This is a genomic window from Thermodesulfobacteriota bacterium, from assembly GCA_035559815.1.
Taxonomy (GTDB): Bacteria; Desulfobacterota_D; UBA1144; order Nemesobacterales; family CSP1-2; genus DATMAT01.
In genome coordinates this window covers 1-53727 of record DATMAT010000004.1, presented here as the reverse complement: position 1 = coordinate 53727, position 53727 = coordinate 1, and the positions used below count along the sequence as shown (strand labels likewise).

Sequence of the window (53727 nt, the reverse complement as noted above, 5' to 3'; positions counted from 1 at the left end):
ATATCGGGCGTCTTTGACCTCTTCTCACTAACTTGGTCAGGCTTAGCACACAAAAACATTAATGTTATCTACTGGTTATCTGGCCTTTATCCGTAATTTATATTTGGCATCCTAATTGCCCAACATATTTGAAAAACTTTTTGATTAGAAAATTGCCTACTTTATTCTTAGCGTAAACCTCTTTGTCATGTTCACACACAAGCTTGAATAAAACAATGAGAATTAGGAGAGCCAACAACGTTGCACATAGAAAAATTCATGCTGAAGGATAAAAAAGCCCTGGTGATTGGCATTGCAAACGAAGATTCTATTGCCTACGGCTGCGCAAAGGCCTTCAAATCCCTCGGAGCCGATTTAGCGATTACTTATTTTAACGACAAGGCTAAACCCTACGTCGAGCCTCTGGCAAAGGAGCTTGAGGCATCTATTTTCATGCCATGCGACGTGAGAAAAGAGGGAGACCTGGAAAAAGTTTTTACTGAAATTGGTCGAAAATGGGGCAAACTCGACATCGCACTCCATTCAATAGCCTTTGCCCCAAAGGGTGACCTGCAAGGAAGGCTGGTTGACTCATCCCTTGAAGGATTTCTCACCGCAGTGGATGTCTCTTGCCATTCCTTCATACGAATGGCCCGGCTGTCCGAATCCCTAATGAAGGAAGGCGGAACCCTATTTACCATGAGCTACTATGGCGCGCACATGGTCGTGGAACATTACAACCTCATGGGGCCGATAAAGGCAGCCCTGGAAGCTACCGTAAGATACCTGGCGGCAGAACTAGGCCCGAAGATCCGGGTTAACGCAATTTCTCCCGGGCCCATCCAGACGCGCGCAGCATCCGGCCTTTCACACTTCGATGAGCTTCTAAGCATAGCAACCGTGAAGGCCCCGGCCAAAGCACTCGCCTCAATAGATGATGTAGGGAATGCAACCGCGGCATTGGCAACTGAAGCAGGGAAGTTGATAACCGGTGAGACTATATACGTTGACGGTGGGTACCACATAATCGATTAACTTTAAGCAATGAGGTAAGGATGATTTTACATACGAGTTTAATGCGAAATACCGAAGTTAAGAGGAGGTCTTAACCTATGCCGGAAGAATTAGAACCGAAGATTGACCAGCTAATTGACAGCAACAAAGAAATTTCTCAGCTAAAACAAATTGTGAAGAAACACAAAGTTTATTGGATAGTCCAAGAGATGATTAATACGAATGAGAAAGGGGATAAGGTAAAAAACGGCTTCGTCTTAGCCCTTGTCGGAACACGCCAGAAAGTTTCCGACAAAGGTAAGACCTCAGAGATATTCGACAGCCTTGACCGAGTTGCCCAATGGATTATACCTAAAGAGAACCCCGAGGTCCGATTCGAGACTAAACGACATAACAGCATCTTTTTCTACATCCCCGGGGATGACCGGGACGAAGATAGAAGAAACGTCGTCGTATCCTTGTGGGTCTTGCATCGCGAGGGGTTCCACCGACCGATCGATAAACACCAGACAGAAGCAGTCAAAGAAATGGAAAAGAGGCTTAAGAGCATTGGCTCCCCGAAGGACCGTTGGAAAGAATCTTCAGAGGAAAGCATTTAACTTCAATTAGGAAAGAGGACATACATGGCCAAGATGAGTAACACAACTTTCGAGGAAATAGAGATAGGGGCAACAGCGACACTCACACGCATATTATCCAAGACCGACATTGAAGTCCTTGCCCTGGTATCGGGAGACGCAAATCCCTTTCATATAAAGAGTGAGGATGATTTCGAGGTCCAATCTGACGCAAATGCGACGCAGGGAGTCGGTGCCGAAGCACTGGTGTCTGCCGCATTAGGCACGAAGTTGCCTGGTCCGGGGATGAAGATAATCGAGCAGGACCTGCGCTTCGACGGAACAATCGCAGTCGGAGATAAACTCACCGCCACCGTTACCGCCAAGGAGAAGCGAAAAAAGAATGCCCTGGTCTTGTTTGATTGCCGCTGTGTCAACCAGGACGGCCAGGAACTGGTCTCCGGGACGGTAACCGTGTCCGCCCCGACAAAGAAGATAAGTTACAGCGAAGTAGCCCCGCCTCAACTGGTGCTTCGAAGGGGAGACGCATTCATCAAACTCTTCAAAGCTTGCGAGGAGATACCGCCGGTAGTATGTGCGGTCGTGCACCCCTGCGATAAGAACTCCCTCCTCGGGCCGGTCGAGGCGGCAAAGAGGGGAATTATAGAGCCGGTGCTGGTCGGCCCTGAGGATAGGATACGTGGTGTGGCCGAGGCTGAGGGGGTTGACCTTAGTCCATACAGAATAGTCCCTACACTGCACAGTCATGCCGCCGCAGAGAAAGCGGTGGAGCTGGCCAGAGCGGGAGAGGTGGAGGCGTTGATGAAGGGCAGTCTCCACACCGATGAACTCCTGGCACCGGTCGTGCCGTCTGCCACCGGCCTAAGGACTTCGAGGAGGATCAGCCATGTGTTTGTCATGGACGTCCCATCGTACCCCCGTATGTTGTTGATCACCGATGCGGCGATAAACATCTATCCCAAGCTGGAGGAGAAGGTGGACATAGTGCAAAACGCCATAGACCTGGCGCATGCGCTGGGGATAGAGGAGCCCAAGGTGGCCATACTATCGGCGGTGGAGACGGTGAATCCGAAGATAGAGTCGACCATAGAGGCGGCGGCATTGTGCAAGATGGCCGACCGGGGGCAGATTACCGGGGGGATACTGGATGGGCCGTTGGCGTTTGACAATGCCGTGAGCGAGGAGGCGGCCAAGACTAAGCACATAGTGTCGCCGGTGACCGGTGTTGCGGACATACTGCTGGTGCCGGACCTGGAATCTGGGAATATGCTGGCAAAACAGTTGTCCTATCTTGCCGGGGCAGAAAGCGCCGGGATCGTACTGGGCACACGCGTGCCCATAGTGCTGACCAGCCGGGCCGATTCGGTACGGTCAAGACTGGCCTCCACGGCGGTAATGGCTCTTGTCGCCCATGCCCGAAGAACCGGAAAACTCCCCGTGAGGTAAAAGAAAATGTCCGATTCGATACTCGTACTCAACGCTGGTTCGTCCAGTCTTAAATTCTCGGTATTCCTTAAAGACAGTCTCAAGCTGCTTCTTCGAGGCCAGATTGAGGGCATTTTGACCAAGCCCCATTTCGTAGCACGCGCTGATTCAGGTGATATTGTCGGAGAGGAAGACTGGCCTTCGGGGACGAATCTTGGGCACGGAGGGGCCGTCGAGTTTCTGTTTAAATGGGGAAGAACCGGCGTGCTCGAAGGGCACGGTATTGCCGCCGCTGGACATCGGGTAGTTCATGGAGGGCTTGAATTCACAAAACCAGTGGTGATAGATAACCATGTCATCTCAGCATTGGAAAGACTCGAACCCCTCGCACCCCTCCATCAACCTCACAACCTGGCGGCGATAAAGGCTATAATGCAAAGGGTACCGGAACTCCCCCAGGTTGCTTGCTTTGATACGTCGTTTCACCGAACTCAACCGGCTATCGAGCAGATATACGCAATACCGCGCAAGTACACCGACGAAGGAGTAAGACGGTACGGTTTTCACGGCCTATCCTACGAATACATCTCTTCGGTCTTACCCAAGTACGACGAGGAACTGGCCGCTGGCCGCGCTGTCGTAGCACATCTGGGCAACGGGGCCAGTATGTGCGCAATGCGGAATGGCAGGAGCATATCAAGTACGATGGGTTTTACCGCGGTCGGCGGTTTACCGATGGGAACACGCTGTGGGGCAATTGACCCGGGCATACTGCTTTATTTGATGAATCAGCACGGTATGGATGCTCAATCCATAGAAAATCTCATTTACAATCAATCCGGATTGTTGGGCGTCTCGGGCATCTCCAGCGACATGCGGGCACTGCTGGCAAGCAAGGACCCGCGCGCTCAAGAGGCGGTTGACCTCTTCGTTTATCGAATCGATAGGGAACTTGGCTCTCTCGCCGCCCTGGGCGGAATTGATGGGATCGTATTCACCGGGGGTATAGGTGAAAACTCGGCTATTATCCGAGCCAGGGTTTGTCGAGACGCTAAATGGCTTGGTCTTGACTTTGACGAGAAAGCAAACGAAACGGGCGGCCCACAAATAAGCAAGGAAAATAGCCGGATTTCTGCCTGGGTAATACCGACTAACGAAGAGTTAATGATTGCTACGCACACAAAGCAGATGCTTTTAAAGAAAGGAGATTAAGCAAACATGTCGGAGGTGCAGCATGTTCCTGGGGATTATTAATAAGAACGTGGATGACCTCGAACCTATCTGCCTGTTTGTCACAAGCCTTGACATGGAAGGACCGAATGAAGAAGAAGTTGGTAAAGCAGTTCGTGCACTTCTAGACGAATTTAAGCTAATTAGAACCCCAAACCCTTTTGTTTGGTTCTTTCTTGGCAGATGGAAAGCGTCGGTATCGGCGGAGCGGAAGGATAGAATCACGAGACTTCTTGACAGCCTGAAATCCGTCGACGGCGTTGCATTGGTAACGGTTTCCTTTGCGTGGACTATTTTTATGCAAAATTGGCAGGTCGCATGGAAGGCCTGGAGGGAAATAATATCTTGATTTGGAGGTTAAGATGGACGACGTTAAAGAACAAACCAAAAAATTTACTGGTTTCTACAATCTAATGGCAAAAGTAGGCGAACTATACTTTAAGAGGGTTTTTGACGCACAGAAGGCCTTTATGGCCAAGATGGAAGAAGCCGTTCAAGACAATCTCAAACCAGACGGCGCTGTCAATGCTCATCCTGGAGACACTGAAGACCAGAATCCCTGGCAAGCATGGTTATCTTACGTAACGGATTCCATCCAGCGTTCCGTCCTCTTCTGGGACACCATGCGCCAGCGGGGCAACATTTTCATGGAACATGAGCGCGCCGGAAAACCGCCGGTACTTGTTTTTGATTACGAAACAATCGTAGACGGGCGTGAGTTCAAGAAGCCGGTAAACTTTGCGCTTCTAAGAATAATTCCGCCGAAAGGAATCAAAGTTGACGACAACAAACGTCCCTTCATCATCATCGACCCGCGCGCCGGGCATGGTCCCGGAATAGGCGGTTTCAAAAAGGATTCCGAGGTCGGTGTTGCTCTCAAGGAAGGGCATCCTGTTTACCTGGTGAGCTTTTTCCCCGAGCCGATGCCTGACCAGACTATGCTCGACGTATCCAATGTGCAAATTGAGTTCGTGAAAGTCGTACACGACCGACATCCCAATAGCCCAAAACCGGTTATTTACGGCAACTGTCAGGGCGGCTGGGCTACGATGATGGTGGCCGCATCGCGCCCCGACATAGTCGGGCCGGTCGTCATTAACGGGGCACCGCTGTCATACTGGAGCGGGAGCTGGAGCGGGGGTGAAAGTGAAAACCCCATGCGCTATGCCGGAGGACTCTTGGGTGGTACATGGATGGCTCTTCTGGCCAGTGACCTGGGCAACGGAAAGTTCGACGGTGCGAATTTGGTGCAGAACTTCGAGAATCTAAACCTGGCGAATACATTCTGGGACAAGTATTATCATCTTTTTGAAAATGTAGACACAGAGCCCCCGCGCTTTCTCGAATTTGAAAAATGGTGGCATGGTTATTCTCTCATGAACGAAGAAGAAATCCACTGGATAGTGGATAATCTCTTCATCGGCAACAAATTGGCCCGCGGCGAGGTGAAAGCCGGGTCTCATTCCTTCTTCGATTTAAAGTCCATTCGCTCCCCGATCATAGTATTTTCCTCTAAAGGTGACAACATCACGCCGCCGCAACAGGCATTAAACTGGATTGCGGACGTGTACACTAGCACTCAAGAAATCAAAGCCAATGGACAGGTAATCGTGGCGCTGATTCAGGAGGAGGTTGGACACCTGGGAATCTTTGTGTCCGGCCGGGTAGCAAAAAAAGAACATTCTCAGATCGTCGAAGTACTTCAGTATATAGAAAGGCTTCGTCCCGGTTTATACCTGATGCGCATTCACGAGGTTAATGGTAAAGAAGGAATACGTTATGAGGTTACCCTAGAGGAAAAAAGGCTGGAAGACTTACGCCGTGCAAACAAATTGGAGCGTAAAGACGAAAAACCGTTTGAAGTGGTTGAAGAGGTATCTCAACTTAATGAAAAAGCCTATACCCTCTTTGCCCGTCCATTCATTCGTCCCATGGTCAATGAGACTACTGCCCAGCTTGGCCGGGTATTCAACCCTTTGCGCTGGCAGTGCTGGGCGTTCAGCGATTTGAATCCGGCCATGTGGCCATTAGCGGTGATAACCCCATTTGTCAAAAACTCGCGTAAACCTTCTTACCCCGAAAACCCGTACAAGATGTTCGAGAAGATGGGTTCGAAGGCGGTAAGCGCATGGCTTGACCTGCTCAGGGACCTGCGTGACGCTTCACAAGAATCCCTTTTCTTCCAAATTTACGGCAGCATGGTCGCTCTCGGTGTAACAGGAACTAAATGGGAAGAAGGGGTCGAAGCTAAGGTAGACCCGCGAGAATTACCCTTCGTGAAGGAGGCTCTCTCCGTGATAGATAAAGGTGGTTACCCCGAAGCACTAGCAAGAATCGCAGTGCTTGTGGGCACGGGAGCCGAAGCGATTCCACTTCACAGATTGGAGCTTGCTGATAAATTTATACGCTCTGACGAGGTAGTGTCAAAGATGTCAGAAGACGAACGGCGGAGGATCAGAAACGAGCAGGTGGTTATCGTAGAGTTCGAACCCAAGCGCGCCTTAGAGTCACTGCCTGTGTTGCTTGCTAATCATGGAGACAAGGAGAAGATGCTTTCGATTCTGGAAAGGGTTAAAGCGGATTTTGAACTCAACCAAAAGCAAAGGGCCATACTGGAAAAAATCGGCAAGGTTCTGGGTTCACCCGCACCGGATTTCAAGATAGGCTCAGTCGAGAAGGGAGTTCGCCCTATTCCACCGAAAAAGATGAAAGCATCAACAAGAAGGGTTCGATAAAACCCATAGCTTAAATCGAAGCTGTGTGATGAAAGAAAGGACAAAATGTCTGGTTCTGAAAGATTAAAACCTGAACTCCCAGGTATCGAGGCTGGAAGCTTTTCCTTGAATGTGAACACGTTAACTTCGTCGATGATGAAGAAGCCGGGCTCTATCACTATAGCGGCATAATAAAAATCTCTATTTTAGAGGTATCTGAAGAATGAACCCTCCTCTTAGGATGCTCGTAGGCGCTGCATGCATCGTTATCATAATCGCGGGTATGCATGCAGCAGCATCAATAGTCGGTTTTGTTTTTTTTGCAGCGCTTCTGGCAAACAGTATCGTCCCAATCGTTGATTGGATGGAGAGAAAGGGGCTTAAGCATTCGCTGGCTCTATCCATAACCATTATAGTTTTAATTATAGGCGGTATGGCTATTACCACGTTAGTCGGAGCCTCCCTGTCAAAGTTGATTCAAACCTTGCCCACCTATGAGTCCCAATTAACCGGTTTAAAGGAGAGTGTGAAGGATATTCTCATACGCATAAAAATCGACCCCTCGGAGCTGTTCTCTTCCACCGAATTCGATTCCAGGGCCATAATCAGGACGGTCGGCTCCTTTCTCGGCACGGTGCTTAAAATGATCGGCAACTCTATATTCCTCTTAATATTGATAGCTTTAATGGTAATAGAGATTACTAATCTTGAGAAGAAATTGCAGGAGGGCCGGTATACTCAGAGAATAATTAACGCACGGAGATTAGAGGTCAGAAAAGACATCAGAAAGTTTGTATCAATTACCGCTTTGGTTGGCTTTCTTACCGCCTGCGGGAACTTAATCCTTCTTGTTATATTGGGAGTTGACTTTGCATTGCTCTGGGCAGTTCTATCTTTTCTATTTAGTTTTATTCCCGCCGTCGGAGGCATATTATCTCTTATCCCGCCTTTTCTTTTGGCGTTTTTAGAGTTTGGCTGGACTAAAGCCATTATAGTTGCCGTCGGTTTCATAGTCATAAATAACGTCTGCGACAACGTGATCAAACCCAAGCTGATGAAACAGGGACTGGATATATCTATACTCCTCATCTTTCTTTCGCTGCTCTTCTGGAACTGGGTCTTAGGACCGATCGGGGTAATACTGGCAATACCGCTTACATTAGTAATTAAGAGAACCGTTGCGGAATTAAGTAGAGCGGAAAATCAGACAGAACTGGGGCCGGGGTCAAGTTAACATTGAAAGGATTAAGTAAATGCCTTTGGAAACTAAAGTACCAAACCTGACATTTGACGAGATAGAGGTGGGTGCCACGGCGGTGACGGCACTGGTTGCTCGTGCAAAAAGAACTGCAGGATTCGTTACGAAGTAGATGTAAAAATATTAAATGTAAGGAGGGTAAGTTATGGGTAGCGTTGACCAAAGACATGAGAAGCTGGTTAGCTTGCTAATAAATCTATTTGAATCCGAAGCCCGGGGGAAATTTGCTTTTGATTTGGCATTTAATACCGTGACCAATCTACTGAGAGCCCAAGCTCTGGAGAAACTCTTGATAGATAGCGGGGTCATTGATGCTAAACAACTTGAACAATATGTGAACAAAGCTGTCAGCGAATTTCCGGAGAACTTCAAGCGTATTTTTGCTGAATTAGCAAGTATGGCTGAAGAATGAGAACTGAAGCAATGGAATAGCGGAACAGGAAAGAAAAGAACAAAGGAACAAACAATGGAGAAATCGGCAAATCACGGGCTCACGCATCTATCACTAAAAAAACCTACCCTCAACTGGTTGCTCGTTTTTATTCCGGTGACTCTTGTGCTCGAACATGCAGGGCATATTCCGGCTCCGTTTATTTTTTTCTCTGCAGCACTAGCGATCCTCCCCATAGCCAGTCTAATCGTAAAGGCTACAGAACAGATTGCCGCACGTACTGGTGATGCCATAGGCGGGCTTCTCAACGCCACTTTCGGGAATGCCCCTGAGCTGATCATCACTATTGTTGCGCTGAAGGCCGGATTGTTTGACATGGTTCTGGCGGCACTTATCGGAGCAATCCTTGCGAATCTCCTACTTGCCCAGGGGGTGTCGTTCCTTCTTGGAGGCTTACGTCACCACGTACAGGAATATAACGCATCGGCGATGCGACTTTATAGCTCGATGATGCTTCTGGCCGTCATCAGCTTAGCGGCGCCGAGCGCCTTCAGCCGGTTTTTCTCTTCTCAGGACACCGTGCGGCAGGAGCACCTTTTGAATCTAGGGCTGTCGATAGCTCTACTCGTTGCCTACGGCCTCTATCTCTTGTTTATGCTGAAGACCCACCCCGATGTTTTCTCCAGCGCCGGCCATAATGAAGAACACCACAGCGAAGGCCGGCAATGGGGGATACCCAGGGCCGTCGGGAGCCTTTTAGCCGCCTCGGTGCTAGCCGCCTTGATGAGTGAGATTCTTGTTGGCGCGGCTGAGGGGACAGGGAAAGCTTTGGGCATGTCCCAGACGTTTATCGGTCTTGTCTTTCTTGCAATCGTGGGTGGTGCGGCGGAAAGCGGGTCAGCCATTGTCACTGCCAGGAAAGACAAGATGGACCTCTCCGTGGGGATACTACTCGGGAGCTGCATCCAGATCGCGCTATTCGTAGCACCCGTATTGGTCCTGATGAGCTATGTAGTAGCTCCAAATCCCTTGACCCTCTCTTTCGGAAGGATGGAGATCGGGACGCTTTTTCTCGCTGTCCTCATCGGCGCAGTGGTTTCTGGGGACGGCCACGCCAACTGGTATAAAGGAGTTCAGCTTATCACTGTATATGTTATTATAGCGCTCATGTTCTATTTCATGCCGGGATAAACCTGTTTTTAGGAGAACTCTCTTAAACGGAGAATAGAGCAGGAAAGTTCACAAAATGTATATATTGATGGGGAACGGGTAATATAACAAATCAAAAAAATAAAAGGAAAAAGATTGGATTAAAAAAAATAAAAAAGATGGACTCTAAGCTAATAAAATATGTGAGTCTCGTGAGGAGGGAATGTGAATAGCATTAGAATCGGATTGGGCTTATTAGGTACGGTTTTCTCGCTTTGTAAATTACACGGATTTATCTTTTTCTTCCTTCTCATTTCGCTCTTATACTCCTGCCACGGGGAGAAGAAAGAAGGGTCTCAGGCTTCCGCCGTCGAGGTTACGGTCATCAAGGCCGAGCCTAAAACCGTGCCGGTGACGATTGAGTACGTGGGGCAAACCCAGAGCTCCCACATCGTCGAGATTAGGGCCCGGGTCGAGGGTTATATAGATAAAATAGCCTATAAAGAAGGTTCTCTGGTCAAAAAAGGCGACCTATTGTTTCAACTTGACCCACGCCCATTCCAGGCTAAAGTCGAGGAGGCAAAAGGGGAGCTTGCTGCGGCAAAGGCAAATCTTACCAGGGCTAAGCGCGAGTATGCCCGTATAGAACCCCTTTATAAACAAAATGCAGTGAGTCAAAGAACCCGAGATAATGCCGAGGCAGCCCTTCTAGAAGCGGAGGCGTCCGTACAATCAGCCAAGGGGAAACTCATGGATGCCGAGGTCAACCTGGGTTATACCACAATCACTTCTCCGGTTACCGGGCTTTCTGACTTCGCCACTCAGCGAGAAGGCGCATTGGTATCACCCGGACCGGACAGCCTGCTTACGACTATATCCGTTCCCGACCCGATGTGGGTCTACTTCAGTGTTTCAGAAAACGACCTGTTTAAGTATCGAGACCAGATTATCAAAGGGTATTTAAACTTCCCACCGAAGGACGATTTCCAGGTGCAACTGGTGCTGGCGGACGGTTCGATCTTTCCGGAAAAGGGCCGTGTGACGTTTGCCGCGCCGTTGTTTAGTCAGCAAACCGGAACCTTCCTCGTCCGGGCTGTGCTGGCTAACCCGCCTATGCCAGCTAGCCCATATGGTCTTTTGCGTCCGGGACAGTTTGTGCAGGTACAGTTGATCGGAGCCACCCGTCCAAATGCCATTGTCGTGCCGCAACAAGCGGTGGTGCAAACAGCAAAAGGACATGCAGTGTATGTGGTAAAAGACGGCAAAGCGGAGCTTCGTAACGTCGAGGTCGGCGAATGGCAGGGCGCCGATGGCTGGTTCATCACGTCGGGGCTGAAAAGGGGAGAAGAAGTGGTCGTAACCGGAACCAATAAGCTCAGAGAAGGTGCGCCGGTAAAGATTGCTCAGCAGAGTACTGCGGGGGCCCAGGGCGCAGATCCCTCTTCGCAAGCGGGACAGTAATAATAGATTAAGGAGGCGTATGGATGTTTTCCGGGATATTTATTGATAGACCGATTTTAGCGGCGGTGATTTCGATTATAATTGTACTGGCCGGACTTGTTTCAGCGCTGACATTACCTATAGCGCAGTATCCCAACATCACCCCGGTTCAGATCCAGGTGACGGCAACCTACCCCGGTGCGGACGCTGAGGACGTATCCAATGCGGTCGCCGCCCCGATAGAGTACCAGGTAAACGGCACCGAAGACATGATCTATATGTACTCGACCAGTTCTTCCACGGGCAATTACACCCTATCGGTGTTTTTTGGCATAGATACCGACCCGGACATCGCCCAGGTCAACGTGCAGAACCGGGTTCAATGGGCAATGGCTCAGCTACCTACCTCGGTACAGGCGCAGGGCATACAGGTGCAACCGCGCACAAACTCCTTTCTCATGGTAATCGCTCTGGTTTCTCCCGACGGCACATACGACCAAGCCTATCTAACCAACTATGCCAATCTCTATGTCCTGGATGCCTTTAAACGTATCCCTGGTGCAAACCTCTCTCAGATCTTTGGCGTTCCTTTTTATGCAATGCGTCTATGGTTGAAGCCGGACCGTATGGCACAGCTAAAGATTACCGCCACCGATATTGCCGAGGCAGTAAAAGCCCAGAACGAGCAGTATTCTACCGGACAGATCGGCCAATCACCCACATCTAACCCGGTAGAGCTTAGCTTCCCTATCATAGCGCAGGGGCGGATGTCTGACCCCTCCGAGTTCGAGAATATCATCCTGCGCACCGATTACACGGGCGCAGCGGTAGTACGAATAAAAGACGTGGGGCACGCAGAGCTCGGCATGCAGAGTTACTCGCTACGCTCCAGATACGACAATAAACAGGCGGCGCTGATAGCAGTCTACCAGCAGGCAGACGCCAATGCCCTCGATGTTTCAAAGCAGGTTAGGCAGACTCTGGAAGAACTGAAAAAGGACTTCCCGCCCGGACTGGACTATCAGATTGCGCTGGACGCCACCAAGTTCATTAAGGCGTCAATAGACGAGGTGTTCCATACTCTAATGGAAGCGGTAGTTCTTGTGGTGCTGGTCGTCTTCCTTTTTCTCCAGAGCTTCAGGGCAACGGTCATACCCTGTATCGCCATCGTGGTCTCAATAGTGGGTACGTTCATCGGCATGTATGCGTTGGGCTTCTCCATCAATATGCTGACGTTATTCGGTATGGTCCTGGCGATTGGTCTTGTGGTAGATGATGCAATCGTAGTCGTCGAGAACGTCGAGCGTAACATGCATGAGTTCCACCTGGAGCCACGCCAGGCTACCCGGCGTGCCATGGAGGAGGTCACCGGTCCGGTTATCGCCATTGTCCTTGTGCTTGGTGCTGTTTTCATTCCGACAGCGTTCCTTGGCGGTATCACCGGACAGCTTTACAAACAGTTCGCCGTCACGATTGCAATATCCATGGCTATATCCGGATTTGTGGCACTGACGCTCACGCCGGCGCTTGCGGCTATCATCCTTAAACCGCAGCACGGTGATAAAAAAGGCTTCTTAGGAAGATTCTTCAAGTGGTTTAACGACTGGTTCGACCGTATGACACACCACTATACCAACGCAGTCCGTTCCGTGATTAAACGGGCAACCTTGGCCCTGATTCTGTTCGGTATTATGGTGGTGGGGATATATAGTCTTTTCCGCACCATCCCGACGAGCTTCGTGCCCGCTGAAGACCAAGGTTACTTGTTTGGTGTAGCCTACTTGCCCGATGCGGCAAGCCTAGACCGAACGGAGAAGGTGGGCAAACAAGCAACCGACATTTTTCTTAAGAATCCTGCCGTCTATTCGGTCGCCGTCCCAAATGGATATAGCTTGCTTGATTCTCAATTGAAAACAAATGCGGCAACGCTTTTTATCTCACTCAAGGACTATGAAGAGCGTGAGGAAAAGTCCATGCAGGCTCCTGCGATAATCCAGGAGGTCTTCCCAGAGCTTGCAGCGATTAAGGATGCTCAAGTTTTTCCCATGAACCCACCGTCAATACCCGGTCTTGGTGTAACTGGTGGCTTTGAGTTTTGGGTCCAGTATCGGGGCAGCGGAGGCTACTCCGAGGTGGATAAAGTTACGCGCGAGTTTATAGGGAAGGCCAGCCAACGCCCGGAGCTAGTAGGACTGGCCAGTACTATCCACTCTACCAGTCAAAAGCTTTTCCTCGAGGTTGACAGGCAAAAGACTCAAGCGCTCGGAGTGCCCATTAAGGATGTGTATGACGCCATGCAGACGCTCTACGGCTCGCTCTATGTGAGTCAATTTGACAAGTATAGCCAGGTGTTCCAGGTCATTTTGCAGGCAGAGTCTCGATACCGGGTACGCCCGGAGGACATTGGACAGATTTACGTGCGCACAAGTCAGGGAGATATGATGCCGCTTTCAGCGGTAGTTAAGACCCGCTATACTACCGGGCCTGACCTGGTTTCCCGGTTTAATGGCTTTCCTTCAGCGAAGATCACCGGCAGCGCTGCACCCGGTTATAGCTCAGGACAAGCGATAGCAACCATGGAAGAAGTTGCCCGCGAAGTACTGCCTGAGGGCTTTACGTTTGCCTGGAGCGGAGAGGCATTCGAGGAGAAACAGAGTGGCGGGACTTCATCGCTCGCTTTTATATTCGGTCTTATATTGGTGTTTCTCATCCTTTCAGCCCAGTATGAGAGCTGGTCTCTGCCTTTGAGTGTGACCCTGGCCGTACCGACTGGCATTTTCGGTGCACTGCTGGCCGTCTGGCTTCGAGGGCTCGACAACGACGTCTATTTCCAGATCGGCCTGGTTACACTGGTCGGTTTGTCTGCGAAGAATGCAATTTTAATCGTCGAGTTTGCGGTGCTAAAACGCCGGGAAGGGCTTTCTTTCTTAGATGCGGCAGCAGAAGCGGCGCGGCTCAGGCTTAGGCCGATCGTGATGACCTCGCTATGCTTCATTCTTGGTATGGTGCCCCTGGTCATTGCCAGCGGAGCAGGAGCCAACAGCCGCCACTCGATCGGTACAGGGGTTATGGGCGGCATGACCTCGGCCACGTTACTGGCAGTATTCTTCGTGCCGCTATTCTTCTTCCTTGTAGAGAACTTCAGCGAGCGTTTTTTCGGTAAAGAGAAGAAGGTCACAACTGCAGAGCCGGTACACGGCGATGGGGTGGCACAGACCGTAAACCCAAAAGAGGAAAAAGTCTAAATGATGCTCAAATTTCTTATTCTCCCAATAATCTTTGCTTTGATGCTCTCAGCCTGCATGCTTGGGCCGAATTACAGCCGACCGGATTTGGATGTTCCACAAGGCTGGCGTTTATCAGTCGAGAAGGCTAATGAAGTTGCCAACGTTTCCTGGTGGGAACAGTTCAATGACCCGGTTTTAAGCAAGTACATACAAACTTCGCTTGAGCAAAACAAAGACCTCAAGATAGCCATAGCAGTGGTTCAAGAATACTACGCCCGGCTGGGCATTACCCGCTCTGAGCTTTTCCCCCAGTTAGATGCAGCAGGTGCGGCAGGCAGGATAAGGTCTTCGAGTAGCTTTCTCCCCAGTTCTGAAGGCGTTGACCGAAATTTCAATGCCTTTGTCATCGCCTTTAACCTTTCCTATGAACTGGATATATGGGGACGTATACGAAGGGCAACTGAGGCTGCCCGCGCCGAGCTTTTGAGCCAGGAAGAAGCCCAGCGTACCGTTATTCTAACCCTTGTTACCTCCGTAGCTAGCACGTACATTGACTTGTTAGATCTTGATAAACGACTCGATATCGCCCGTCAAACACTTAAGTCCTTCGAGGAATCCCTCCGTCTTATTGAGCTTCAATTCAAAGGTGGAATTGTGTCGGAATTGGAAGTCCGGCAAGCACAGTCGCAGGTTGAGTCTGCTGCTGTGGTGATTCCACAACTGGAAACTCAGATTGCCCAGAAAGAGAATCTGTTGAGCGTATTATTGGGAAAAAATCCCGGTGCCATAGAAAGGGGTCGTACAATTGATGAGCTGTCATTGCCTAACATTCCTTCTGGACAACCCTCGGATTTGCTCGAGCAACGTCCTGATATTCTACAAGCCGAGAATCAGCTTATTGCAGCAAATGCAAGAATCGGCGAGGCAAAGGCCGAGTATTTCCCAAAAATCAACCTTGCCGCCCTCCTTGGTTTTGAAACGCCGGAGCTTGATAATTTTTTCGATCACTCCTCGCTTTTCTACCATTTTGGCGGCGTCCTTGCCCAGCCGCTCTTCGAGGGAGGAAGAATAATATACAAGGTTAAGGGAGCCGAAGCACACAAGGAACAGGCGCTCTTCAACTACGAACAGACAATACTTAACGCGCTTAAAGAGGTTAATGATGCACTCGTAGGATATAAAAATTCTGATGCAGAGTTAGGAATACAGGCCAGGCAGGTAGCCGTATTGAAGGATTACCTTCGTCTGGCCGAACTCCAGTATGACGAGGGATTGGTGGAATACCTAAACGTACTCGATGCTCAGAGACAACTCTTTGATGCCCAGCTTGCACAAGCACAAACACAAGGCAAGCACTTCCTAAACCTTGTGGGTTTGTACAAAACTCTAGGCGGAGGCTGGGTGGTGGAGGCGGAAAAGCTGAGTGATAGTTCGCAGAAACTACAAAATTAACTCCAATACCAATCGAATAATGCTTTAATAGTTTCATTCTCATATTATCTGTGCCAAGTAAAGAGCAGTATCTCTAGGGAGAGAATAAGGTGCATAGATTATTCTCTAGATTTTGGTCTACCGATGATAGAGGGCTTACTGTTCTGCTCGCTGTGATGGTTGTCTACTTGTTAATACTATATCCATTTTCCACTCTCGGCGCATTCGGAGGTTTTGTTATATCTTTATTTTTTACTCTTGTTTTAATCTCCGGCGTCACAGCCGTTACTGATAGGTCATTTATTAAGATACCAGCAATCGCATTTATACTGCTTATTTTTGTGCTCCATCACTACTTATTAAAATCTCAGGCTACGCTTCTAGATTTTATCGATACTTTAGTATCACTCATATTTCTAGGTCTATTTGAATTTGTAGTGCTCTTTCATGTCTTTCGTGAGGGTCCGATTACCGCGCACCGTATCAGGGGTGCCATTGTCGCTTATATGCTGTTTGGCCTTATCTGGGCTCAATCATATCTGTTGATTGAGTTATATTCACCAAACTCTTTTGACATTAATGGCCTACCCTATGTACCCCTAATTCATCAACTCACAGCGAGTCTCATATACTTTAGCTTTGTAACACTCACGACAATCGGCTATGGCGACATCACGGCCATAAATCCATTTGCGCGTGCCCTGGTGATGTTTGAAGGCCTAATGGGTCAGCTTTTTCCCGCAATCTTGATTGCTAGACTTGTGTCCCTTCAGATCTACCAAAAAGAATCGGGGCGGGATAAATAAAATGGCATATAAAAAACAAAACGATACGTGGTATTCTCAGGCTAGCGAATGGCTCTTGATTACAGACAATTGGCACAAGATTATATATATTAAGGGTCTATGGTTAAAAAAGCTCAACAAACCGTGAAGAAGCTGACCCACCCAATCAAGCACTTTTGGGAAACCGACCTAAGCCTGACCGTTCTTCTAGTATTGTTATTTATATCCATATTTATCATCACCCCGTTACACCATGCCGGAGAGCTTCGTGCATTCCTTATCTCAGAGATTATATTCTCGCTCATACTCATTACCGGTGTGATGTCAGTAGTCAAATATCAATTCATCACCTTCCTGGCCGTTGCATTCGCTTTGGCCTCCTTCCTGGTTCGCTGGATGCGTATTCTGTTACCTTTTGAGAAGCTAGTGATCCTGGATAACTTAATGTCTATGTTATTCATGGGGGTGCTCGCAGTGGTAGTGCTGATACAGGTGCTCCGTGAGGGTCCGGTAACGATGCACAGAATCATGGGAGCAGTAGTCGTTTATCTGCTTCTCGGCTTAATGTGGGCATATGCTTATGACCTGGTCGAGCTATTGCGGCCTCAATCTTTCGTGGCGGAAGGCTCGCCCATGTCGGTCCTGAACAACGAGATCCCTCCGCCGAAGCTTTTATACTTCAGTTTTGCCACGCTAACCACCGTCGGCTATGGGGATATAACAGCGGCGAATCCTATTGCCCGTTCCTTGGCGGTTCTTGAAGCACTAGTTGGTCAGCTTTTTCCGGTGATACTTATTGCCAGGCTAGTATCCATGGAACTTTTTCACCGTCAACTCCGAAAGGAGTCCGGAAAAGACCGGTCTTCAGGCTAGTAAAAAGTGTGCCGGAAAGTCTTAATCCCGGCTCAGCGGTTGCTCACTCCACTAATACTGACCTTTCTCAAATCCTCTTGAAGAGCGGCCAGGATTTGCTCAAGAGCCTCGTTCCACCCTTCCACCAGGATGGAAGGAGAATTAGAACTTAGCGCGATTTCCCGGCGGTAATTATTTTGAAAAACTATCACCGGGTTGGCCGGTCGGTCGTCTATGAGAAAAAACTGTATAGCCAAAACTGCTTTCGGTGCACTCCGGGTCCTGAAATCACCATACAACTCGCTTACGTTACCCTGGAGTGTAAAATCAGTATTCAAATTGGCGGTTGAGTCCACCACGTGCTGGAATGGGCCAGACCGGGATAGGTATTTAATGACTTCATCCGTGATTAGGAGTACCGGTGCCCGGAAGAACTGGTTATAAAAATCCGATTCGTAGCTCAGCTCACCTTTTCGATAGACAAACTCCCTACCCGAAAAGCTCGGTGATATCTGCAGTCTGTCCACTTCCAGCGTGGCTCCGTACACCGCCTGCTTATTCGGATTATTATTATCGGCAACGCTCAGAATGTAATAATTCCTCTCTGGATAGCTCCTTTGCAGTTTGGCACAAGCGGACAAGCCCAGAATTACTACTATAAACAGCGGGAAAACCGGATATCCTTTCATCATTTGCTCACCTCATCCAAGCGCGGCGGGGGATTGCCGAATAGTACCCAGGATGGATATTTCCTGGCCGTATCCATTAGCTCGCTTAAATTTTCAGAAACCCTTCTTATTTCATCGAGTATTATCTCTATTTCTTGTTGCTGGCTGGCAGTAAATGTGTTTAGGGAACTTAAGCCCCTATTAAACTCTGCAATCGTTCTTGGCAATTCCTGGGATGCGACATTGATATTCTGAAGGGCTTTTGAAGCATCCTTCAAGCTTTGTTGAACCTCTTCGCTCTCCATTATTGCGTCTAACCTCTTTGAGTTATTCTCTAGCGATGCCACCAGCCTCCTTATATCCTGAGAGACGGCGGCAACCTGCGCGTCTTCTACTACTTTATTAGTATTGACGAGAAGTAGGTCAACCTTATCCGCAATTCCCTTTATGTCTATGCTTTGGATTGTTTGCGTCAGGTTTTCTACTGCCTGGGTAATAAGGGTAATAGTGCCCGGGGCAGAGGGCACGTAGAAATAATCCGGTTCCCAGTCTATCTTAAGGGGAGTATACCGCTTAGGGTCTAGGTAAAGCATGTTGAGAAAGGCTACCCCGGTGACCCCTTGAGAGGCCAGCTCCAGTCGTAATCCTTTGTCGATCATTGCCTTAAGCAGGTCCTTTCGCTCCAATTCCGGTAATATCCCACCCCGGCTTAATCTGGGACCAACAAGCTCCGGATAAATCTCTGCCCGGACCAGCACGTAATCATACTCGGTGTTGTAATAGTTAAACACGAAGGAAATCTCACTGACGTTACCGATCTGAACCCCCTGGAACTTTAGCGGAGCGCCGACATCCAATCCCTGGACAGACTGATTAAAATACGTCTCTATGGTAACCTTGGCTCGAAAGAACTTACCGGCACCGAATACTATGATGCCTATGACCACGATGATAAATCCGACAATAACGAAAACGCCGATCTTGTAATAATTGGTCTTTGCGCTCATGCCGCATACTCCATTCCGCTTAGATTATCTTTATTACCCTGTCGCATCCAGTTCTACCTCCCTATTGAAGAATTGACGAACCCATGGGTTTGGAGAATGATCCCGCAACTCCTGTGGCTTGCCCGTTGCTATAATACCCTTCGTCCTCTTATCCAGCATGATTACCCGGTCGGCAATGGTATAGATGCTCGGTAGTTCATGTGTTACCACTACGAACGTAATGCCGAGGCTCTGCCTTAGCCTTAAGACCAAGTGGTCTAGCTCTGCCGAAGTGATAGGGTCAAGCCCCGCCGACGGCTCGTCGAGGAAGAGTATCTCCGGGTCTAGAGCCATAGCCCGGGCTATGGCCGCCCGCTTTTGCATCCCCCCGCTTATCTCGGAGGGCATATAATTCTCGAATCCATCTAATCCCACCAGCTTGAGCTTCATACGCGAGATTAAATCCATGGCATCCTGAGGAAGGTCGGTATATTCTTCGAGAGGAAGGCGCACATTTTCAAGTAGCGTCATAGAGCCGAAAAGCGCACCGCGCTGGTACATGACACCGATCTTCTTCAATATTCTGATGCGGTCCTCCCCACCCGCCGCGGCAATGTCATCACCGTCAATCAGGATTTGCCCTTCTGCCGGCTCATACAGGCCGATCATGTGCTTTAGCACAGTGCTCTTTCCGCATCCCGACCCGCCCAGTATAACAAAGATCTCCCCACTGTAGACCTGGAAAGAGATATTATCGATTATAACCCTATCGTCGTAAGCCGCAGTGAAGTTTATGACCCGTATAATCGGCTCTTGGCTTTCGCTCATGCCTAATCAAATTCCCAGGTAGTAGAATAAGACACCGAATATTCCATCGACAAATATGATTAATACTATGCCGCTGACCACCGCACTGGTCGCAGAATCCCCCACTGCCGCCGCACCTGTTTTAGTCCTCAGCCCTTCCAGGCATCCTACACCGGCTATTATCGCCGCAAAAAAGAGGGACTTAAAAAGACCCTGAAGAAGGTCAACGTAGCTAGCCGCCAGCACCATCTCATTCACGTAGGCAACCGGTGGGAAACCCAGCGCCAGCATGACCACGCCCCCTCCCAGAATGCCGAAAAGATCGCCGAAAACCGTCAGGATCGGTATCATGAAGATGGCGGCGATCAGCTTTGGCACCACCAGAAACCTAACCGGATCGAGCCCCATGGTATTGAGTGCATCTATCTCCTCATTCACCTTCATCGTCCCGATTTCTGCGGCAAACGCCGAACCGCTTCTGCCGTTGACCACGATAGCCGTCATTAGCGGGCCGAGCTCCCTGAACACAGCCAGGACCAGAAGGTCGGCGACGAATATTTCCCCGCCATACTTTTTGAGTGGTATGGCTGACTGAAAAGCTATCACCAGCCCTACCAGGAAGTTAACCAATGCGATGATGGAAAGGGCATTCACCCCGATCTTTTCCGAGGTCAAAAACACGTCCTTCCACCTTATCTTACCCGGGTTAAGAAGGGCCCGAAAAAGTGCAACTACCGCTTCTCCAATGAAGGAAATATTAGCCCGAATCTCCTGCCATATATTCACGGTTGCTACACCCACTTCCTCGGGCAGCGCGATATCTTTAGGCTTTTCCGCACTCGTCTCTTTAAACTCTTGAGCGGGAAATAGGTCGAGCAGTTGCTGAAACTCGCTGGCCAGGCTTTTAACCTCGAATCTTCCTCCGGCCTTCTCCTGGAGTTCCCGTAATTTTATGAATAAAGCGATTCCCGAGCCGTCGCAATAATTAACTTGAGAAGCATCTACTACCAACTGTCTCGGTGAAGAACTTTCTAGAGCGGATAGAGCCTTGCTCCAGGCTCTTCCGGTCGTATACGAATCGAGCCGGCCGGCGATTTTCAGGGTTAGGATTTCTCCTTCCTTCTTCTGAATCTCTATAGAGGGGAAAAGCGTATTGTCCGGGATGCCTTTCATATGTGCATAAGTATTCAAACTTTCCTAATTAAATCAATTACGTGCAATGGACAGGCCATTTGGGCGGATATGGCAGTGAAACCGGCAACTGGCCGTAATTGGTAGCATTTAATTGTAAGTAAAGATTATAGTGGTACTCCCTCCCTCCGGATTACCCCCGATATACCGTGCTATCCACGAAATATCGGGCATTTATATACGGAGTCTTTATAAGACCTGTAGCCTACAATCACATGTATAAACTGCCTTGGGCAAGAGTGGTAGGAGCACGCTGCAGCGTACCCCTACTCCCCGTGGCTGCGCAGAGGACATACAAAATCTCTACTCCCTTGAGGGAGAGACACGCTGTCTCCGAATCACCCCGGTTAAAGGAAATTGATTTACAGCACCATCCGCGATTTTTGGAGAGCCGCTAAGCATGGTAAGCACCCATAAAACCGAACTGAAAATGCCTTCATAAGGCCGGTTTTTCTATCCGGTCTTGTATTCGTGCTTATGGAGCGTTACAAAAGCCGCTAAGATATCCGACGTGGTTATTATTCCGCTGAGCCTCCCGTCATCGGATATTACTGGCAGCCCGTTAATCTTGTGTCTTAGCAAAAGGCTGGCTGCCTCTTCTATGGGCGTATTCTCGGTGACGGTGATTACGTCCATCTTCATGATGTCTCCAACGGTGAAGCCATCCTGCAACCGGTATATCTTATCCCACGGTGTCGAGTGACCATAGGGCTCCGGCTTTCTGAAGTCCCGGTCGGTTACAATTCCGACTATTATTCCATCCTTCACCACCGGAAGCTGTCTTATCCCGTACTTCTTAAGTAGAGCGAAGGCAGATTTAACCCCCATCTCCGGTTCTACAGTGATCGGGTTTCTCTTCATCCAGTTTTTTACGACCATTTTTCCACCTCTACTTCTTTAAAATTTCAGAAACGGGCAGGGAGGAAACCGGTGATATCGATGATGTACACTTCAACATACCCGGCTCCAGAAAACGGACCAGGTTATCGTAGTTGTCCGTCTCTACGATGTAGAAAATCATGTGCGACCCGTGCTCAACATAGACATCCTTTAAAACCACTCCCTCTACCTTTTCATTTATGAATACCTTCCTGAAACCTCCCATATCCTTCGGGCAGTTACCCGGTTCGTGCTTCTGCGTTATGAAAAAAAGCATTGGTTACCTCCTTACTCTTCATTCTTCATTACTTAATCACCGCTAGGTAATCTCATATCGAGAATTACCGTAGGAACACGCCGCGGCGTGTTCCTACTACTTTAGGTTTTCCTTCCATTTCAAAGAACCTTAGAAGTGCTGCTGAGAGCCGAGGCTAGGTTGGAGAGTTCGGTGGTGATGACCACAATCAGGTCGTCAACCGAAACTATTCCCACTAGCTTTCCCTTTCTCAATACTGGGACCCTTCTTATGGAATGCTTTCCCAGAATCTTGAGTATCCCGAATATACTTTCATCCTCCTGAACCAGGTGCAGGTTCTTGCTCATGATATCTTCGACCACAAAATCAGCAGGGTTGTCGCCGTCGGCCACGATCGAAATCACTATATCCCGGTCCGTTACTATGCCCACCGGCCTCCCGGCAGTATCAACTACTACCAGTGCTCCTATGTCCTCATTCCTCATCAAGAGTGCGGCCTCGGAAACCGGGGTGGACGGCGACACGGTAATAACATTGGCCTTCATCACATCTTTTGCGATCATCGCTATCTCTCCTTTTGTAGTTGTAATGTTGATATACATGGCAATTCATGTGCCTGAATAGATTATAGGAGATAGGGCCACATTCCTCAATATTTCGTCATGATTTCAAGCTACACAACACCCCGCAGATGTCAGGTGTCAGGAAATAAGACACCATGCTCAGGGTGTTAATTTCAAACTCGGTCATTTTATTGAAAAAAATCATTGGCACTCCGTTTGATTATAATTACAATACATCTTCCGATGATCGCATACGGAAAGACCCGAGCGCGGAACAAACCAGGAGGCAAAAATGTCTGACGAAAGCTCACTCTACGTCATAAGCACCAACTACAATTCCGGAAGACAAGCCTATGAAGTAACCATTGGATATATGGTGAAAGATGAAGAAGTAAAAGGCAGGTATATGACCGTTACCGTAGTAGTCAATGTAGCAAACCATAAGGGAGAGGAGACAAAAGTCAAAGAAATGGCCATAGATAAAGCCAGGAAAATTCTAGAGGAGGCAGCCAAAGCCGGGGTGGAATAGGCTCGGCTCTAGAATATTATCTAATGTTCTTTCTTATTTCATAACTACCAAGCTGAGTTGGAATTTCCTTCGCCGTATTTACTTTTATTTACCGTCTAAGAAAAGGAGCTTAGATAGGGTGGCTCTCCCATTCTTAGCTCCCCATCCAACCTTCCTAAGCTCCATAACACCAAGGAAAAAGCGGATTTACTAATCCTTACTACCGGGCAATGTGAATGTATCAGAGCCGAAACCGAGACTCAATAGGGTAATCGCTGTATTTTACTTAGGGTAAATATGTATTTATTTTTTTATAAAATTGTGGTTTGATAACTGGAGTTCGATTAAGAAATAATCCCTACCCCAAAAGGGGTGGTCGAGGGCTTATCAATGGGGAATAAATACCAACGTAAAAAAGAACATTTTCCCCGGCCAATTGCAGAAATATCCCCCAAAACACAAGAAAGTCTAGAAGAAGTTTCAGACGATAAAGTTCAAAGGTTGATACACCAACTAAAAGAGCATCAGACTGAACTGGAGATGCAGAACGAACAGCTTCGGCAAGCGCAAATGGAGCTCGAAGAATCACGCAACAAGTACGCTGAATTGTATGATTTTGCTCCCGTCGGATATTTTACATTGAATGAAAAGTGCATAATTCTTGGAGCAAATCTTACCGGAGCTTCCTTATTAGGTATAGAAAGGGAGAAGCTAATCAAAGGAGCCTTTATTCAATATGTATCGAAGGAAAGCCTGGACCTATTTTATTATTACCGAAAACGGCTTCTCGAGCCTAAAACCCGGCAAGCCGGCGAACTCAAGATGCTTAGAAAGGACGGGACTCCATTCTACGCCCACCTGGAAGGCAGAGGGATATTCGATCGTGAGGGGAACTTTAGTAATTTCATCATAACTATTCTTGACATCACCCAACAAAAGAGGTTAGAGGAGGAGCTTAGAGAAAGCGAGAAACAGTACAAGGATCTTTTTCAAAATAGTCCCACTGGAATCTATCGTACAACTCCGGATGGGCGCATCCTCATGGCCAATCCGGCTCTAATTCGAATGCTCGGATATTCCTCCTTCGATGATCTAGCCGCGCACAACCTGGAAAAAGAAGGAGGGTTTCAGCCTGTACATTACCGGAAGCACTTCAAGGAACTCCTCGACCAGAAAGACGAAGTAATAGGCCTGGAGTCCCAATGGGTGAAGCTTGACGGTACTTTCATCTTTATTCGAGAAAATGCAAGAGCTATCCGAGGAGAGGACGGTGCTGTGTTGTATTATGAAGGAACAGTTGAAGACATTACTGTGCGTAGGCAGACGGAGGAAGCACTCAGGGAGAATCTTGCACAGTTATCCAAAAAGAACCGATACGAGGCAATCATTAGCACCGTTACCCGGAGTGTCCATCATTCTATCAACCTCCCCGAAGTTCTGGAAAACGCGGTCGAGGTTATGAGCAAGAATATAGACGTAGCTGAAAACGTCTCAATTTACTTGGTGGAAGGAAAAGAGGCGATTTTAAGGGCTTACAGAGGATACCCGGATTGGTTTGTGAAACGAGTTAGACGTATTCCTTATCCGAAAGGGGCTACATGGAGAACCATTATAGATGGAATCCCCAGGTATTGCTCGGATGTAGACAAGGATATCCATATTGGCCCTGCCGGAAGACAATTGGGAACGAAGAGCTATTTGTCCATGCCCATTCGTTCTGAGGGTAGGACGGTAGGGTGTATAAAAATTGACTCTTTTAAAAAAAATGCTTTCGATGATGAGGAGTTAAAACTGTTGGGTATCGTTGCACAGCAGATAGATGTAGCGATAAACAACGCCCAACAAGCAGAGGCGCTAAGGCGGTCGGAAGAACTCTACCGAAAAGCCAAAGAAGAGCTAGAAGTAAAAGTAAAGGATTTAGAAATACTAACCAGCCTTATTCAAGCGGTACATAAATCTTCTAATCTGGAGGAGGTCTACAATGTCGCTCTAAACTCAGTTACGGAACTGGAAAACGTAGATATAGCAATGATTTACCTGGTAGACGAAGAAAAATGCGATGCGGTAATCAAAGCTCATAGAAACCTTCCCGAAGGCTATATAAAAAGAGCGGGCATAATACCACATCCTAAGGGATTAACTTGGAAGGTGATTAATACCGGCAAGATACTGAATGTCGAGGACATTCAAAAAGACCCGGATATAGGCCCTGCCGGTAGAGAACTGGGACATCATAGTGCTTTGGGCATACCTATATTTCTGGAAAAAAGAGCCATAGGCGTTATGTGGTTTCTAAGCCACAAAGAACGTAAGTTTAATGAAAAGGAAGCAAACTTACTTTCCACCCTCGGTAACCAGATTGCCATAGCTATAGCAAAGACAAGGATGTTTGAAGAAATAAAACAGCGCGAAGCGGACCTAAACCAAGGCCTTGGCCAGCTATCTAAAAAGAATCGTTACGAAACCATAATCAGCACCGTGACTCGCAGCGTCCATCAGTCAATCAACCTTCAAGACGTCTTGGAAAATGCTGTTGAGACAATGAAGCAGAATATAGATGAAGCAGATAACATCTCAATTTACCTAGTAGAACGAGAAGATGCAGTTTCGACAGGCTCACCACAGGCGGTTTTAAAGGCTTATAGAGGCTATCCCGAATGGTTTATTAAGCGAGTGGGAAGAATCCCCCATCCGAAAGGCTTTACCTGGAAGACGATCATAGAGGGGAAGCCAAGGTATTGTGCGGATGTAGACCAAGATACGGTTATTGGCCCAGCTGGAAGAGAATTGGGGACGAAGAGTTATGCTTCTATGCCTATCCGCTATCAAGGGAAGACAGTAGGAACTATAAACATCAACTCTTTACAGAAGAATGCTTTTGATGAAGAAGAGCTAAACCTATTGGGAACTGTAGCCCAACAAATTGAGATAGCGATTAAAAACGCCAAGCAGGCAGAGGCACTGCAAAAGGCAAAGGAAGAACTCGAATTACGAGTTTATGACCGAACAAAGGAGTTAATCGACATAAACAAGGAATTAACCAGGGAAATAACGGAGCGCAAGCGTGCGGAAGAAACTCTAAGAAAAAGAACTGAGCAGGTTCTTCGTTATCAAAGAGTACTCTTGAAACTGGCTAAAATGGATAATTCTGACCTGGACTCAGCGCTGAAGAAGTTAACCGAGGCAGACGCTAAAACACTCGGCGTAGAACGGGTTAGTGTCTGGCATTACAGCAAGGACCATTCGGAAATTATCTGCAAGGATCTTTACAAATTGAGCGAGAACATTCATGAGAGCGGATTAAGGCTCAAGACCCAGGATTATCCTAACTATTTTCGGGCCCTGGAAGAGAGTCGCATTCTAGCGGCAAATGACGCTCGCTTCGACCCCCGTACTCAAGAATACACAGAAGGGTATTTGAAGCCACTGGGTATTACTTCTATGATGGATGTCCCTGTCCGAGTTCACGGAGAGGTTGTAGGGATTATCGGTCATGAGCATACCGGGTCCATGAGGGAGTGGACCGTCGAAGAACAAGATTTTGCGGCTTCGATTGCCGATATGGTTTCACTGGCTTTGGAGGCATCAGAGCGAAAGCTGGCAGAAGAACAAATCAAAGCCTCGCTAAAAGAAAAAGAAGTGCTGCTCAAGGAAATTCACCACAGGGTCAAAAACAATTTGCAGATTATTCACAGTTTGCTCAACCTTCAATCCAGCCGTATCGACGATTTACGGACGCGTGAAAAGCTAAAGCAAAGTCAAAACCGCATTAAATCGATTGCGCTCATCCATGAAACGTTATATCAATTCAAAGATTTTGCCAGAATTGACTTTAGGGAATACATCAAAGAATTATCAACCCATCTGTTCAGTTCTTATGGAGCAAATTCCAAAGACATCAAACTGAGTATAGAAGCAGACAATGTTTATCTCAGCATTGATAAAGCGATTCCCTGCAGTTTGATCATCAACGAAATTGTCTCTAACGCCCTGAAACACGGCTTTCTGGTGAAAAAGAAAGGGAAAATTCGAATCGCTCTTCATTCAAGCAGCAAAGCTAATTATGGCAAAGATAACTCAACGCCTCATCTGTGTCATCTCATCATTAGCAATAACGGCATTAAGTTCCCAGAAGATTTAGACTTTCGAAACACTGAATCGGTAGGTTTGCAGTTGGTGTGTGCGTTAACCGACCAACTAAAGGGCACGATAGAGCTGGACACGAGTAGCGGAACAGAATTTAAGATAACGTTCCCAGTCTGACTGCAAGGAGAGGTTAATCTAATGGCAAACTCCAGGGTCGTTGTCGTCGAAGACGAGAGGATAGTAGCAATAGATATAAAAAATATGTTGAAGAGTTTAGGATACAACGTACTGGCCATAGTTTCTTCCGGGTCGGAAGCCATAAAAAAAATAGAGGAAACCAAACCGGATTTAGTATTGATGGACATAAAGTTAAACGAAGATATGGACGGTGTCGAAGCCGCCGATAAAATACGCAGCCTCTTCAAGATCCCGGTGGTATATCTTACTGCTTATGCCGACGATGATACGCTTCAACGGGCAAAGAAAACCAGTCCCCATGGATACATTCTTAAACCATTCGAGGAAAAGGAATTAAGCACCACCATAGAGATTGCACTTCATAAAAGTAATATAGAAAGAGAAGTAAGAGAAGAGACCGAAAACGCACTGGCCACTATCATCGGGGGTGCAGAGCTTATCCTCGATGAGGGAACCCAAAGACATGACCAGGAAACTCTTCATAAGGTCGAGCTTATAAGAAACGCCGCATTAATAATTAAAGAAGCTATCGAGAAACTCTGAAGAAGCTGGGCTGTTGGTTAGATGTCATCCCTTGACCGTTTTTCAAAGCGATTGGCTGAGAATCAGGGGCAAACTATGAATGACTCTTTTTTCATTAGGCTTCTCTCCCTCAAAGAACACGACCATCTCTGTCATCTTTACTTCAACGATACGGAGCGCTTCGAGATAGGGGCTAACTTCCTCATCCACGGCATTAAAAATAGAGAAAAATGCATTTATATTTCGGATAAAATCCTTCCCAAAGAACTTATAGAGAGACTAACAGGAAGCGGAGTAAACATAGATAAGGCTCGGAAAGAAAGGCATCTTGAGGAAATTACAATAGGCATGCATAGTGAGAAAGCCAGGGAGCCACGTTCCTTTGTACGATTTATTAAGCAGAACTTAGAAGCATCTTTAGACGGTAAAACGAAGTTATTGAGAATCCTGATTAGTAACAAGGAAGTCTACTCCAACAGCGATGCCGACTTTGCTTGGGAAAAAGCCTCGTTGAATAAAATCTGCTTCGAGAAACCTATTATCTTGATGAATCAGTTTGAGGTTGGAAGAATCGGACCGGTTGACCTGGTCAATATTCTCAAAACCCACCCCATGATTATTTTGGAGGGTCTTGTATATGAGAGCCCATTTTATATCCCGCCAGATAGAATAATGGCAAAGCTGCAATCGGAATCAGATAAGTTTGCGACCCTCACCTCGAAGGAAAAAAGGATATTAAGATATATCGTAAACGGATACAGCAGTAAAAGCATTGCTAAAGAGCTTTCCATAAGCATTAAAACGGTCGAAACTCACCGAGTACGCATTATGCGTAAATTAGACATTCACAAATTGGTTGACCTGGTAAAGTTTGCTATGAAGAACAGACTGACGTGACCGGGAAGAAATTCCTCTTTTAAGATTTCTCCCGGAGTTTATTCCTACGCTTCGCTCAGGACAGGCTCTGAGCAAAGCGAAGGAGTCTGAATGACAAGTGTTCCGGCACTTCCGGTGATTGTGCTGTGATTTTTCTTTGCTCTGTCATTCCGAACCCTGTTCCGAACGAATGTGAGGAATCTTAAACCCCAACAATAGTAAGAATTCTTCATTAGGGGCGGGATGACTGCATATATTTTATTAAAAACTCTTTTAGACCATGTCAAAACATTAAAATCTGATTATTACACAATAACAACAGAGACTATTCTTCTGTTTCTTCGGTACCGTTCTCTTCCCCGACCGCTATAGAAAAGGTTTCAGTTTTCTCACCTTCCCGGCTGACGTATCTCTCAAGCCTTTTCATAACCATATCATGCAAGGCTTTGCTATCAAACTTTACAACTCCACGATCACTCTCCACTTTGCTCCTCTCCCTCATCATTTACCCCTTTTGAACGAATCTTACGACACCAAAATCTATCTGTTCAATCCAACACCTATATCTCATCCCAGGCTTTCCATGCCTCCGTCATATTTTGAAATAGAGCCAGGTCATCGCTGTAGAGCTGGGGATTAACCTGCCAGCCTCTGAATCTATCAAACACGATTTCCAGTTTTTTCTTCATCAAGGAAACGTCTAGTTGGGCACTAAGGTCCCATTGATATTTTACTGCTCCAAACGGGAAGAATAACTTGTTGAAAAGAACATGCTTAGGGTCCGAGGAATGATGCGCCAGTAGCCCGGTACGAACGGAGGCATAGCCTAATCCGAAAGCTGAGGCTAGTTCTCCAGCAAGTCCAAGCTTTTTCGCGGCTATGGTAGCCAGTACGGTGAATACATTCAGGGCTTCCGGTGTGGCATATCCGTATTTTGGGAGTTTACTCTCCATACTAATTACATTCGATATAAACCCCTCCTCTCCCCTTAATAAAAATCCGGAGTTCTTGATATCTTCAAAGTTGAAGTTTCCTATATCGCCACATGACTCAAAATAAAATCTCAGTTTTTCCCATTCCCTCCCCAATATACGAGCCGCTTTATGTATGGACATTACCACCACCCATCTACGAAAAAGTGTTTTTCGACCCTTCCTTAACCCATTTTCTCGAATCTAAAACCAGAAATCAATCGGGGAATCACTGTATTTTACGTAGGATAACCATGTAGCTAGGGTTAAACTTGTCCAAAATGAGAAATTGATTCGTCATCAAAAGAAAGCAGCTCGCCATGGCACCTTATGTCTTGCCATTTGTAAGAGTTAAGCGGAGGGGTAATCTATCCAGATTCATAACTGCTGCTTAGCCTTAGTTTATGCTGAACAAAGCTCTCAGTTTATCCAAGGGCCCATGGTTCGACTCCGCTCACCATGAAGATTAAAGAAAATTCATGGTAAGCTCTCTTCACCTCGAGTCCTTCGGCTTCGCCCAGGATAAACTGAGACGAAGGGTGATTGAAGGCCCACGGTTCTACCGAGCTTATCCCACCACCGAACTGATCCCATTTCTGGAAATAGGTTATTTAATTAAAACTAAGTTAAAGGATAAAAAAGAAAAGGTTAGCTAAGACAGCCGCTTTGTTACTATCTCCGTAAAAATTTGAACGAGTGTTTGTTCCACACTATTATCAGTGTTAATGGTAAAATATTTCCCCTGAGGAAGCTCCGTTGGCTCTTCAAATTCCTCTTTAAACCTATCCAATATCTCCAAGCGCGCATCTGATATTGACTCCCCACTACTCTCTCTTTCAAAGAGTCTTTGCTTTATCGTTTCCTCGTCCGTTTTTGTTTGAATAAAATAAAATTGAATCCCTAAGTCTTTGGCCGCCTGGAGCACTAGTTCTCTGAATTTCCTCTTTGAGAAACTGGCGTCGAGTATCGCTATTTTCCCTGATTTAACAATTTTTTCCCCTCTGGCCAAAAGTTCCCGGTAGGTTTTCTCAGTAACTTCCTTGGTGTAGATGCCTTTGTCAAAATCATCGTATCTCCTCTCGGTTGGAGCCATCCCCATTATTTCCTTCCTGACGTGGTCTGAGGATATAACTTCACAACGAAGCTCCTCAGATAAAAAACTGGCTAGAGTGCTTTTCCCCGTCCCGACAAGGCCGAATATCACCAGAAGAGCCGGCCCGGAACCAAACAGGGCATACCGGAGAGCCAGGCTGAAATATTTCTTTGCCCTGGTCACCGAAGCCTTTCTCTCACCGCCCGGTATCTCTTCCTCATCGCTTCTTAGACTCTCGACTTTGCCCCTGACATAAGCACGATAGCATTTGTAGAAATCCAGCACCTCGTAAATCGAATGATCATCCATCCTTTTTGAAATCTCTAATACGAAGAATTCGGCCAGGTCCGGATAACCGTTAAAATCGAGGTCCATAGCCAAGAACGCCACGTCCGAAGCTATATCGATGTAGCGAAATCTATCGTTAAACTCTATGCAGTCGTAGATGCAAATACCCCCGGGGTTTAAATTGATGTGCTCCAGATGAAGGTCGCCATGACAATCTTTTATAAAACCTTTCTCCATTCTTTCGGTGAAAAGACTGCTTTTCTTGTCGAAAAATAGGTTGTTGTACAGTTTGACCGCATCATAGGCTGTTCGGGAAATGGTTTTCTCGGAAAAGCGCTCGGAGAGAGACAAATTATCTTCGATGTTCATCCTCACTCTATCCGGTCTTCCGTATCCGGTTATCTCCTCTTCAACGTCCTGACTTTTGTAAAACTGGACCAGTTTCTCTACGATTCCGAGCAAATCAACTCGATTGACCTTGCCCCGCATAAGAAGGTTTTTAAGAAAATATTCTTCTGGCAATTCCCTCATCTTAACTGCGTACTCGATGGTTTTCTCACCCTTTCCAAGACAAAGATTCCCATTCCGGACAGAGATTTCTTCAACACCCAGATAAGCATCGCAAAGCCTGCTATTCAGCTCAACCTCTCTCTCACAATAAAATTTTCTTTTATCAAGGGTGGAGAAGTCGAGAAAGCCGAAGTTGACCGGTTTCTTTATCTTGTAGACGTATGGGGTGACCATGAACACATGGGAAGCATGGGTCTGTATATGCTTCACGTATCCCGGCTTATGCGGGTAGGAGGACGGCTTGAGGAGGAACGGAATCAACTCATGAGCTTCTTTTCCCTCGATATTCATCAGGCTTATTACCCATCTAAGGCCTCAAGACTAAGACCGGACAGGGAGATTCCTGGATAACCTTTTCGGTAACGCTTCCCAGAATGAACCTCTTTATCCCTTTCCGGCCGTGGGTATTTATCACCACCAGGTCAATTCCATTCCGGGACGCATAATCGGCTATAGAGATGGCCGGGTTTAGCCCGTTTATGGCCTCGGTCTTGATTTCCACATCAAAGGTCTCATTGCTAAGGATCCCCAATTTTCGCTTTGCATCATCAACCCTCTTTGAGAGCTTGAGTGAAGAGAGCTTGAGTAGATACTCGAGAACGCTCATCAAATCCTCGGTTAAAACACCCGCAGGAATTTCATAAGCATAACTTTCCAGCCGTAGGACAAACAAGACGAAAATACGGGCATTAAGTTTTCGCGCCAGCTCTATCGCATAAACAAGGGCGGAGTCTAGCTTTTCGGATATATCCAGAGGAACCAGGATACTGCGTATCTCCACGGGCCCAGTCACACCCTTATCCTTGACGGCAAGAACCGGTACATCCGACCTCCTCAGGACCTTCAGGGTGGTGCTGCCGACCAGGACCCGGTCTATCAGCCCCAGCCCGCGTTTTCCCATGACGATCAAATCTGCCCCTTCTTCCCGGGCCACCCTGAGAATTTGCTCATCTGGGGCCCCCACCTCGATGCGCATATCACACTTGGCCTCCCCCAGTTCTAGACCAGCCATTGCTCTTTTCATCCTTTCTAGCTGCTTCTTTTCCCGGCCTGATTCAATCGAAGACAATTCCTTCTTGACCTCGGACGGAACATTCATCTTGGACGTATCCACAGGCTGAATTACACTAAGACCGAGAATCTCGGAGTCATGGCTTCTGGCCAATAGATCTGCATACCTTAATGCATATTCCGATTCTTTCGACCCGTCAAACGCCCAAAGGATTTTTTTTATCTCCATAGTTGGCTCCAAAAGGTTTTATGACACCATATCACATCATCCCTAAAATCCAAGCTTTCGCCTTCCAGCATAGCTTCACGCAGTCCACACCAGGCATTTTCGACCTTCCCGTGCAGGTTACCCGAGAATGTTGGCAATGAGAGTCAGGTTAAGTCCCTGTGGCCCATAACCAAACGCTGGCCGCAGACTCTTTCCCAATAACCTCATCTCACTTTTATCGTGGCCTTCTATTTATTGGCGTGTTTTTTTCTCTTCCGGTTTTTTGATTTTAGTTTTAGCCTTCTTGCAGCAATCTTGACACATACCGTGTGATATAGATTCATCCTCTAAAGGCTCTTTCTCCTTGATGTATTTCCCACACCAGGAACATATAACATGCATAAACGCCTCCGAACCCACTTCAACGAGCGAACTAAGTGTATTGCTCATCAAATGCGTATTCATTTCTCCCATCTCCGTTAGGAATTGACATTATTTCCGGGTAAGCCGGAGCTTTATATTAATTTTATTCTCTAATCATCCTGTCTAACCATTAAAACCGGGCAGGGCGACGAAAAGATTACCCTATGGCTGGTTGTACCTATGGCCATTTTCCCGGTGTCCGTCTTCAAGCCGTGGGAGCCCATGACTATCAAGTCTATATTTTTCTCCTTAGCAAAGGTGTTAATCACCCGCCAGCGTTGCCCTATGACTATCTGATTCTCCACCCGAAGTCCTCTTTTCCGGAAAATTTCTTTTTCTTTTTCAATCTTCTTTTCCATCTGCGCCTCCAGTTCTTTATAGAACCTTTTCACTTCCAGGTCCACCTCTGCTTCGCTGTAATCCAAGGGCTCTATGGCATGGAGTATGTATATACTCGCGTTTAATTTTTCTCCTAAATAAAGTGTGTATTCCCTGGCTTTTTCCGAATACCGAGAAAAATCCGTAGGAAAGAGTATTCTCTCTATGTTCATCTTTTATCTCCTTGACTTAATAGTTTCCGTATTAACCTCATTACCTATCAACCTATCATGCTCGTCCACGGCTGGGGACAATCCTGTATCCCACCTTTGTCATTCCGCATGTCATCCCCGAACGTTCCCCAATAATAAACATTTGGGGACAGGTTTAATCGGGGATCCATGTTTTGAAAAACTGGATTCCCGTTTCCACGGGAATGACAAATTGGTGATTCCCACTCCCCGATCGGAGTCGGGGACAAGCTTCGTGGTAATGACATTGCAAATTATTCTCCCCTGTGCATAACATTAAATTTGTAATGAACAGAGACCTCATTCAGTCCTCCTACTCAAGGCTTTATCGCCACCTTGATGACCCCGTCAAGCTGATTCGAGAATATTCGGTAAGCCTCCTCTATCTCGTCCAATGAAAATCTGTGGGTAATGAGCTGTCTTAAATTAACCCTTTCGTTCTTGACCAAGGAAATCAGCCTTCTCATTCTTTCTTTTCCGCCCGGGCACAGGGTAGAAACGATCTTCTTATCGGCTATGCCGAACCCGAAATCCGGAAGGGGCACGCCGATATTCCCGAGATGAGCCGGATAAACACCAAGGCTCGATATGGTTCCACCTACCCGGGTAGACTTTACGCAATTCTCAAATGTCTCCTGCAAGCCTATCGCCTCTATGGACACGTCCACTCCCCTTCCGTTCGTAATCTTCATTATCTCTTTAACCGGGTCTACCTTCTTGAAATTGATAACAATATCTGCTCCCATCTTCTTGGACATTTCCATCCGGGGTGGAACCGAGTCTACGGCTATGATCAGGGCGGCGCCTTTAAGCTTGGCCCCGGCGGTAGCACTTAAACCGATTGGCCCCTGCCCAAACACAGCCACTATGTCTCCAACCTTGATATCTCCGCTCTCCGCACCGGAAAGGCCGGTGGAGAATATATCGGTGGTGAATAATACATCCTCGTCGGAAAGCTCGTCCGGAATCCTGGTCAAATTGGCCATGGCGTTGGGGATCCTGACGTAATCGGCCTGGCACCCATCAATCGTGTTTCCCATCTTCCATCCACCCAGAAATCCTCCACACTGGGCCCAGTTTGCCGATAGACAGTATTCACACTGGCCGCAAGGGGTTATTGCGTTAACCGCCACACGCTCCCCTAATTTGTAACCGGTTACCCCATCGCCGAGCTCGTGGATTACGCCGACCGGCTCATGCCCTATGATTTGGCCAACCTTAACCGGGTACTCTCCTTTCATTATGTGAACATCGGTACCGCAGATGGTAGTGAGAGTAACCTTAACCACCGCCTCGCCGAAGCCGGCCTTTGGAACAGGACGGTCTTCGAGGCCAATCTTATTTGCCCCCTTGAAAACATTTGCCCTCATCTTCATAGTGACACCTCCCTTAAACGATTAATAAATACGGCAACATTCATGCCAGACTAAAAAATTGTTTATTTTATTAGCCATTCTTCAGGTTGTTGTTTATTGATAGTGGAAAATAACAAATGAAACTGTCAGAATCTAAGACATCAGACAGCTCTGGGAAATACCTATAATCGCCGTGATAACCTAGCCATATAGTATTCTTTCATCAGAAGGTATTAGTCTCGATAATCCCTTTCTTAAAAGTTTAACCTAATACGCTACTGCTTTTCAAAAAAAGATTTTATCTTTTTTACGGCCATCGCCTCGACCTGCCTTACCCGTTCCGCCGAGATGTTGAGCCTCCTGCCCAGCTCCCTCAGCGTCATTGGCTTGTCTCTAAGAATCCGGTTCCTAATTATAAGGAGTTCCCTCTCATCGAGCGTTTTAAGGGCAAGGTTTAACTCGTTCTTAAGCTTTTCTCTTTCCTGAATATTCGTAATCATTTCTTCCTGACTCGATACTTCGCCCACCAGCAAATCAATATGTTTCGCCTCTGACCCGGCTGCCACCTCCGTATCAAGCGACAGGTCTTTGCCGCCCATTCTCTTCTCCATCTCTATTACGCTCTCATCAGTGACCCCTAGTTCTTCCGCTAATTTTTGATAACCCTCAGGACTGAGCATTTCATCCGTTATTCCCATCTTATTCTTGGCTGAGCGCAGCTTATAAAACAGCTTCCTCTGCGCCTGGGTCGTGCCCATTTTAACCAGGCTCCAGTTTTTAATGATGTAATTTTGAATGTATGCCCTTATCCACCAAACAGCATAAGAGATAAGCCGATATCCTTTCGTTGGGTCAAATGCCTTCACCGCCTGCATCAAGCCGATATTCCCCTCCTGTATTAAGTCCAACAGGTTTAACCCGTAGCTTTTATATTCATTGGCAATCTTCACCACAAATCTAAGGTTCGAGGTAACCAACTTCCTGGCCGCCTCCAGGTCTCCACTCTCTTTGTATCTCATTGCCAGTTCATACTCTTCTTTTCGGCTAAGGATAGGATAATTGCTTATCTCGGCCAGATATCGCTCCATAGAGGTTGTAGCAGCAGGAAACGATTTGTCATGAGAATGCTCTTTTACCTTGTCTTCCTTAATTTCTACCATCATGTAATTTTCAAGCAAGTCTTATACCAGCCTATAATAGTACACAATGGAACAATTCATATTTGATTAACTGCTGGACAATCAGAGTTACTTAGGTTGTCCGGGAATAAAAGATAGTTTTACTTGGACAGAACAAATTCTGTATCCTTATACGTTAGGTAGTGAAATCGCTGCGGAGTTTTTCATGAATTTCATAGAAATTGACGGGTCTTCGGGAGAGGGTGGAGGGCAGATTCTCAGAACATCCCTTTCACTCTCCATCATAACCGGAGCGCCATTTGAAATAGCAAATATAAGAGCAGGAAGAAAAAACCCAGGACTGCGGCATCAACATCTGGCCTCGGTAAACGCCGCAGCCAGGATATGCTCCGCCAGCCTGGAGGGGGCTGAACTTGGTTCTGCTTTTCTCAGGTTTGTTCCGAAAGAGGTTCTATCGGGAGAGTACAACTTCGACATCGGAACAGCAGGATCAACCTCCCTGGTTCTTCAGACCATTTTCTTTCCTTTAGCCCTCCGGGGAAACTCTGTATCTCTGGTCAACATAACCGGGGGAACCCATGTTCCCTGGAGCCCACCATTTGAGTTCCTTAAGGAAGAGTGGCTACCATTCATGAAACGGATAGGTTTCCAGGCGGATTTAGAGCTAAAGCGCGCCGGTTTTTATCCGAAGGGCGGGGGAGAAATGGTATCCAAAATCGAGCCCGCGGCGACAATCTCATCGCTTGAGGTCCGGGAACGTGGCGAATTATTGAAGGTTTATGGTATTTCCGCGGTGGGGGGTCTTTCGACGGAGGTTGCAGAAAGGGGAAGAAAAAAGCTTAGTAAGGTTCTCGATGAAAACGATATTCCTAATGAGGCGGAAGTAGTAGAGCTCCCGTCTTATGGGCGTGGAGCAATCGTATTCCTGAAAGCAGCGTTCAAGAACACCACCGTAAGCTTCAGTTCCATCGGAGAAATAGGAAAAAGAATGGAGACGGTGGCGGAGGAGGCGTGTAAAAAGTTGATTGATTTTCTCAAGAGCGATGCGACGGTAGATGAGAACATGGCTGACCAGTTAATCCTCCCTTTGGCTCTATCCTCGGGCAGGTCATATTTTAAAATTCCTAAAACCACCGAGCATATGAAGACTAATGCTGAGGTCGTAAGAAGATTTTTAGAAGGTACTAAGATTCAAATTGAGGGCGGAGAGGTCTTAATTGATGGAAGTTATCCTAGATAAAATGCACTCGTAAAATATTTATACTCAACAAGTTTATAGGCACCTCACGGCCTATCCCGGCAGAATGTTCAAGTAATATTAGCTTTCAAAAATGAGATTGTTTCGGTTGCGGAATTCATCCCTTTGGTAAGTCTGTCCTCGGGAAATCGAAGTGCTCAGAGCAGACTCTTAGCACTTCGACTCGCCGCTGGGGTCCAGAATAACAATACAGACATCCTTCGACCTAGCTCAGGATGAGCGGATTTACATCCGCCGAAAAACTTTACGCAATGAAACACCCTGCAGCAAGCAGCTGCAGGGGGAGTGAATCACCCCCACTCCCTCGGCTTTGCTCATCATACACGAAGGCTAAGCAGCCTTGATCAATCCGAATAGATTTCTCCGTCGTTTAACTCAATCAATATGACCGTAGCCCCGCAGCACTTCACGGTAACGACGGGTGCTTTTTGGAAAGACCCGCCTAAATTTCACATTCAACATCTCTATACCATTCAGGCTTGCCGGCAGGACGTGCTCCACTTTAATCGTGACATGTCCGCTGAGCATATGGCGAAGCGCATTCCATGTTTTTAAATTTTGGACATATATATTATAGGTCTCGCTTGCCGACTCGAATGCCTCGAGCGATCCGTATCCATCCAGAAAGGCCCGGCCAAGACGGCTAGCGTATTCATCCTCGTCCAGGCCAAATTCCTTTATAAAAAGCGACGCCCTCAATAGTCGGTTGATGATAAAACGGGGTTCCAGGTCAAATTCCAGGATAAGATTATCTTTGATATCGCGGAGGTCCGTACTCGGTGTCACAAACTTCATAGCCCTTTTGCTCGTAGGGCTCTTGAGCACCACGCCTTCCCGTTCCTTCTCGTTGAGGTCACGGAGAACCTCGAATAACTCTTCAATACGGTCAGAAGAAAACTGTCCCAAAAGGGGCACCGTCGGCAGTTCGTAATTTTCTGCGACCCGGTAGCGGTCGCGAACATGGAGAAATTCCCCGTCTCCTCCCAGGATATCGAACACGAAAAAATAAAGTCCCGGGGATATAGCCGGGTCCCTCTGAGAATTATAGGGATTATCTCCCAGTACCTCGCTAAACAGCACACAATCCGGGTAATCGGCAAAAAAGCGATCGAGCCTGTATCGGCGCCACCAGATTTCTGCCCACTCCGTAGTGAACGGGCATATAAATCCGCCCCGGGTCAAAGCCAGGGGTTGACCCCGGTGGATTAAGAGTCTCACATTATATCCATCGAGTTTCTCCTCGACAAAAAATGGATTGGTATGGAAAAAGCGTCTCACGCCGGAGCGCAGGCGATAAACCCGGTTTATATGAGGGAAGCCGGGAACAGTACGTATCGGGATTTGCCCGCTCGAATCGAATAAAACGACAGTCCCCCTGAGGGTGTGACCGACATCGTCCGCATACCGCCAGTACTTGACCCCGTTATAATCCTGCTCTTCAACCCCGCGTGTCCTATCGGGCATCCTATCTCACCCTCAGCTTTCTTCGACTGCATATATCTGGATGAAGTAATTGGCGGATATAACCTCTATACCCAATGCCTCCGCCATCTTAGCGATTCCCTCATCCGCGGATAAAATCGCCCCCCCAATCTCTTTGGCCAGCAATACTACGTCCAGGTCCTCCACGCTGTCAACTATACCGGCTCGCAGCACCTCTCGGTATTGTTGTCTCAATCGGCGGAGGTTATCGGCTGTAGGCTCCCTATACACTGCCTCCTCCGCTATTCTCAGGCCCTTGTTTATACGCTCCCGTAACTCACGAATAAACGCTTGGAATACTGCGGCCGGGACCTGAAGATTATAGAGGTCGGGTGCGCGCACTATGGCCTCCTGTCGAAAAGATATTAGCGCTTCCGGGGGAGCAAAGTGGGATAATTCACGAAAGATAGAGATGGGCATATAGAGCTCAATGTTTTTTACCCGAGCAGTTCTTAAAAGTTTTTGCACCGCATCTTCTAGATTCTTGCCAAGCTGACGCTGAGCATCCGGATTAACAAACAGGCTTGTATCCAGCACCAGACGGGTTCGAAGAAGGGCGGGTGGAGCAGAAACGCCTTCTTCCGCTTTGAACTTTACGGCATTTTCTTCCACTCCTCTTTCCGGTAACCGGTCTGAAGATTTATTATCTAATGGTTTTTCCTTAGTCATAATCTTTTACGATTAACTCGCTGCCTGGACGTAAAATACCCAATCTTTCAGGATCGTTTACTTTATTATAACCCGGGATTTGAAATGCGTAATGTAAGAGCCTAGTAAAACTGGCTCAAATTTCTCAAGCTTATTTCGACGGCTTTAGCGCCAATATGGAATAGGGCGCCTCTTGAATCACTTTTTCGGCGACGCTTCCCAGCGCCAGCCTTTTAATACCCTTCCGCCCGTGAGTGTTCATGATGATGAGGTCCGGTTTCTCATCTTCGGCAAACGCAACGATGCCCAAATAAGGATTTATAGACTCTATTACCTTATGCTTGATTTTTACCCGATTAGACCCCGGATAGGATAATTCCTTTATTTTGGCCTTAAGCTCTTTATCATACTCCTCTCTCATCTCATTCAATATATTAAGCGGAAATTCGTAGGGATAGCTGATAAGCTCGAGAACATACACCAGGGAAACGGTTGCGTTAAAGGCTTTACCAAAATAGAGGGCATATCTTAAGGCCGAATCGAATTTCTCGGCCAGGTCAAAAGGCACCAGTATTCTCCTCACCCTTGGCAGCGACCTTCCGTTACCGCTCTTGACCGCCAAGACCGGTATTTGCGACCCCTGTAGAACTTTGATCGTATTACTGCCGACCAACAATCTATCCTTGAGGCCGAACCCCCTTTTCCCCATGATGATAAGACCGACCTTCTCTTTCTCGGCAGTTTCTACAATCCTCTCATCGGGCAGGCCGGTTACAACTTTATAGTTGAACTTTAATCCCTCTCTCTTCAGGTTTTCCTTCACCCCTTCGAATAAAACAAACCACTTGTCCGCGGTATCTTTAGACCATTCAGCAAGGTCCACTTTCTTGCCAAGAAGACCCCACCATTTTTTACTGCCCACTTTTATTACATGAAGACCGATGATTTCCGAATTGAAAGTCTTTGCAAGAAGCTTAGCATAGCCAAGGGCATACCTAGCCTCCCTGGATCCGTCCGTAGCCCAGAGTATTTTGTCTATCTTTTCCATCTACAGTCCTCCTTAACGAGCAAATCAGGAATTTAGGAGATGTCTTAGCCATCTTGACAATCTGGAATAAACCTTCCTAGGGCAGCAAAACCAACACCCTACCCGGTTGTTTCGGCCGTTATCTCTATTCTACTTTCCTGCTCTTGTGTATTCAATCACGATCGGTTTTACCAATCGTTCGAACTCTCTATATTCCATGCGAATAGCTTCGGTATGGCTGCCGGCGTTAAACACAATGTATTCGTCTTCTTCTAAGGGCTTAGCCACATAAACAGGTAGACCGTATAAATTGCCGAAAGGGGGCATCGCTCCAACCTCACAATCCGGGAATAGATTCTTAAATTCCCTCTCCGTAGCCAGCTCAACATTCTTAATTCCAGTGGCTTCTTTAAACCTGCCGAAATCGATATGATGCGGTGCGGGCATAACCGCCATGGCAAATTGGCCGTCCGTTTTGACAATGACTACCTTGGCTATTTCCAGTCCGGAGATATGCATCTTGTGCGCTAATTCCTGAGCCGTATACGCCTTAGAGTGTGAGATCAGATTGTATTTGATTTTGTTCTGGTCAAGAAAATCCTTTAATCTCTCGGAAACCGACATTGCTACCTCCCCTTAGTTCTTATGAGGGCAGACGAGTAATGATCCAGATTCAGAGAGCCGCTTCTTATACCTCATAAGTCCTAATAAATTTTAGCTTTCCTCATGTTTTATTTGGGCAAACAATATGCCAACTAATCACCGACCCTAACCTGCCCAAGTATTTGAAGATTGAGTAGAATACATTATTGTACAAGGTTTTTATCCGTCAGAATTTAAGACAACTGACAATAGCGATTCCCAAGTCGGTTGGGTTAACTAAATTTAATTAATGGGTTTTGAGGCATTACTCCTTAGAAAGCTATTGGCATACTGTTTGCTATTAAAACATTTAAAATGGGTAGTCAAATGGTGCGTGAAGAAGAAAATAAGCTCTTTCATGATAGAAAAGAGGCCGGAATAAAACTAGCCGAAAGGCTCAAGAAATATAAAGCAGCCGAGAATCTAATGGTATTGGCCCTGCCGCGAGGCGGGGTTCCGGTTGCCTTTGAGGTGGCTAAAACCCTAGGTGCTCCTCTGGATGTTTTCATAACCAGGAAATTGAGGTTTCCGGATAACCCGGAGTTGGCACTGGGAGCGTTGGCTGAAAATGGAGAGGTATTCCTTAACCAAGATTTGATGGATTACTGTCCGGATGGGTATTTAGAGCAAGAAATATCCTACCAAAAAAAGGAGATTAAACGCCGTCAGATGCTTTACCGGGGCGGAGTGGAATCACCTCCTCTTTCTGGAAAAACAGTAATTCTGGTCGACGATGGAGTAGCCACCGGGGCAACCATGATAGCCAGCATACGCGCTCTTAAGGCTTCTCGGGTTAAGGAATTAATCGTAGCCGTGCCGGTAGCGCCTCGCGATATGATTGAGGAACTATCCGGGCTTGCCGACAAGCTAGTCATTCTGCACACACCTTCTCCCTTCATAGCAGTTGGCGTGCACTACTTCGACTTCAGACAGGTATCGGACGAGGAAGTTAAGAAATATCTGGATGAAAGCAAGAAAAGAGATAAATTTCATAAGGAGGGAAGTGAATGAACATAGAGCTTATAGGAAAAGGCATAGACGTGTCTGAGGATTTGAGGAGTTATGTCGAGCACAAGCTTTCGTCATTCGAACAACACCTCCGGGAAGTAGGTGAGGGTGAAGTAGAGGTAGTCGTAACCTTCAATGTAGAGAAGCACAGACAGCGTCATCGTGTGGATATAGATGTGTACCTGAAAACCCCGGGTGGGGGAACCTTGCACGCATGGGAGGAGAGTAACGATATTTATAGGTCATTGGAGTTTACACTAGACGATATAGAGAGACAGCTTAACCGGTTGAAAGAGAGGCGTCTTGAGAGGAGAAAAGAAATTGCCAGAGAAAAGGCCAAAAGCCATACCGAAGAGGTTTCCCCCCTCCCACTCGAGCTCGTGGTGGAAGAAAAATTCCCGATATTGAAACCGCTTAGCGTAGAAGAGGCACTCATGGTGCTGCAGGATGAGGGAAGATTTTTTCTGCCTTTCAGAAACGCAGAAACGGAGGAGATAAACGTTATATATAGGAAAAAAAGCGGGAAATACGGGCTTATTTCCTCGAAGACTTAAATTAATGGATTAAGCTCCCGGAACATATCCCTTTTAAAAAATTCATTTAGGTTTGGGAGAAGTCCTAAGCCTTTTTTTAACCGATGCCACCTTACTCCTCATCGTGACTTCTTTATCCCGGCGGTCATCGATTACCAAAGTTGTAACTACGCGCTTTACACCCCTCTTTAACGCCGACTCGTGCATTTTCCCCGCTACCCTGAGGATATCCGAAGCTTTTCCTTCGATAAGAGTCCCCATAGGACTCACTTCATAATTGACCTTCTCCTTCTGAAGTACCCTTACCGACTCGGCAATCCAATCCCCTATGCTTGACGTAGGGGTGCCAATAGGTATAACGCTAATTTCTGCAAGTGCCATAGTAACACCTCCCTATCCTGGTTTGGTTTTTTTTAATTCCTGACTTGCCTCTTTCTTTATACCCAAAATCCACTTTGTTCTTCAAGAACACTTTTAATCACGAAGAGAAGATTAATTGAAAACTCAAATCTAGGTTTATAACGTAGCAAGAAAGAGACCAAAAATATTTGCTAGATTCAGATAAGCCAATTGGTAGAAGTTGTAGAATATGTTAAAGCCGAAATTGCGGATGATATATCATTTATTTGTTTTAATTGATATCATCCAAACGACACATCCAGTATCATCATCACCACAAAGCCCAGCATTACCCCTATGGTAGATAAATCCACGTTCCCGCCGCGTTGAGATTCCGGGACCAGTTCTTCGATCACCACAAATATCATGGCTCCCGCAGCAAAGCTCAAGGCATAGGGCAGTATGGGTTGCATAAGGATAACTGCCCCCGCTCCCATAACGGCGGCTACAGGCTCGACGACAGCAGACAGTTGCCCATACCAAAAACACTTAAGTCTTGGCATTCCCTCTCGGCGAAGGGGCATGGCTACAGCCACTCCTTCTGGAAAATTTTGAATTCCTATTCCGACTGCCAGAGCGATAGCAGAGAATAGCGTCCCATCGGAAAGACCAGACAGAACTGCCCCAAATGCCACTCCAACGGCAAGACCTTCCGGTATGTTATGCAGGGTTATGGCTAGAATAAGCAATATAACCCGCTGCCAGTTTGTCTTAATTCCCTCAGCCTCTTGCGTAGGGAATCCTAGATGAAGGTGAGGCAATATTCTGTCAACGCTCAAGAGAAAAGCTCCTCCGATAAGAAAGCCTGCCACGGCCGGAAACCAGGCTGGGAGGTCACTTGCTTCAGACATCCTGATCGAAGGGATAAGTAGGGACCAGATGCTGGCCGCTATCATAACCCCTCCGGAAAAACCGAGCATTCCATCCAATATCTTCCTGCTTAGGTCCTTAGCCAAGAAAACGGTGGCTGCCCCGAGAGCAGTCATTCCCCAGGTAAAACAGGTGGCCAGAAAGGCTTGAACTATAGGGTGTAAATCGAGAAAAAAATCGAGCATCTTCAGAAATCTCCTTTAATATTCATCTGCAAAAAAAAGGCCCAAAAGAAGCTTTGAGTATACCTATTTAATCTATCATCCGTGATAGTGCTCATGATTTGTATATTCGATAGAGTTTAAGAAATAAAACTTTCAACAGATACCTTTAATCAATACCGGCTATCACTTTGTCAGATGTCTTAAATTCTGACAGCTCTTATCCAGAAAGAAAGTTTGCCAGTTGATTATCCTACTAGTTTTAATAAGTTTTCTGAAATTGGCCAGATGGCATAAGCTTTGCTCTATAAAAATCATTAATATGAAACCTTATAGCGATAGACATTATTGAAAAATCATCGGCCTCTATTCTTGGTGCTGTATCTTGGTATTTGCGGACCAAAACATGGTTGATGTAATAAAAAAATTCCCAAGTACGTATGCTGTCCAACCAAATCTTTTAGATTACCGGGAAACGTATACCAGATTCTCCTGGGAGGAAGTTCGTCGAGAGCTTGATGGTTTACCAAATGGCAAAGGCTTGAATATAGCCCATGAAGCAGTTGATCGACATGCCGACGGACCTAAACGTGGCCATCTGGCTATGCGCTGGCTTGGAAAAGATGGTCAAGCAGCTGACTTCACCTATGCTGACCTAAAGGAAAAGACCAATCGCTTTGCCAATGTTCTTGGAAAACTAGGAGTGAAAAAAGGTGATAAAGTATTTGCTCTGGCCGGACGCATTCCTAAACTATATTTGACTGCACTTGGCACGCTGAAAAACATAAGCGTCTTTTGCCCCCTTTTCTCCGCCTTTGGGCCCGAGCCAATCTACCAGCGCTTGAGTAGAGGAGACGCCATGGTTCTGATGACCACCGAGGGGCAATATAAAAGGAAAGTTGCCAGCTTGAGAGACCGACTGCCTCAGCTCAAGCACATACTTCTTGCAGACGTAGAGGAAGATATAAGCGAAGGTGTATGGTCACTACCTAAGCTAATGTCAGAGGCATCTGGTGACTTTACCATCTCACCGACTGACCCGGATGACATGGCCATTCTGCATTTTACCAGCGGCACAACCGGGATGCCCAAGGGAGCGGTTCATGTGCACAATGCTGTTCTTACCCATTACATAACCGGGAAATACGTGTTGGACTTCCATCCTCAAGACGTATTCTGGTGTACCGCCGATCCGGGGTGGGTAACCGGCACCTCCTACGGAATCATTGCACCGCTGGCGCACGGCATCACCAACATCGTTGACGAGGCAGACTTTGATGCACCGCGCTGGTATGGCATACTGGAGGAACAAAAGGTAAATATCTGGTACACAGCTCCTACCGCCATCCGTATGTTGATGCGCACGAATATCAACCCGAAAGAGCAATATGACTTGAGCCAACTCCGACTAATCCACAGCGTCGGAGAGCCTCTTAATCCTGAAGCAGTCGTTTGGGGGCAACGAGTACTGGGTTTACCGATTCACGATAACTGGTGGCAGACCGAGATAGGTGGAATCATGATTGCTAATTTTCCATCCGTAGATATTCGCCCTGGCTCTATGGGACTTCCACTTCCCGGGGTCGAGGCGGAGATCGTCCACCGTTTAGATGAAAACACGGTTAAAGTAGTAAAAGAACCCGGAGTAGAAGGTGACTTGGCGCTCAAGCCCGGTTGGCCCTCCATGTTCAGAGAGTACCTGCACGACGAGAAGCGCTATCAGAAGTGCTTCGTTGGTGGCTGGTATATTACTGGCGACTTGGCCAAGAGGGATGAGGATGGTTATTTCTGGTTTGTTGGCCGTGCAGACGATATCATCAAGACCTCGGGCCACATGGTCGGCCCATTCGAGGTAGAAAGCGCACTAATGGAGCATCCAGCGGTGGCCGAAGCCGGCGTCATCGGCAAACCCGACCCAACCATAGGCGAACTGGTGAAGGCCTTCGTTTCCTTAAAACCGGGTGTAGAGCCTAACCACCAGCTTCGTTTAGAGTTACTGGGGTTCGCACGTAAGAAGCTTGGCTCAGCCGTGGCTCCCAAGGAGATCCAATTTATAGAGAACCTTCCCCGGACTCGTAGCGGCAAGATCATGAGGCGATTGCTAAAGGCAAGAGAGCTGGGATTACCGGAGGGAGATTTATCCACTCTGGAGACAGGCGAGTGACTAAAAGACCAAATAAAAAAAATATCCAAGTCCAGATAGACCGTGAGCACACGATGCACCTCTTGCACCAGATGCTCCGCATCCGTCGCTTGGAGGAAAAATCAGCCGAACTTTACAGCGCCATGAAAATTCGGGGATTCCTTCACCTTTACATCGGAGAGGAAGCAGTGGCCGTCGGTGTTATAGAGGCGCTAAAACCGGAAGATAATGTGGTAGCCACGTATCGTGAGCACGCCCATGCGCTCCTAAGGGGAATGCCAGTGGGTGTCATCCTGGCAGAGATGTATGGCAAACTGGAGGGTTGCAGCCGAGGACGAGGGGGTTCAATGCATCTTTTCGATGTCAAAACTAGATTATACGGCGGGAACGCTATCGTCGGAGGCGGACTTCCCCTTGCCGTAGGGCTAGCGCTAGCAGATAAGATGCAGGGAAGGCAACAGGTAACCTGTTGCTTCTTCGGCGACGGAGCAGTTGCCGAAGGGGAATTTCATGAGTCGATGAACCTGGCCGCTTTGTGGCAACTCCCGGTCCTGTTTGTCTGCGAGAACAACCTCTATGCCATGGGGACGGCAATCAGATTCTCACACTCCGTCACCGACCTAGCCAGTAAAGCCGCTGCCTTATGCAGTACCAGCACAAACCGTAGACGGCATGGACGTGTTGGCGGTAGAGGGGGCAGCCAGACACGCAGCGGCGGCAGTGCGTGCCAGGAATCGGCCTTTCTTCCTGGAGTGCCGTACATACCGTTTTAGGGCTCACTCTATGTTCGACGCCGAGTTATATCGGAGTAAGTCGGAGGTCGAAGAGTGGAAAAAACGCGATCCCATCGTTACTCTAACCCAAAATCTCAAGGACCGGGGATTGTTCAACAAGACCGATTTAGAGGAAATCGAGCGGAAAGTGGCAACCGAAATCGAAGAAGCCGTTGCCTTCGCCGAGGCGGGCTCGTGGGAACCGTTAGAAGACCTGACGCGGTTCGTCTACTCCGAACGGGAGCACAATGAAAAACGATAAGCAGGGAATCAAACTTACCTACCGTGAGGCGGTCAGGCAGGCGATACGTGAAGCTATGCAAAAGGACGAACGCGTATTTCTTATGGGAGAGGATGTAGGACGATACGGTGGGGCCTATGCAGTCAGCATGGGATTACTGGAGGAATTTGGGCCTGAGCGCATAAGGGACACACCGCTATCGGAATCAACCTTTGTTGGCACTGGTATCGGCGCTGCGCTTGGCGGCATGAGACCGATCGTGGAAATTATGACTGTCAACTTCAGCCTTCTGGCTATGGACCAAATCGTCAACAACGCTGCTAAATATCTGCATATGTCAGGGGGTCAGTTCAACGTTCCTCTGGTCATAAGAATGGCCACTGGCGGAGGAAGACAGCTCGCGGCACAACATTCACATAGCTTGGAAGGATGGGATGCACACATCCCTGGGATTAAGGTGCTGACCCCAGCAACTATAGAAGATGCACGGGGTATGCTTTGGACTGCGTTAGAGGACCCGGACCCAGTCTTAATATTTGAGCACGCCGGTTTATATAACATGAGCGGAGAGATCTCCCCCAACGCCGGTCCGGTGGACATTGACCAGGCCCGAATACGCCGTCACGGTAGCGACTTGACTATTATTAGCTATAGTGCCAGCCTGTTTAAAGCACTGGATGCAGCCCAAGCGTTGTCTGAAGAGGGTATCGAGGCCGAAGTAATTGACCTTAGAACCCTCCGTCCTTTAGACGACCGAACTTTTCTCGACTCAGTTACAAAAACACATCGTGCTCTAATCGTAGACGAAGGGTGGCGCAGTGGGAGCATTTCCGCTGAGGTCAGCGCAAGAATCATGGAGGGGGCTTTCTACGATCTGGATACCCCGGTTGAACGAATCTGTAGTGCGGAAGTGCCCATGCCCTACGCAAGGCACATGGAGCAGGCGGCATTACCACAGGTTGAAACCATTATTACGACTGTTAGAAGGATGGTGCAACCGCATGGGTGAGTTTCGTATGCCCAGTTTGGGCGCAGACATGGAAAAGGGGACATTGATTGAATGGAATGTTAAGCCCGGCGACAGGGTAAAGCGCGGGGATATCATCGCCGTAGTGGAAACGGACAAGGGAGCCATTGATATCGAGGTCTTTGAGGACGGAGTCATCGATAAAATCATCGCTCAGCCCGGGGATGAAGTTCCTGTAGGAAATGTGCTAGCAGTGATTCGGACAGAAAAAGAGGAAGTTCCCAGAGTTGAGGTCAAAGCAGTCGAGGAGCCTAAACCGGAAGAGCCGATAGCTAAGCCCGTAGAAAAGCATATAAGGGTATCGCCCCTGGCTCGGAAGCTAGCCGCAGAGCTTGGAATTGACCTGAGTGTTATAAAGGGTACGGGCCCGGGAGGAGCTATAGAGCGCTCAGATGTGGAGAAGGCAGCAGAAGAAAAAAAAATGGCTAAACCGGTGCCTCTGGAAGAGGAAGTTTCTCCGCCGGTTACAACCAAGAAACCTCCGGTCGATTTAAGTACCCGGATGCGTCGAGCTATCGCCTCGGCTATGTCACGCTCTAACCGGGAAATCCCTCACTACTACCTGGAGACACACATCGATATGAGCAGTGCACTACGACGATTAGAAGTAGAAAACCAAAAGCGTCCTATTAAAGAAAGGCTATTACCCGTAGTACTGCTTATTAAGGCAACGGCTCTCGCATTGAGAGATGTTCCAGAGCTCAACGGATACTGGGTTAATGACCGATTAGATTTACAGGAAGCTATACACATCGGCTTCGCCATTTCGCTCCGACAAGGCGGCCTGGTTATACCGGCTATCCATAATACGGACCTAAAGAGCCTGGACGAGATAATGGAGAAAATGTGCGACCTAATTATAAGGACGCGATCCGGACATCTGCGCAGCTCCGAGCTTACTGATGCCACCATTACATTGACTAACCTCGGCGATACCGGGGCAGAAACCGTATTCGGTGTCATTTATCCACCGCAGGTAGCGCTTGTAGGGTTCGGCAAGATTACCGAAAAACCCTGGGCGGAGAACGGCATGATCGGAATTCGGCCAATTGTCAGTGCCACATTGGCAGCGGACCACCGTGCCACCGACGGCCACAGAGGCAGTCGGTTCTTGGAAACCCTTAATCGTTATCTGCAGGAGGCAGAGAAACTATGACCGATTCAGAGATTAAGGAAACCATATTCAAGCTACTTAAAGAAATAGCTCCGGAAGCCGATTTTTCTGAGCTCGAACCAAACCAGAATTTACGAGAGGTATTGGATATCGACTCCTTTGATTTTCTTAATTTTCTCATCGGACTGAACGCAGAGCTGGGGATTGATATACCGGAATCAGATTATGGTCAACTAGGAACATTAGCTGATATTGTAAGTTACATATCAGCCCGCATTAGTTGAGGCTTACATCAATTTCCTAAAGAAGTGCAATGTTTTTTATCGTAAACTCATAATCGCCGATTTTACATAATGTGAGTTCTAGATAGAAAAGCTGTCATTCCCACCAAACTTCACCTGGCGTAAGCGGGGAGTGGGAATCCCCCGACCTGTCATTCCCGCGGAAGCGGGAATCCAGTTTTATAATTCTAGATCTCCGATAAAGCCTGTCCCCGCACTTTTTTAGCAGGTAACATTCGGGGATGACATGCGGGAAGGATCCCCGATTGATCCCCCGGTTTAACCGGGGACAGGTAAGGCAAAATAACGAATAACCGATTAAGCTCGTACCCCCACTTTCTTGTGCTTAGATAAGCGTGAGACAAATTCATTTATTATCTCTTCCAAGTCTGGTTTGCCTAGCTCCTTTATTTCATAAGTAACCCTGGCATAGGGCTTATTAATTTTGATATACCTACCCAGGTCTATTGGCGTTCCTATTAGGACTGAATCACAGGGTGCCCTGTTTATGGTTTCCTCCAGGTCTCTTATCTGTTCTTTTCCGTACCCTACTGCTGGGAGCACCTTCCATATGTTTGGATATTTCTCATATACTTCCTTAATACTTTTCACCGCATAGGGACGGGGGTCTATTATCCTTGCTTTTAACCTCCTTGCCTCTAATGTACCTGCCCCAAAGCTTAAGCCTCCATGAGTTAATGTCGGTCCGTCTTCTATTACAACCACTCGTTTGTTCATGATCAATTTCGGCTTATCCACATGCTTAGGCATATCTGCCATTATTACCACGGCCTTTGGGTTAAGCCTCCGGACGTTTTCTTTGATCTTTAGAACATCTTTCTTCTTTGCCGTCTTGACCTTGTTTATGATGACGATGTCTGCCATCATGAGATTAGCCTGGCCGGGAAAATAACTGACCTCGTGTCCCGCCCTCCTTGCATCGGCGATAACGATGTGGAGGTCGGGCTTAAAAAATGGCAAGTCATTGTTCCCCCCGTCCCAGACGATTATTTCTGCTTCTTTCTCGGCTTCCTTCAATATTTTTGCATAATCAATGCCGGCATAGACCACTGTCCCTTCCCTGATGTGGGGCTCGTACTCCTCTATTTCCTCCAGTGTGCAATTGTTTTTCTCTAGGTCCTCATAAGAGGAAAACCTCTGGCTTATCTGCTTTCTCAAATCGCCATAAGGCATGGGATGCCTCACCACTAAGACATTAAATCCCTTTGCCATAAGAATCTTAACTGTTTTTCTAGTAGTCACCCCCTTCCCTACCCCTGTTCTTACGGCACAAACCGCGATGACCGGTCTTTTCGATTTCAACATCGTACAGTGAGGGCCCATGAGTTTAAAGTCTGCTCCAGAGGAAAGCACAATACTGGCTTTTTCCATTACCTCTTCATTGGATAGGTCGCTATATGCAAGGACTACCTCATTAACGCTCTTTTTTACTAAGATATCTTTCAACTCCGATTCCGGATATATGGGAATGCCCTTGGGATAAAGCCTTCCCGATAGCTCGGACGGATATATTCGCTTTTCTATGTTGGGTATCTGCGCCGCCGTGAATGCTATTACCTCGTATTCCTTTTTATCCCTGAAGACAACATTAAAGTTGTGGAAATCCCTCCCGGCAGCCCCCATTATTACCACCCTTTTTCTTTTCTCAGGAATATTTCGCATGTACGGGCTTGTTTGAGTTGATACGGACACCTCAGCCTGTGCCCTGGTCACGATTCTAATCTTCTGGAGCCATTTCTATATTACCATTGTCTAGCCGCAAACGATCCCACCCGCGGAAAGAAGTTACCCTTATATGCACCTGTCACCCGAGTATGTTTTGTTGCAACTGCAGATTAGCGAACCCTTGTGATAAGGACACATTCCTGCTGCCCCCCACTGATAAATGTTGAATGTAATCCATGCGTCGGAGGGAAGATCGTATATGTTGCTCTCAAAGACCACGCGAAGCTCGATTCCAGATGGTATTTTGCCAGGACTTGGATATCCCAGGCTGGGAAGCTCCTTTTTCTCCTTAGCGTAAATAGAGCTTATGTGGCCAAAACTGGGGCCCTCTTCCGGAGTGACTATAACTCCGCCTGTTCTCCCTTCCGAGAGCAATAATGCGGTGAACTCGTTAGGCTTTGTCTTCTCCACCTCAACCTGCCCTCTGGTCTGCTTTACGGTGTACACCTCTTGAGCCAGGGTTTGGTTAGAACCTGTCAAATACATAGCGAAAGCAAGCATAATTATAATGTGTTTCATTTCTTGTTTTTCCTCCTTTCAAGCAATAAAAGTGGCAATAATCATCTCAGAATTCCCTTTACGATCAAATCAACAGCTTGTTCCGGACCGAGCCCGTGAGCCATCAGAGTTTCAAGCTGCTTCTTGTCTATACTCCCGATAACAGCCTCATGAGTGATCTTGGCAAGGGGATGAGAAACATCCACAATTGGTATTGCCTTTGCGGTAGCCTTGTCTTTTACTATCTCCATACAATCCATATGACCTCTTGCACCCTCGGCTTTGCCCTCTGCAATGTTTACTACCTCTGATGATGATTCATCTTCAAGAGCGACCCTTGTCTTTATGAGTCCTCTTGAGTTTGTGCGAGCGAGCACAATCCTCTCCTTTATCTTTATCTCATCGTTAGCATGGCCAAACAACCTGGTTATCAATTCTGTCACTGCTCCTTCATCTAATTCGATTAAGTAATCTATATTTAACTTGCCGACTCTTCCGTTAGTCAGGTTAAAATCAGTGAAATATCTTCCGCCCTTGCCAACCTTTACCGATGCTTTAGGTATAACCTCTATCCCTCCCTGATTCCCCTGATAATGATTCTCTGAATATTTCATCTGAGCTTTTTCTCCAACTTCGACTGTTGCATACATTATATGAGTTACCCTTTCTGCTCTAGGAAATAAACAGTGTGCAAAGGATTGAACGGAAGCCTTTTTCTCGAGCTTCACATTTATATTTATTTTCTGTACTCCTTCTTTGCGCAGTATTCCGATACAAAAAACACCGGGTTTTCTATTTTTTTTCTTCTTTAACCCGAATATTAGCAATTATACCGGTGGAGGTTTCCTTAGCTTCAACATCCATGCAGACTCGAATCCTAAACTTTCGGAAAACTTATCTCTTCGAGCATCTCTGCGTAGAGTTTTTGATGAGGGATTGGGTTATGAGGCGGAGATTGCAAACTATAATACCCTATACCAACTTTCATAATGTGTTTCCTCCTAGAAAACGAAAAATGGCTAACAACTTCTATTTAGCAACTTTATAAATATGCTCAAAAAGACTAATGTTTATAAAACCTTCCTCTATGCCTTCCGGGATAATATCAAAAAGTGTGTAAAAGTATTTGCAGGCGGCGAATCCTTTTATATCTTTTTAGCTGAGAAAACAAAAAAGAAAGGAGACGCCACCCATGGGAAAGCATACCGAGAAGAAGGCAGAGAAATCAAGAGTAAC

The 53727-nt window shown here is 47.2% G+C and carries 50 protein-coding genes and 1 pseudogene; 27 read left to right on the top strand and 24 right to left on the bottom strand.

The window, feature by feature from the left end:
- Positions 1 to 258 precede the first annotated feature (258 nt).
- From fabI to VNN20_00735, 14 genes are all read left to right on the top strand, one after another.
- Positions 259 to 1014: an enoyl-ACP reductase FabI gene (fabI, locus tag VNN20_00800; GenBank protein HWP90725.1), complete on the top strand. Its 756-nt coding sequence runs from the start codon at positions 259 to 261 to the stop codon at positions 1012 to 1014.
- A gap of 77 nt (positions 1015 to 1091) precedes the next feature.
- Entirely contained in the window at positions 1092 to 1592 is a 501-nt protein-coding gene (locus VNN20_00795) for a hypothetical protein (protein ID HWP90724.1), read from the top strand.
- Between the two features lie 24 nt (positions 1593 to 1616).
- Complete coding sequence (locus tag VNN20_00790) at positions 1617 to 3017, top strand: bifunctional enoyl-CoA hydratase/phosphate acetyltransferase (GenBank protein ID HWP90723.1); 1401 nt, start codon at positions 1617 to 1619, stop codon at positions 3015 to 3017.
- Between the two features lie 6 nt (positions 3018 to 3023).
- The gene (locus VNN20_00785; GenBank protein ID HWP90722.1) at positions 3024 to 4208 is read left to right on the top strand and encodes an acetate/propionate family kinase; all 1185 of its coding nucleotides are present in this window, start codon (positions 3024 to 3026) and stop codon (positions 4206 to 4208) included.
- Positions 4209 to 4230: 22 nt separating this feature from the next.
- Positions 4231 to 4575 (top strand): hypothetical protein, encoded by a 345-nt coding sequence (locus VNN20_00780; GenBank protein HWP90721.1) that lies wholly within the window; start codon positions 4231 to 4233, stop codon positions 4573 to 4575.
- Positions 4576 to 4588: 13 nt separating this feature from the next.
- The gene (locus tag VNN20_00775) at positions 4589 to 6961 is read left to right on the top strand and encodes a DUF3141 domain-containing protein (GenBank protein HWP90720.1); all 2373 of its coding nucleotides are present in this window, start codon (positions 4589 to 4591) and stop codon (positions 6959 to 6961) included.
- 202 nt (positions 6962 to 7163) lie between these two features.
- Positions 7164 to 8174 (top strand): AI-2E family transporter, encoded by a 1011-nt coding sequence (locus VNN20_00770; GenBank protein ID HWP90719.1) that lies wholly within the window; start codon positions 7164 to 7166, stop codon positions 8172 to 8174.
- 169 nt (positions 8175 to 8343) lie between these two features.
- Positions 8344 to 8610 (top strand): hypothetical protein, encoded by a 267-nt coding sequence (locus VNN20_00765; protein HWP90718.1) that lies wholly within the window; start codon positions 8344 to 8346, stop codon positions 8608 to 8610.
- Positions 8611 to 8664: 54 nt separating this feature from the next.
- Positions 8665 to 9780, top strand: a complete 1116-nt coding sequence (cax, locus tag VNN20_00760) for a calcium/proton exchanger (GenBank protein ID HWP90717.1) — start codon at positions 8665 to 8667, stop codon at positions 9778 to 9780.
- A gap of 183 nt (positions 9781 to 9963) precedes the next feature.
- Positions 9964 to 11199, top strand: a complete 1236-nt coding sequence (locus tag VNN20_00755) for an efflux RND transporter periplasmic adaptor subunit (protein ID HWP90716.1) — start codon at positions 9964 to 9966, stop codon at positions 11197 to 11199.
- Between the two features lie 23 nt (positions 11200 to 11222).
- On the top strand, positions 11223 to 14423 hold the full coding sequence (locus VNN20_00750) for a multidrug efflux RND transporter permease subunit (GenBank protein ID HWP90715.1): 3201 nt from the start codon (positions 11223 to 11225) through the stop codon (positions 14421 to 14423).
- The gene (locus VNN20_00745; protein HWP90714.1) at positions 14424 to 15857 is read left to right on the top strand and encodes an efflux transporter outer membrane subunit; all 1434 of its coding nucleotides are present in this window, start codon (positions 14424 to 14426) and stop codon (positions 15855 to 15857) included.
- An 89-nt stretch (positions 15858 to 15946) separates the two neighbouring features.
- Entirely contained in the window at positions 15947 to 16642 is a 696-nt protein-coding gene (locus tag VNN20_00740; GenBank protein ID HWP90713.1) for an ion channel, read from the top strand.
- 99 nt (positions 16643 to 16741) lie between these two features.
- Entirely contained in the window at positions 16742 to 17494 is a 753-nt protein-coding gene (locus tag VNN20_00735) for a potassium channel family protein (protein HWP90712.1), read from the top strand.
- A 32-nt stretch (positions 17495 to 17526) separates the two neighbouring features.
- On the opposite strand, the gene VNN20_00730 is transcribed toward VNN20_00735, so the two are convergent.
- From VNN20_00730 to VNN20_00700, 7 genes are all read right to left on the bottom strand, one after another.
- Complete coding sequence (locus VNN20_00730) at positions 17527 to 18165, bottom strand: hypothetical protein (GenBank protein HWP90711.1); 639 nt, start codon at positions 18163 to 18165, stop codon at positions 17527 to 17529.
- Positions 18162 to 19148 carry an MlaD family protein gene (locus VNN20_00725; protein ID HWP90710.1) on the bottom strand — a complete coding sequence of 329 codons (987 nt, stop codon included), beginning with the start codon at positions 19146 to 19148 and terminating at the stop codon, positions 18162 to 18164. Before VNN20_00725 ends, VNN20_00730 begins: the two co-directional genes overlap by 4 nt.
- A 33-nt stretch (positions 19149 to 19181) precedes the next feature.
- Complete coding sequence (locus VNN20_00720; protein ID HWP90709.1) at positions 19182 to 19955, bottom strand: ATP-binding cassette domain-containing protein; 774 nt, start codon at positions 19953 to 19955, stop codon at positions 19182 to 19184.
- Between the two features lie 6 nt (positions 19956 to 19961).
- Positions 19962 to 21125, bottom strand: a complete 1164-nt coding sequence (locus tag VNN20_00715) for an MlaE family lipid ABC transporter permease subunit (protein ID HWP90708.1) — start codon at positions 21123 to 21125, stop codon at positions 19962 to 19964.
- 453 nt (positions 21126 to 21578) lie between these two features.
- Positions 21579 to 22004 carry a CBS domain-containing protein gene (locus VNN20_00710; GenBank protein HWP90707.1) on the bottom strand — a complete coding sequence of 142 codons (426 nt, stop codon included), beginning with the start codon at positions 22002 to 22004 and terminating at the stop codon, positions 21579 to 21581.
- Positions 22005 to 22014: 10 nt separating this feature from the next.
- Positions 22015 to 22281, bottom strand: coding sequence for a hypothetical protein (locus VNN20_00705; GenBank protein ID HWP90706.1), 267 nt, complete (start codon positions 22279 to 22281; stop codon positions 22015 to 22017).
- 119 nt (positions 22282 to 22400) lie between these two features.
- Positions 22401 to 22823: a CBS domain-containing protein gene (locus tag VNN20_00700; GenBank protein HWP90705.1), complete on the bottom strand. Its 423-nt coding sequence runs from the start codon at positions 22821 to 22823 to the stop codon at positions 22401 to 22403.
- A 292-nt stretch (positions 22824 to 23115) separates the two neighbouring features.
- Between VNN20_00700 and VNN20_00695 the strand changes: the two genes are divergently transcribed.
- From VNN20_00695 to VNN20_00680, 4 genes are all read left to right on the top strand, one after another.
- Entirely contained in the window at positions 23116 to 23352 is a 237-nt protein-coding gene (locus tag VNN20_00695) for a hypothetical protein (GenBank protein ID HWP90704.1), read from the top strand.
- 369 nt (positions 23353 to 23721) lie between these two features.
- Positions 23722 to 27594, top strand: a complete 3873-nt coding sequence (locus tag VNN20_00690) for a GAF domain-containing protein (protein ID HWP90703.1) — start codon at positions 23722 to 23724, stop codon at positions 27592 to 27594.
- Positions 27595 to 27615: 21 nt separating this feature from the next.
- Positions 27616 to 28158, top strand: coding sequence for a response regulator (locus VNN20_00685; GenBank protein ID HWP90702.1), 543 nt, complete (start codon positions 27616 to 27618; stop codon positions 28156 to 28158).
- Between the two features lie 75 nt (positions 28159 to 28233).
- Positions 28234 to 29034, top strand: coding sequence for a LuxR C-terminal-related transcriptional regulator (locus VNN20_00680; protein HWP90701.1), 801 nt, complete (start codon positions 28234 to 28236; stop codon positions 29032 to 29034).
- Positions 29035 to 29338: 304 nt separating this feature from the next.
- Here the strand turns inward: VNN20_00680 and VNN20_00675 are convergent, their stop codons facing one another.
- From VNN20_00675 to rpoH, 8 genes are all read right to left on the bottom strand, one after another.
- Positions 29339 to 29518 (bottom strand): hypothetical protein, encoded by a 180-nt coding sequence (locus tag VNN20_00675; protein ID HWP90700.1) that lies wholly within the window; start codon positions 29516 to 29518, stop codon positions 29339 to 29341.
- Positions 29519 to 29573: 55 nt separating this feature from the next.
- The gene (locus VNN20_00670; protein HWP90699.1) at positions 29574 to 30128 is read right to left on the bottom strand and encodes a hypothetical protein; all 555 of its coding nucleotides are present in this window, start codon (positions 30126 to 30128) and stop codon (positions 29574 to 29576) included.
- Between the two features lie 508 nt (positions 30129 to 30636).
- Positions 30637 to 32226, bottom strand: a complete 1590-nt coding sequence (locus VNN20_00665) for an AAA family ATPase (protein HWP90698.1) — start codon at positions 32224 to 32226, stop codon at positions 30637 to 30639.
- Between the two features lie 16 nt (positions 32227 to 32242).
- Entirely contained in the window at positions 32243 to 33175 is a 933-nt protein-coding gene (locus VNN20_00660) for a universal stress protein (GenBank protein HWP90697.1), read from the bottom strand.
- Positions 33176 to 33406: 231 nt separating this feature from the next.
- Positions 33407 to 33619 carry a hypothetical protein gene (locus VNN20_00655; protein ID HWP90696.1) on the bottom strand — a complete coding sequence of 71 codons (213 nt, stop codon included), beginning with the start codon at positions 33617 to 33619 and terminating at the stop codon, positions 33407 to 33409.
- A gap of 68 nt (positions 33620 to 33687) precedes the next feature.
- On the bottom strand, positions 33688 to 34128 hold the full coding sequence (locus VNN20_00650; protein ID HWP90695.1) for a universal stress protein: 441 nt from the start codon (positions 34126 to 34128) through the stop codon (positions 33688 to 33690).
- A gap of 335 nt (positions 34129 to 34463) precedes the next feature.
- Complete coding sequence (locus VNN20_00645) at positions 34464 to 35522, bottom strand: alcohol dehydrogenase catalytic domain-containing protein (protein ID HWP90694.1); 1059 nt, start codon at positions 35520 to 35522, stop codon at positions 34464 to 34466.
- 254 nt (positions 35523 to 35776) lie between these two features.
- Entirely contained in the window at positions 35777 to 36664 is an 888-nt protein-coding gene (rpoH, locus tag VNN20_00640; protein ID HWP90693.1) for an RNA polymerase sigma factor RpoH, read from the bottom strand.
- A 181-nt stretch (positions 36665 to 36845) separates the two neighbouring features.
- Between rpoH and rtcA the strand changes: the two genes are divergently transcribed.
- Entirely contained in the window at positions 36846 to 37880 is a 1035-nt protein-coding gene (rtcA, locus tag VNN20_00635; protein HWP90692.1) for an RNA 3'-terminal phosphate cyclase, read from the top strand.
- 393 nt (positions 37881 to 38273) lie between these two features.
- On the opposite strand, the gene VNN20_00630 is transcribed toward rtcA, so the two are convergent.
- The 4 genes from VNN20_00630 to VNN20_00615 all read right to left on the bottom strand — a co-directional run bounded on the left by VNN20_00630 (position 38274) and on the right by VNN20_00615 (position 41679).
- Positions 38274 to 39362: an RNA ligase gene (locus tag VNN20_00630; protein ID HWP90691.1), complete on the bottom strand. Its 1089-nt coding sequence runs from the start codon at positions 39360 to 39362 to the stop codon at positions 38274 to 38276.
- A 12-nt stretch (positions 39363 to 39374) separates the two neighbouring features.
- Entirely contained in the window at positions 39375 to 40049 is a 675-nt protein-coding gene (locus VNN20_00625; GenBank protein ID HWP90690.1) for an RNA ligase partner protein, read from the bottom strand.
- A 130-nt stretch (positions 40050 to 40179) separates the two neighbouring features.
- On the bottom strand, positions 40180 to 41076 hold the full coding sequence (locus VNN20_00620) for a universal stress protein (protein ID HWP90689.1): 897 nt from the start codon (positions 41074 to 41076) through the stop codon (positions 40180 to 40182).
- 129 nt (positions 41077 to 41205) lie between these two features.
- Positions 41206 to 41679 (bottom strand): YbaK/EbsC family protein, encoded by a 474-nt coding sequence (locus VNN20_00615; protein ID HWP90688.1) that lies wholly within the window; start codon positions 41677 to 41679, stop codon positions 41206 to 41208.
- A 345-nt stretch (positions 41680 to 42024) separates the two neighbouring features.
- On the opposite strand from VNN20_00615, the gene VNN20_00610 reads away from it, so the two are divergent.
- Both VNN20_00610 and raiA read left to right on the top strand, forming a co-directional pair.
- On the top strand, positions 42025 to 42708 hold the full coding sequence (locus VNN20_00610; GenBank protein ID HWP90687.1) for a phosphoribosyltransferase: 684 nt from the start codon (positions 42025 to 42027) through the stop codon (positions 42706 to 42708).
- Positions 42705 to 43259, top strand: a complete 555-nt coding sequence (gene raiA, locus VNN20_00605) for a ribosome-associated translation inhibitor RaiA (protein ID HWP90686.1) — start codon at positions 42705 to 42707, stop codon at positions 43257 to 43259. The genes VNN20_00610 and raiA overlap by 4 nt, the downstream gene beginning before the upstream one ends.
- Before the next feature lie 42 nt (positions 43260 to 43301).
- Here the strand turns inward: raiA and VNN20_00600 are convergent, their stop codons facing one another.
- A complete protein-coding gene (locus VNN20_00600; GenBank protein ID HWP90685.1) occupies positions 43302 to 43619 on the bottom strand; it encodes an MTH1187 family thiamine-binding protein in 318 nt (105 codons plus the stop codon).
- A gap of 260 nt (positions 43620 to 43879) precedes the next feature.
- The gene (locus VNN20_00595; GenBank protein ID HWP90684.1) at positions 43880 to 44692 is read right to left on the bottom strand and encodes a ZIP family metal transporter; all 813 of its coding nucleotides are present in this window, start codon (positions 44690 to 44692) and stop codon (positions 43880 to 43882) included.
- Positions 44693 to 45074: 382 nt separating this feature from the next.
- Here VNN20_00595 and acsA point away from each other — a divergent pair, with 382 nt between their 5' ends.
- The 5 genes and pseudogenes from acsA to VNN20_00570 all read left to right on the top strand — a co-directional run bounded on the left by acsA (position 45075) and on the right by VNN20_00570 (position 50250).
- A complete protein-coding gene (gene acsA / locus VNN20_00590) occupies positions 45075 to 46832 on the top strand; it encodes an acetate--CoA ligase (GenBank protein ID HWP90683.1) in 1758 nt (585 codons plus the stop codon).
- Between the two features lie 53 nt (positions 46833 to 46885).
- Positions 46886 to 47846: pseudogene (gene pdhA / locus VNN20_00585) on the top strand (pyruvate dehydrogenase (acetyl-transferring) E1 component subunit alpha).
- Entirely contained in the window at positions 47833 to 48834 is a 1002-nt protein-coding gene (locus tag VNN20_00580; protein HWP90682.1) for an alpha-ketoacid dehydrogenase subunit beta, read from the top strand. Before pdhA ends, VNN20_00580 begins: the two are co-directional and overlap by 14 nt.
- On the top strand, positions 48827 to 50008 hold the full coding sequence (locus VNN20_00575; protein HWP90681.1) for a dihydrolipoamide acetyltransferase family protein: 1182 nt from the start codon (positions 48827 to 48829) through the stop codon (positions 50006 to 50008). Before VNN20_00580 ends, VNN20_00575 begins: the two co-directional genes overlap by 8 nt.
- On the top strand, positions 50005 to 50250 hold the full coding sequence (locus VNN20_00570) for a phosphopantetheine-binding protein (GenBank protein ID HWP90680.1): 246 nt from the start codon (positions 50005 to 50007) through the stop codon (positions 50248 to 50250). The genes VNN20_00575 and VNN20_00570 overlap by 4 nt, the downstream gene beginning before the upstream one ends.
- A gap of 315 nt (positions 50251 to 50565) precedes the next feature.
- Here the strand turns inward: VNN20_00570 and VNN20_00565 are convergent, their stop codons facing one another.
- From VNN20_00565 to VNN20_00555, 3 genes are all read right to left on the bottom strand, one after another.
- Positions 50566 to 51930, bottom strand: a complete 1365-nt coding sequence (locus tag VNN20_00565) for a cyclic 2,3-diphosphoglycerate synthase (protein HWP90679.1) — start codon at positions 51928 to 51930, stop codon at positions 50566 to 50568.
- Between the two features lie 129 nt (positions 51931 to 52059).
- A complete protein-coding gene (locus VNN20_00560) occupies positions 52060 to 52512 on the bottom strand; it encodes a hypothetical protein (GenBank protein HWP90678.1) in 453 nt (150 codons plus the stop codon).
- Between the two features lie 41 nt (positions 52513 to 52553).
- The gene (locus VNN20_00555) at positions 52554 to 53318 is read right to left on the bottom strand and encodes a SufD family Fe-S cluster assembly protein (protein ID HWP90677.1); all 765 of its coding nucleotides are present in this window, start codon (positions 53316 to 53318) and stop codon (positions 52554 to 52556) included.
- Between the two features lie 223 nt (positions 53319 to 53541).
- Here VNN20_00555 and VNN20_00550 point away from each other — a divergent pair.
- The coding region (locus VNN20_00550; protein ID HWP90676.1) for a hypothetical protein at positions 53542 to 53727 on the top strand (186 nt) is incomplete at its 3' end.

Excerpts from the sequence above, each read along its gene's own strand:
- cax (HWP90717.1), top strand. The coding sequence starts at position 8,665 with ATGGAGAAATCGGCAAATCACGGGCTCACGCATCTATCACTAAAAAAA.
- VNN20_00745 (HWP90714.1), top strand. The coding sequence starts at position 14,424 with ATGATGCTCAAATTTCTTATTCTCCCAATAATCTTTGCTTTGATGCTC.
- VNN20_00750 (HWP90715.1), top strand. The coding sequence starts at position 11,223 with ATGTTTTCCGGGATATTTATTGATAGACCGATTTTAGCGGCGGTGATT.
- VNN20_00720 (HWP90709.1), bottom strand. The coding sequence starts at position 19,955 with ATGAGCGAAAGCCAAGAGCCGATTATACGGGTCATAAACTTCACTGCG.
- VNN20_00650 (HWP90695.1), bottom strand. The coding sequence starts at position 34,128 with ATGAACATAGAGAGAATACTCTTTCCTACGGATTTTTCTCGGTATTCG.
- VNN20_00600 (HWP90685.1), bottom strand. The coding sequence starts at position 43,619 with ATGGCACTTGCAGAAATTAGCGTTATACCTATTGGCACCCCTACGTCA.
- VNN20_00595 (HWP90684.1), bottom strand. The coding sequence starts at position 44,692 with ATGCTCGATTTTTTTCTCGATTTACACCCTATAGTTCAAGCCTTTCTG.
- VNN20_00625 (HWP90690.1), bottom strand. The coding sequence starts at position 40,049 with ATGACTAAGGAAAAACCATTAGATAATAAATCTTCAGACCGGTTACCG.
- VNN20_00785 (HWP90722.1), top strand. The coding sequence starts at position 3,024 with ATGTCCGATTCGATACTCGTACTCAACGCTGGTTCGTCCAGTCTTAAA.
- VNN20_00575 (HWP90681.1), top strand. The coding sequence starts at position 48,827 with ATGGGTGAGTTTCGTATGCCCAGTTTGGGCGCAGACATGGAAAAGGGG.
- VNN20_00645 (HWP90694.1), bottom strand. The coding sequence starts at position 35,522 with ATGAAGATGAGGGCAAATGTTTTCAAGGGGGCAAATAAGATTGGCCTC.
- VNN20_00580 (HWP90682.1), top strand. The coding sequence starts at position 47,833 with ATGAAAAACGATAAGCAGGGAATCAAACTTACCTACCGTGAGGCGGTC.
- VNN20_00685 (HWP90702.1), top strand. The coding sequence starts at position 27,616 with ATGGCAAACTCCAGGGTCGTTGTCGTCGAAGACGAGAGGATAGTAGCA.
- VNN20_00775 (HWP90720.1), top strand. The coding sequence starts at position 4,589 with ATGGACGACGTTAAAGAACAAACCAAAAAATTTACTGGTTTCTACAAT.
- rtcA (HWP90692.1), top strand. The coding sequence starts at position 36,846 with ATGAATTTCATAGAAATTGACGGGTCTTCGGGAGAGGGTGGAGGGCAG.
- VNN20_00610 (HWP90687.1), top strand. The coding sequence starts at position 42,025 with ATGGTGCGTGAAGAAGAAAATAAGCTCTTTCATGATAGAAAAGAGGCC.
- VNN20_00675 (HWP90700.1), bottom strand. The coding sequence starts at position 29,518 with ATGATGAGGGAGAGGAGCAAAGTGGAGAGTGATCGTGGAGTTGTAAAG.
- VNN20_00730 (HWP90711.1), bottom strand. The coding sequence starts at position 18,165 with ATGATGAAAGGATATCCGGTTTTCCCGCTGTTTATAGTAGTAATTCTG.
- acsA (HWP90683.1), top strand. The coding sequence starts at position 45,075 with ATGGTTGATGTAATAAAAAAATTCCCAAGTACGTATGCTGTCCAACCA.
- VNN20_00770 (HWP90719.1), top strand. The coding sequence starts at position 7,164 with ATGAACCCTCCTCTTAGGATGCTCGTAGGCGCTGCATGCATCGTTATC.
- VNN20_00665 (HWP90698.1), bottom strand. The coding sequence starts at position 32,226 with ATGAATATCGAGGGAAAAGAAGCTCATGAGTTGATTCCGTTCCTCCTC.
- VNN20_00680 (HWP90701.1), top strand. The coding sequence starts at position 28,234 with ATGAATGACTCTTTTTTCATTAGGCTTCTCTCCCTCAAAGAACACGAC.
- raiA (HWP90686.1), top strand. The coding sequence starts at position 42,705 with ATGAACATAGAGCTTATAGGAAAAGGCATAGACGTGTCTGAGGATTTG.
- VNN20_00795 (HWP90724.1), top strand. The coding sequence starts at position 1,092 with ATGCCGGAAGAATTAGAACCGAAGATTGACCAGCTAATTGACAGCAAC.
- rpoH (HWP90693.1), bottom strand. The coding sequence starts at position 36,664 with ATGATGGTAGAAATTAAGGAAGACAAGGTAAAAGAGCATTCTCATGAC.
- VNN20_00780 (HWP90721.1), top strand. The coding sequence starts at position 4,231 with ATGTTCCTGGGGATTATTAATAAGAACGTGGATGACCTCGAACCTATC.
- VNN20_00765 (HWP90718.1), top strand. The coding sequence starts at position 8,344 with ATGGGTAGCGTTGACCAAAGACATGAGAAGCTGGTTAGCTTGCTAATA.
- VNN20_00790 (HWP90723.1), top strand. The coding sequence starts at position 1,617 with ATGGCCAAGATGAGTAACACAACTTTCGAGGAAATAGAGATAGGGGCA.
- VNN20_00700 (HWP90705.1), bottom strand. The coding sequence starts at position 22,823 with ATGATCGCAAAAGATGTGATGAAGGCCAATGTTATTACCGTGTCGCCG.
- VNN20_00565 (HWP90679.1), bottom strand. The coding sequence starts at position 51,930 with ATGCGAAATATTCCTGAGAAAAGAAAAAGGGTGGTAATAATGGGGGCT.
- VNN20_00620 (HWP90689.1), bottom strand. The coding sequence starts at position 41,076 with ATGGAAAAGATAGACAAAATACTCTGGGCTACGGACGGATCCAGGGAG.
- VNN20_00570 (HWP90680.1), top strand. The coding sequence starts at position 50,005 with ATGACCGATTCAGAGATTAAGGAAACCATATTCAAGCTACTTAAAGAA.
- VNN20_00660 (HWP90697.1), bottom strand. The coding sequence starts at position 33,175 with ATGGAGATAAAAAAAATCCTTTGGGCGTTTGACGGGTCGAAAGAATCG.
- VNN20_00725 (HWP90710.1), bottom strand. The coding sequence starts at position 19,148 with ATGAGCGCAAAGACCAATTATTACAAGATCGGCGTTTTCGTTATTGTC.
- VNN20_00655 (HWP90696.1), bottom strand. The coding sequence starts at position 33,619 with ATGAATACGCATTTGATGAGCAATACACTTAGTTCGCTCGTTGAAGTG.
- fabI (HWP90725.1), top strand. The coding sequence starts at position 259 with ATGCTGAAGGATAAAAAAGCCCTGGTGATTGGCATTGCAAACGAAGAT.
- VNN20_00615 (HWP90688.1), bottom strand. The coding sequence starts at position 41,679 with ATGTCGGTTTCCGAGAGATTAAAGGATTTTCTTGACCAGAACAAAATC.
- VNN20_00735 (HWP90712.1), top strand. The coding sequence starts at position 16,742 with ATGGTTAAAAAAGCTCAACAAACCGTGAAGAAGCTGACCCACCCAATC.
- VNN20_00690 (HWP90703.1), top strand. The coding sequence starts at position 23,722 with ATGGGGAATAAATACCAACGTAAAAAAGAACATTTTCCCCGGCCAATT.
- VNN20_00705 (HWP90706.1), bottom strand. The coding sequence starts at position 22,281 with ATGCTTTTTTTCATAACGCAGAAGCACGAACCGGGTAACTGCCCGAAG.
- VNN20_00695 (HWP90704.1), top strand. The coding sequence starts at position 23,116 with ATGTCTGACGAAAGCTCACTCTACGTCATAAGCACCAACTACAATTCC.
- VNN20_00630 (HWP90691.1), bottom strand. The coding sequence starts at position 39,362 with ATGCCCGATAGGACACGCGGGGTTGAAGAGCAGGATTATAACGGGGTC.
- VNN20_00670 (HWP90699.1), bottom strand. The coding sequence starts at position 30,128 with ATGTCCATACATAAAGCGGCTCGTATATTGGGGAGGGAATGGGAAAAA.
- VNN20_00710 (HWP90707.1), bottom strand. The coding sequence starts at position 22,004 with ATGGTCGTAAAAAACTGGATGAAGAGAAACCCGATCACTGTAGAACCG.
- VNN20_00560 (HWP90678.1), bottom strand. The coding sequence starts at position 52,512 with ATGAAACACATTATAATTATGCTTGCTTTCGCTATGTATTTGACAGGT.